Raw genomic sequence first — 57,671 nt, 5'->3', positions numbered from 1 at the left:
GAAATGAGCCGTAACGGGCAGGTGTTCATCATTAATAACCGTATCAGTAATATTCACGAACTGGAAAACATAGTTCGCCGTGAGGTTCCCGATGCGCGCATAGCTGTTGGCCATGGGCAGATAGAACCTCAAAAACTGGAAACAATTATCACCGACTTTGTAAATTACGAATACGATGTATTGATTGCTACATCTATAATTGAATCGGGGATAGATATTCCTAATGCCAATACAATAATAATAAACAATGCCCAGAACTTCGGACTGAGCGACCTCCATCAATTGCGGGGACGCGTGGGGCGAAGCAACAAAAAAGCTTTCTGTTATTTACTTGCTCCTCCGTTGCACACCCTTACACTCGAAGCACGCCGTAAGTTGCAGGCAATAGAAAATTTTTCGGAGTTGGGCAGTGGTATCCATATAGCCATGCAAGACTTGGATATTCGTGGGGCAGGCAATATGTTGGGTGCAGAGCAGAGCGGTTTCATAGCCAATCTGGGCTACGAAACCTACCAGAAAATCTTGGGCGAGGCTGTTAATGAACTGAAAAACGAAGAGTTTGCCGGCCTGTATCGGGAAACTCACGATAATCAAAAACTGGAGGGGTCGGACTTTGTGCAGGACGTTACCATAGAAAGCGATTTGGAACTGCTTTTCCCTGCCACATATATACCGAACGATTCGGAGCGCATCACCCTATACCGGGAACTGGACGATATTGAAGACGACCACAAACTACAAGACTTCGTTTTACGCCTGCAAGACCGTTTCGGAAAGATTCCAAGAGAAGGCATCGAGCTTATCCGTGTTGTACAGCTCCGGCAATTGGCCAAATCGTTAGGGATGGAAAAAGTTGTCCTTAAAAACGTGCAGATGAACCTCTTTCTTGTTGCTAATCCCGAATCGCCATATTATCAATCTAAAGCATTCGATAAACTGCTTGCATACATACAAAAATATCCTCGCCGATGCGAGTTGAAAGAAAAAAACGGAAAACGCTCGATAACAATAAAAAACATTCCCGATATCGAAAACGCATGTTATACTTTAACTGAAATAAACAAGGCTACTCCCACAGTTTAGGAATAGCCTCGTATATTACAGTTTTTATATAAGCGATATCAAATTATTTTACCCAGACGTTCAGTATTTCACCTACATACATTTTGTGATATCCGTCTTTTGCCCATTTGCCCGAAGCTTCTTTATCTACCACGGCATCCGGTTGGATAGGCTGGGCTATCAGTTTTTTACATTCTAAAATTAGCCATGCTTCGGCAAAAGCAGAAGCGCCCGATGGTGTTTTTATAGGCGTCAGCCCCGAACCTTTTATTTTGTCTACATTACGTCCACTCACCTGTCCACAATATTCCATATTTGTTTTATATGTCTCCGTATAGAACGATATTGTGTAAACATCGCCGGCATCCATCGTTTTAATTGAATAACGGGTAGGATTCAGAAAACAAAACGCTACCGGTTTGCCCCAGAACACTCCTAACCCACCCCACGAGGCTGTCATTACATTAGTTTCGTCTTTGGTTCCGGAAGTGATTAATGTCCATTCGTTCAGTAATTTCACGTAATTACCGGGTATTTTATCCGCATCTATTTTTCTGAATCCCGGCATTTCGGTCGAGACTACCCCTTCTGCGGGAACCACACTAATCTCCGTGCTTGCTTTAGGAAGTATGTCAGATGTGCTATTTTCTTTTTCCGAACTATTCAAATAACCTGATATCTCGGCGTATAGGTCATTTACAAAATCTATTGTATGCGTTCGGAATCCTTTATAGGCTTTATAAATACTTTTATTCCCCCGTAATGCAACCTTATCGGTTATCGTTTCTTCGGCTTTCAGAACTATGGGATTAGTTTTTGTGTCAAAATAATCGTACGATATATTCCGTATCGCTATTTTGCACTGCCGGTCTGTTGCGGTAATTATGAGCTGATAGTTCATCGTTGTTTTATCCATATTGAACACACTTTTATTGAAAACCAACTCTTTTTCTCCTTGGCAGGCTATCGACCGTTGTTCGGGTGAGTTAAACAATATCCGCTGTTTTGGATTTGCCTCGGTTTGTGTATAATTCTGGCTTGCCCAGTCATTCATTTTCTGATAAACATCGGCTGCCGGCAACGACGTTTCCACTGTTTTAGAAAATACAACCCGTCCGTCCTCTTCCGGAACAGCACCTTTCATATACTTTTCGTCAGTCTGCGCGTTTACCAATGTTGAAATGAAAGTAAACAATATCAGTATCAAACACTTATTCATAAATTTGTTCGTTTAGTTATACCCAAAATATGTTATATAAATTTTTGTTTTACAATTCTACGGAAAAATAATAACTTTGAAGTTCTTTTATTGTATCCAAATTTAAACAAAATAACTAAAAAAAAGGATGAAATACAAATCAATTATGGCAATTGCACTAAGTGCCGGAATGTTGGCCTGTAGTTCGGGTAAAGAAACAAAAGATGATACGGCTGATGCCCCTTTAATAGGGAAAGCAACCGTAAAAGTTACCGATGGTCTGATGACCCCTGAGGTTCTGCATAGCTTTGGGCGTGTAAGTGGCGTTCAGGTATCGCCCGACCAGAAAAAGGTACTCTATGGTGTTACATACGTGAGCATAGAGCAAAACAAAACCAACCGCGAACTGTTTGTGATGAACATTGATGGGTCGGACAACAAACAGATAACAGAAACAAAGAAAAGTGAAAACGAAGCTTGCTGGGTTAAAGATGGTTCACGGATAGCTTTCTTGAGTAGCGAAAGCGGTTCGTCGCAGATTTGGGAAATGAATCCCGACGGAACAGATAGGGTTCAGATAAGTGACATAGAAGGCGGAATAAACGGCTTTGCTTACTCGCCCGATGGAAAAAAAGTACTTTACATCAAAAACATCAAGTTTGGAGAACGAACTGCCGACAGATACCCCGACCTACCTAAAGCATCGGGAAAAATCATTGATAACCTGATGTATAAACATTGGGATCAGTGGGTGGAAGAAATCCCTCACTCCTTCATTGCCGATTTTGACGGAAATAAGCTGACAAACTCTGTCGATATACTTGAAGGCGAACCCTACGAATGCCCTATGTTGCCGATGGGCGGAATAGAGCAGTTGGCTTGGAGTCCTGACAGCAAAACGGTTGCATATACATGCCGCAAAAAAACAGGAAAGGAATATTCGTTGTCTACCAATTCTGATATCTACCTATATAATATAGAAACAAAAGAAACCAAGAATATAACAGAAGGCATGATGGGGTACGATACCAACCCTATCTTCTCGCCCGATGGAAAGAAAATTGCTTGGCAAAGCATGGAGCGCGATGGGTACGAGTCTGACAAGAACCGTTTGTTTGTAATGGATCTTGCTTCGGGCGAAAAGACTTATGTGACCGAAAACTTTGATTACAACACAGATTTCGCGGCATGGGCTGCCGATAACAAAACGATGTATATTGTTTCGTGTGTTGAAGCAAAAACACAACTTTTCAAGGTCGACTATGCGGCAAAAGATGTGAAAGCCATTACCGCAGGTGCTCACGATTACGAAGCATTCGGCATTGCCGGCGATAAACTGATTGCCACACGTCATTCTCTGTCGCAACCCAACGAAATATATTCGGTCGATATTGCTACCGGAAAAGATACGCAGCTGACTTTCGAAAACAAAGAAATACTTTCTCAACTTGAGATGGGAAAAGTAGAAGAACGTTGGATACCAACAACCGATGGCAAAAAAATGCTTGCATGGGTTGTTTATCCTCCAAAATTCGATCCTAACAAAAAATATCCTACCATTCTTTATTGTCAAGGAGGACCTCAAAGTTCTGTAAGTCAGTTCTGGTCTTACAGATGGAATCTGCAAATCATGGCAGCCAATGGCTATATAATTGTTGCGCCTAACCGTCGCGGGCTTCCCGGATTCGGACAGGAATGGTTAGAACAAATAAGTAAAGACTATGGTGGTCAGAACATGAAAGACTATCTGTCGGCTATCGACGAAGTTGCCAAAGAACCTTTTGTTGACGAAACACGCTTGGGTGCAACAGGAGCAAGTTATGGTGGGTTTTCTGTATATTGGTTAGCCGGAAATCATAATAAACGATTCAAAGCTTTCTGGGCACATGCCGGAATATTTAATTTAGAAGCCCAATACCTCGAAACAGAAGAAATGTGGTTCGCTAACTGGGATCTTGGCGGCTCGTATTGGGATCGCAGCAATGCCATAGCGCAACGCACGTATGCCAATTCGCCTCATCGTTTTGTTGACAAATGGGATACTCCTATAATGATAAGCCACGGCGAGTTGGATTTCCGCATCTTAGCGTCTCAAGGCATGATGGCCTTCAATGCTGCCCAGCTAAGAGATATTCCGTCTCGCATGCTGATTTATCCTGACGAAAACCACTGGATTGCCCAGCCTCAAAACGGTGTTCTATTCCAACGTGAATTTGCCCGCTGGTTTAACGAGCAGTTAAAGAAATAATGCTGCGGCATCCTTAACAATAGGTTGACAGTATTTATATTAAAATATTCGAAGAACCGATGGATTTATATTCATCGGTTCTTTTATTTAGGTAATGTGCTGAAAAATAAGATATATTCATTTTGTCATCTTGAGAGCAACGAAGGATCTTGAATAAAAACACAGAGATTCTTTACTCTGTTCAGAAACAACGTTCGAGGAGTGTAGGCAACTCAATGACAAATACTATAAAATGTTTATAATAAATCATTTGATATAAACTCTCTAAATACACTACGGGTCTTTATTCATAAATAAGTTTTTGTGTCAACCTATGTTAGGACGGGACAATAAAATAATAAAGGAGGAAATATTTATTATCGTATTTCCTCCTTTTACATTTTTATACCGTTCACCTGAGAAAAACACCATTCACTACCTTTCATATTGATAATCTCTTAGTTTTTCCTGTAATCTTTTTCTCGCAAAAAATATACGACTCTTCACTGTACCGATAGGCAACTGAAGTGTCTGAGCAATTTCTTCGTATTTATAACCCGAAACATGCATCGAAAACGGTACTTTATATTCGTCCGTAAAACTGTTTATGGCTTTAGTGATCTCACCGATAGTATATGCACCTTCGGGAGTATCAAATCCTGAGTCTTGGGGTAAGTTCAAGTGGTATAGATTTTCAGTCTGATCCACAATAGTCTGCGTACGTACCACCCTGCGATAATTATTAACAAATATATTATGCATAATGGTAAAAACCCAACCCTTGAAGTTTACATTCTCGTAATACTTGTCTTTATTGTCTAAAGCCCTAAGTGTTGTTTCCTGCAATAAATCTTTTGCCTCATCTCTATTAGCAGTTAGAGTAAGTGCAAAGTTCATCATGTTATTTTGTAGGTCCAATAGTTTACCTTCAAAATTTTCTGTGCTTTTAATTGTTCCCATAACACATTTTTTTTATAATTAAAACTTTTTGATTGCTATTATCTCTCATGCAACAATAGTACAAAGATATCATCTTTTTATTATCGCGCATCATTTTAATGAAATATTTTCAATCAAATAGTTAAAATAAGCTTTTTTATTACGTAATATACTATATACCAACAATTTAAACATATGCATTTAAATGCTAATTATAAAAAATGAGTCATAAATAATATTTATCATTAAAAATGAGCAATAAAAAATAAATATTTATTTTTAAAAACATAATATGTTATAATTTGCAATTTAAGTGGAAATTGCAAACTCTAATTATCAGACATATATGGCGCTGCCATTTTAGTTGTTTGATTAACAATTGTTTGATTAAATACAAAGAGATTTGGGTTGCGGAAAATCCCAATTCAAAAACATATAATATAGCACAAAGAATATCCGAAAAGTATATTTATGCTCTGTCAAAATGGCAAAAAACTTTTGTCTGGCATTTTATTTGCATAACGGTTTATCAAAACAATAATAGTTTAAAAACAAAAAAATACAATTAGTAAGGTATGCAACAAAAAGGACAAATTGGGGTAACTACAGAAAACATCTTCCCCATCATCAAAAAATTTCTTTATAGCGACCATGAGATTTTTCTGCGCGAAATAGTATCGAACGCGGTAGATGCTATTCAAAAACTAAAGACATTGTCTTCGCTTGGTGAGTTTAAAGGCGAGCTTGGCGACTTGGCAGTGAAAGTCAGTATCGATACCCAAAATGGCACACTGACCATTTCCGACAACGGAATTGGTATGACTGCCGAAGAAATAGATAAATACATAAACCAGATAGCGCTGTCGTCGGCTAACGAATTTCTGGATAAATATAAGAACGATGCCAATTCAATAATCGGGCACTTCGGATTAGGGTTCTATTCCGCATTTATGGTTTCTAAAAAAGTAGAAATTGTAACCAAGTCGCACAAAGATGCTTCGGAGGCTGTAAAGTGGATTTGCGACGGAACACCTACATATACTATTGAGGCAGCCCAAAGAACTGAGCGTGGAACAGACATCATTCTTTATATAGACGATGAAAACAAAAACTTCTTAGAAACAGACGAAGTAGACCGTCTGTTGAAGAAATATTGCCGCTTTTTGCCCATCCCCATCGTTTTTGGCAAGAAAACAGAATGGAAGGACGGCAAATCGGTCGAAACCGACGAAGACAACATTATTAATGATACCAATCCGTTATGGACACGGAAACCAAACGAACTGAAAGACGAAGATTATAAGGAGTTCTATCAGGAACTTTATCCTTTCACCGACGAGCCAATGTTCTGGATACACCTGAATGTAGATTATCCGTTCAAATTGACAGGTATCCTTTATTTCCCTAAGGTGAAAGCAAATGTAGACCTTCATAAAAACAAAATACAGCTGTATTGCAATCAGGTATATGTTACCGATTCGGTTGAAGGTATAGTACCCGAATTCCTTACCTTGATGCATGGTGTTATAGATTCGCCCGATATTCCTCTCAACGTTTCCCGCTCTTATTTACAAAGCGACCAGAATGTGAAGAAAATATCGAATTATATCACAAAGAAAGTAGCCGACCGCTTAGAGGAGATATTTAAGAACGACCGTCCACAGTTCGAAGAAAAATGGGATAGCCTGAAACTGTTTGTTGAATATGGAATGCTGACCGACGAAAAATTCTACGAAAGAGCTCAAAAGTTCTGTTTACTAAAAAATACGGACAATAAGTTTTTTACTTTCGAAGAATATAAGAATCTTATCTCGTCTAACCAGACAGACAAAGACGGAAATCTTGTTTATCTCTATTCTAACAACAGAGACGAACAATACACCTATATCAACAACGCCAAAGAAAAAGGTTATGATGTGTTATTGCTCGACGGGCAGCTTGATGTACACATAACCAGCCTTCTGGAACAGAAACTCGAAAAAAGCCGTTTTGTACGTGTTGACAGCGATGTTGTTGACAATCTTATCAAAAAAGAAGACGATACCGAAATCAAGCTTACAGATAAGCAAAAAGAAGAACTGAAAGAAGCTTTCCTATCGCAAATGCCGGTAGTCGATAAAGTAGAGTTTACGGTCGATTACAAAGCTTTGGGCGAAAAAACCAAACCGGTACAAATAACACAAAACGAGTTTATGCGGAGGATGAAGGAAATGTCGGCCATGCAAACTGGAATGTCTTTTTATGGCGATATGCCCGACAATATGAATCTTGTTCTTAATGTAGACAGCCCGCTTGTCAAGAAAGTATTAACCGATGTTGACGGCAAGGATAACGAAGCCATTAAAGAATATGCCCAATCAAATACCGCTATACGTCAATTGGTAGATTTGGCTCTCTTGGCAAACAATATGCTCAAAGGCGAAGCGCTAAGCAATTTTATAAACCGGAGCATAGACCTTATTTAAAATAACCGATAGATATATCATTTACTTACCCGGATGGATTCAAGAGTTTTGAGTCCCATCCGGGTATTTTTTATGTAATATTTCAGATAGAGCGATGTTTTTTAGTGAAATAAGTATCCAAAGAAAAACAGTTTTCGTTATCTTTACTAAAACATACTTACCTTAAACAACTGGAAAACTATGGCTACTAAAATTATCAATCCCAGATATTATCTGCGAATGTTCAATAAAGTACTGATGTTTGCAGCAACCCCAACAATAGAATGGGACCGTGAAAGGAACGAACGGGAACGGTCGTGCGATAATATTGTTTTGCTTATCATTAACATAATAGTATCGGCCTTACTGATTCTTACAGTCAATTTTATCAACGATGCTTCATTGGTAGGGCATAATTTTTTTGATTTACCTTTCAATGAGATATTACGTGCCCTGCTTTACATTATGATTTTTTCTTTGTTGGTAGAGTCTGCCTTTAGGCTTCCGCTCAAATTCGCATCCTTTAACTTGAGCCTTTCGGGAGCAATAATAATTTATTTCGTGATAAGCCTTTACAACCTGTATTTTAAGTTTAATATAGATTTCCGGGTGATTATTCTTACTGCTTTGATTTGTGGGGGAGTGATTAATTTGATAGTCCGTTTTTACCGTAACCCGATAAAGGGATTTTGGGAAAACAATTTCGGTTTAATATGCTACACTTATGCCGCGCTCTATGTGGCGATTGGCATAACCGTTCCTTTGGTATTGTTTAACTTTCCTCTCCCGATGTTGATTTTGTATGGGGTATTATTGCTTTGGCAATCGATGCTTTACAGTTATATCCGTACAAATTATGGTATAGCCTATAATTTTGGTTCAAATTTTGTTTGCTCTGCATTTATCTGGATTTTAGCATACAACACCATATCATTCTAAACAATGCTCCATTATACAAAACAAGAAGTTGGTAAATATATTCTGGGTGTATGGAAGGTCGAAGAATCGGCCGGGGAGTTGCTTTCTATTTTAGGTGATGATTTCACTGAAAAAAGCACCCTATGGCCCGGTTTATCAGCACAACGTGTACTTGAGCGGCTTGCTGTTCGTTCTCTGCTGAAACAGCTTTTAGGCAAAAACGTTGAAATACAATATACGCCTTCGGGAAAACCTTATCTTCCGGATAATGAAAAGATGCCCAATATAAGTATCTCGCACACCAAAGGTTATGTTGCAGTGTTATTAAGCGGCACAAAAGGCGGAATAGATATTGAACAGATAACCAATAAAGTAATACGGATTGAAAGTAAATTCATTTCTGAAGAAGAGTCCATTATCCCCGAAAATAAACTGACACACCTCCTGTTGCATTGGTCGGCCAAGGAAACGATGTATAAATCCGTAGGCGAAGGTGGTATCGATTTAAAGAAGCATCTGCTGATTCATCCCTTCTCACCCCAAGAAAAAGGGTCGTTTATTGGTGAATACAGGAAACACACACCACAGTTTTTTGAAATAAAGTACACAGTAACGCCCAACTATGTACTCACATACACATACTGAGGTTTGCGCTAAGTAAAAAAGGGATATGGGTGTATATTATTACATGTCAAGGAAACATTCACAGGAGTATGTCTATTATCAAAAATATAAAACTTGAAATTTACAGTCTTTACTTTGTATATCAATTATTTTTAACGACAAAACTACAAGAAAGAAACAATTAAATCTTAATTTTGCCGTTCAATTGCCTGTTAAATCTGACATTAGCATATTAAGTGAAATTAAAAATCAATATATATTGTTTTTCGGCTATCATTTTGTGTACGCTGCTGTTTATGTATTCTTGTAGCTCATCAAAGTTCGTACCCGAAAACCAATATATGCTCGAGTCTGTAAAAATAAAAACGGACAACAAAAACATCCGTCCGTTGGAGCTCGAACCATATATAAAACAAAAACCTAATTTCAAAACCTTCGAGGTGTTTAAACTCCCTCTGTTCATATACAATCTGTCGGGGCAGGATACCACCAAATGGATAAACAGAACTTTGCGTAAAGGAGGCGAGCCTCCTGTTATATACGACAGCACAGCCGTAGACCAAACCATAGTTGACCTGAAAAGAATTTTGTGGAACAAAGGGTATGTACATGCCCAGATAAACCCTCAAATAGAAAAACGAAAGAAAAAAGTACGCGTCAAGTACAATATAGCTTGTGGCGATCCTTATATTATTGATGAATATAAGATAGAGGTGCCCGACTCTGTTTTTGCGGGAGATATATACTCAAATCCCGGATTTGTTACCTTCGATAAGAAAGAAGAAAAGAGAATTGCCAACACCAATATTAATTCCCTGCTTAAACAACGGTCGCTCGTTAATAAAAATCAAATATTCGACCTTGATATGCTCGACGAGGAACGGACACGTATTTCTTCGGTATTCCGCAACTCCGGATATTTCCACTTCAATAAAGAATACGTAGGCTTTGTTGCCGATACTACAGCCGGAGGTAATAGGATAGACCTCGAACTGGCTATATATCCTTTCACGGAAAAAAAGGACGGACAAGCACCAATCGAAAAACCACACAAACAATACAAAATAAGGGAAGTTGAATTTTATGTCGATTACTCACCGCTTTCGGACGGGCATATAGACAATTATCAGGCTTCGGCCGTGGAACGAATAGGAGGAGACTATACTATTCATTACGGACGTCGGGGGCGCTATATCCGTCCCAGCGTTATATTTAGCAATTGCTTTATTCTGGCAGGCGCGTTTTATAGCGAACGCATGACCAACCTTACTTACAGCAGTTTTGCACAACTAAAAATACTTAAAAACGTAAATATAACTTATTACCCTTGCCCAGACAATCCCAACGAACTAAGTTGTGTTATAACCTGTGTTCCCGATAAAAAACAAGGTTTTTCGGCCGAAATTGAAGGAACAAACTCCGACTGGATGTTTGGTATAGGTGCCGGTATCGGATACCTGCACCGTAATATTTTTAGAGGTTCTGAGTTTTTCAATATTAAACTACACGGGGCTTACGAAGCCATCACCCCTGATTTTTCAAAATTTGATGATAATTACTTCGAAGTAGGGGGAGAAATGTCTTTAACGCTTCCTCGTTTTGTTAATCCATTCCTTTCGAGAGATTTAAAACGCAGAATGCACTCTTCGACCCAGCTTTTTACTGATTACAGTTACCAACGCCGTCCCAATTATTTTATCCGGACTATACTTTCCGGTGGTATCAAATATATATGGAATAGCAAAAATAACACATCGATAAAACATGCTGTCGATTTGCTTAACGTCAGCTATGTGCATCTGCCATCGGTCGAAGATTCCTTCCTCGAAGGTCTGCCCGACGAAGCTAAATATTACAGCTTCAAAGACCAATTTATTCTGGGGACTGGTTACACTTATTATAACAGCAACTTCATTCCCGGCAATAAGCGTTTACCGGTAATAAAAACATTTCGTGCATCTATCGAAACAGCCGGAAACCTTCTGTCGCTCATTGCCAATGTTAGCAAACAGAAAGAAAACGAAGAAGGTTCGAAAGAAGTATTCAATACCGCTTTTTCTCAATACGTCAGAGGAACTGCCGATTACAGCCATACAATAAAAATAGATGAGAAAAACTCTCTTGCATGGCGTATAGGAGGCGGACTGGCATATCCCTACGGGAACAACAAACTGATACCCATTCAGAAACGATTCTTTTCGGGAGGAGCCAATAGTGTTCGGGGGTGGGCTATCCGCGAATTAGGCCCCGGAGCATATTATAGCCCCGATGCCAATTTCTATTTTCAATCGGGCGATATCCGCTTCGATGCAGGCATAGAATACCGCAGTAAAGTATTCTGGATAATTGAACTGGCTGCCTTCCTTGATGCCGGGAATATATGGACAATAAAAGAATACGAAAAACAAGAACGTGGCGCCTTTAAGTTCGACACATTCTACAAACAAATAGCAGGAGCTTGGGGGTTGGGTATCCGCTTTGACTTCGACTTCGTTCTGATTCGCTTAGACTGTGGCTGGAAGCTGTACGACCCTGCCAAAGTTCCCAAATACAGGATTGACGAGTTGGGCAATCAAATATTTGACGGATATAAATCGCAATGGCCTGTAACGAAACCTTTCAGAATAAGCAAAAATACGGCTTGGCACATAGCTGTGGGCTATCCTTTCTGAGGTTAACAGGGGTTTATGCTCCCCTTTCTTTTCTTGACTGCGGACGCTGTTTTGTTTGCGCTTTCTTATTCGATACTTTCGATTTTCCTACCCGAAGCCCACTTCCTCCTTTTTTCTTTGCCGGCTTTTCTTTTGTTTTATCTGCCTTTACCGTTTCAGCGGATGAATCGAATGGCTTATCCGTTTTCGTTTTTTTTGCCTGTTTAGAAACGCTGCTTGCTTTCCGGTAATCGGTCTTTATATCGTGTTTCTGCAAAGCTTTATTCATTGCCTTATTACTGTTGGCTGGCTTCCGGGCTTGGGTTACGTCTTTCGAATCTTCCAACAAGTCGAACAATCCTTCTAATTCGGTAGGAGTAAGGTTTCGCCAATTGCCTTGCCCCAGACTACCCAGTTTGATGTTCATTATCTGGATACGCTCCAGTTTGGTAACCTCATAATCGAAGTATTCGCACATGCGGCGAATTTGACGGTTAAGCCCCTGAATTAAAGAAATCTGAAAAGTATAAGGGTTAATCTCCACAATTTCGCAACGGCGGGTTACGCGGTCCAGTATAGGTACGCCTTGAGTCATCCGGGTAAGAAATTCTTTTGTGATAGGTTTATTTACCTTTACCAGATATTCTTTTTTATGGTTATTGCCTACGCGAAGTATCTTATTTACAATATCTCCATCGTTCGTTAGCAAGATTAACCCTTGCGAGTCTTTGTCCAAACGCCCAATAGGAAATATTCGCTGCTCGTGGCTTATGTAATCAACAATATTATCTTTTTCTTGGGTATCTGTTGTACTGACCACACCCACAGGTTTATTAAATGCTATGTATACAGGTTCTATTTCATTTTTGATGAGTTCGCCCCGCACCTTAACTTTTTGTCCCGGCAACACACGCATCCCGATAGTGGCACGTTTACCATTAACCGTTACATGTCCGCTTTCAATAAGATGGTCGGCTTCCCGCCGTGAGCAGTAGCCCGAAGCACTGATATATTTATTAAGCCTGTATTCCATATTTCTATTAATATTTTGGGGTCAAAGATATAGCAATAATGCCAAACCAACCGAATGAAAATCGAATATTTAATTATCTTGGCACAGTCTATAAAGTCATCATCGGGAAATTACTCATAATACTCAATCTCTCTTTTTGAACGAAACACTTTACCCTTTTCAGTTATAAAATAACTTTTTGTCCAATTACCTTGTTTGTCAAAATCAGAATATCGGATATGTACTTTGTTCATTTTTTTGTTATTCCAAACAACAACATCACTATATATTACCTCACTATCATTACTTTCTTGTATGCAATCGGTTAATTGTCCAAACGAATTATAGATGTAGGAACAAAACGTAGTATCTGTTTGCATAAACATTTTTTGTTCCTGTATTTTTTGTTTTTTCTCATTGTATTTATACTTTATTGTACTATGTTCACCTTGAGAACCATTACCTTGGGTATAACCGATAAGCAACTCATCATCAAACACAAAATCATGCTCATAATAAGAAGATGTGTCAGACTCTGAAAAACATATTTCGTGCTTATAACATTGACCTAAAGATGTATAGTAATATCTATCAACTCTCTTCTGTTTATCTGTATCTTTACAGTTCATGTCTATTCTTCTTATTTCCAACAAAGTATCTACAATAACATAACTGTATTTGTAATCAGATCTGATTTCTTTTTTATACAAATTGGTTTCACGCAATAAATATCCCTTCTCATCAAAAAAAGAAACAACCTCCCATTTATCGTGTGTGTTTTCTGTTATCTTTTTTATTCCTTTATGCTCCAATGTTCTATAATAAAAAGCATCATTGTTAAAAGCATAAGAAGAAGGAAAAAATAAACTTATTAAAAACGATATTGCAAAAATCTTAATTTTCATTTCTATGCAGCTCTTAAGGTATAATATTGATATCCTATCCAAAGATAAAAAATATAATAATATTCTTAAATCTGCATTTACTTTATCCGGTTTTTACCGATTTGCATAAGGCATAAAATTATTATCTTTATCTCGAATTATTAAAATACATACAAATAAACAATATGAGCCAGCCTTTAGCCGAGCGTTTACGCCCCAAGTCGCTCGATGAGTATATCGGTCAGGAACATCTGGTTGGTCAAGGAGCCGTGTTGCGCAAAATGATAGATTCCGGCCGTGTTCCATCCTTTCTTTTATGGGGACCTCCGGGAGTAGGCAAAACCACTCTGGCGCAAATTATAGCCAATACAATAGATACGCCTTTTTATACGCTTAGTGCAATCAATTCGGGAGTGAAAGATGTACGGGAAGTGATTGATACCGCAAAAAAAAATAGCTTTTTCAACACAAAGAATCCTATTCTATTCATCGACGAGATTCACCGTTTCAGTAAATCACAACAAGATTCACTACTCGGCGCGGTAGAGACAGGTACAATTACACTTATAGGAGCCACAACCGAGAATCCCTCGTTCGAGGTTATCCGTCCCCTACTCTCTCGCTGTCAGGTATATGTATTGAAGTCGTTGGAAAAGAAAAACCTACAATCCCTTCTGAACAGGGCTTTAACAACCGATATTATACTTAAAGAAAAGGATATAGAGATAAAGGAAACCGATGCTCTGTTCCGTTTTTCGGGAGGCGATGCCCGTAAACTACTGAATATATTAGAGTTGGTAGTTTCGGCCGAGACGGAAGAGAAAATCATTATCACCGATAAAATCGTTACCGAACGCCTGCAAGAAAATCCCGCTGCTTACGACAAAGGCGGCGAAATGCACTACGATATTATCTCGGCTTTTATCAAATCAATACGTGGCAGCGACCCTGATGCAGCCGTCTATTGGCTCGCACGGATGGTTGCAGGCGGCGAAGACCCTAAATTCATAGCCCGCCGGCTGGTGATATCGGCAGCCGAAGATATTGGCTTGGCAAACCCTAATGCCTTGTTATTGGCAAATGCCTGTTTCGACGCTTTGCAGAAAATAGGATGGCCCGAAGGACGTATCATTCTTGCCGAAACAACCGTATATCTGGCAACATCGCCAAAGAGCAACTCGGCATATCTGTCCATAGACAAAGCCTTGGCTCTTGTTGAGCAGACCGGAAATCTGCCTGTTCCTTTGCATTTGCGCAATGCTCCCACTAAACTGATGAAAGAGTTGGATTATGGCAAAGATTACAAATACGCGCACGATTTCGATAACAATTTTGTGAACCAAGAATACATGCCTCCTGAAGTTAAAAAAGCACGGTTCTGGGAGCCACAAGATAATCCCGCCGAGAATAAAACCCTTGAGCATCTGAAAAAACTGTGGAAAGACAGGTATTAAGCCTCCGGCCTTTCAATAGTTGGTTTCACTCTGTTCAAAAAATTACAAAGAAAGTATTTTAACCAACACTCTTTTTTCGGAAAAGGAGAAGCATTTTGCGCCTCTCCTTTCATCTTTTTTCATAAATTTGCACTCTTTAAAACTAAACCTAATTCAAAAATAGAAAGTAACCATGGCAAAAGAGCTTAAAGAGCTGACACCACGTAGTCAGGACTACAGTCAGTGGTATATCGATTTGGTACAAAAAGCCGATTTAGCCGAAAATTCGGCTGTTCGTGGATGTATGGTCATAAAACCGTACGGATACGCGATATGGGAAAAAATGCAGCGTCAACTTGACGATATGTTTAAAGAAACAGGTCACGTTAATGCTTACTTCCCGCTTTTCATCCCCAAATCTTTTTTAAGCAAAGAGGCCGACCATGTTGAGGGCTTTGCCAAAGAATGTGCCGTAGTTACACACTATCGTCTTAAAAATGATCCCGATGGTAAGGGCGTTGTGGTTGACCCTGAAGCCAAGCTCGAGGAAGAGTTGATTGTTCGTCCTACTTCCGAAACTATTATCTGGAACACATACCGCAATTGGATACAGTCGTATCGTGACCTGCCTATTTTGTGCAACCAATGGGCAAACGTGGTTCGTTGGGAAATGCGTACCCGTCTTTTTCTGCGTACTGCCGAATTTTTGTGGCAGGAAGGACATACAGCCCATGCCACAAGCGAAGAAGCCGAAGCCGAAGCTCAGAAAATGCTTGAAGTGTACGCCGTATTTGCCGAAAAATGGATGGCTATGCCTGTCGTTAAGGGTGTAAAATCGGCCAACGAGCGTTTTGCCGGAGCTGTGGATACTTATACAATAGAAGCCTTAATGCAGGATGGAAAAGCTTTGCAGTCGGGTACATCGCACTTCCTTGGACAAAACTTTGCCAAAGCATTCGACGTGAAGTTTACCGATAAGGACGGAAAACTTGATTACGTATGGGCTACATCGTGGGGAGTTTCTACCCGTTTGATGGGAGCACTCATCATGTCGCATTCGGACGATAACGGTCTTGTATTGCCTCCAAAATTGGCTCCATATCAGGTTGTGATTGTCCCTATCTACCGCAGCAGCGAACAGTTAGCACAGATAGACGAAAAAGTTGCGGGAATCGTAGCTTCGCTCAAAGCACTTGGTATCAGCGTGAAATACGACAATGCCGACAATAAGAAACCGGGTTGGAAATTCTCGGAATACGAACTGAAAGGCGTACCTGTACGTTTGGCGATGGGTGGTCGTGACTTAGAAAACAACACCATAGAAATAGCCCGCCGCGATACTTTGACAAAAGAAACCATATCGTGCGACGGTATTGATCTGCATATAAAACAATTGCTTGACGAAATACAAGAAAATATCTTCAAAAAAGCAGCCGATTACCGGACAGCTCATACCATTGCAGTAGACTCGTACGATGAGTTTAAAGAAAAAATTGAGGAAGGCGGATTCATCCTTGCACATTGGGATGGAACAAGCGAAACGGAAGAAAAAATAAAAGCCGAAACTAAAGCTACCATCCGCTGCATTCCTTTCGAGGGAGACAAAACCCCGGGTAAATGTATGGTAACAGGCAAACCATCTGCTCAGCGTGTTCTCTTTGCCCGTGCATACTAATCCGCAAAAATATTCAAATTCAATACTGGCACAATTCGGCTCACAACTGAATAGTGCCGGTTTGCTTTGGGGGGTGGGTGCATCAGCCATGCTCTACCAATATGGATTGGCCGATTGCCCTAACGATATAGATATCATTGTTGCCGAGAATGATGTTAAAAAAGCAGATTCTATCTTATCCGCAATGGGACAGAAGCAAGAACGGGAGGAATCGGGTATTTACGCAACCAAATATTTTTACGAATATAAACTGCCCTCGATGGATGTGGACGTAATGTCCGGATTCAGATTGAATCTGCCATTGGGAGTATATTCGTATATCTTTGACGAACACTCCACACCCACAATATTCAACATCGACGGAACAGATATTCCGTTTACCACCTTAGAAGATTGGTATGTTCTTTATCAGCTAATGCCCGGCAAAAATCAAAAAGCACTGATAGTAGAAAACTATTTACGCGAAAAAGGCATACGTCATCCTTTTCTGCTGAAGCGTATGATAAACCAAAAGACATTATCCGAGAATGTCATAGAGCGGATAAAATCTCTTGTCGAAGATTCAAAGTGATAGAGATATTAAAATATCGTTTCCCAATATTAGTCAAAATTATTGCTGATGCGGGATATAGAGGACAATTTATTGCAAATTGTGAAGAGAAAAGAAACTCACAAATTTGAGACACTACCACAAAGATGGATTATGGAAAGAACTTTTTCTTGGTTTGAGTCCTACAGAAGATAGTCTAAAGAATTTGGATATCAAACATATACACAAGAAGCAATGATACAATTGTCGATGATTAAAATTATGTTGAACAGAATGAAATAAGAAAATTTAAACAGACTCTAAGTCTATTACAAATAATCTATCTCGCTATTTAGAATTACTCTAAAATTTAACAAGGGGGTTAAAACGATAGTAATTAATGAATTACGTTTTATAATAATCTTCACGCGTTTGCTAATAATTAATAAGGACAGACACATTAAAATAATGGAATAAAAGGTTTTATCTTTATAAAATGTGAAAAACATAAGTATTGCCTTTATATATATGAAAGATTTACGTGTCGTTGGTCTTTGCCGACCATTTCCTACCCCACACCGTATATTTGCTTAGCCGGTAAGCAATTTAGCTATGCACTACAAAAGTTTAGTAAACGTTTTGTAACTTTGTACGTCAATAAACAAAACGGAAACGATAAAATATAAAATCACATCATGGATATAGTATTAAGCGGTATACGCTCTACGGGGAATCTGCATTTGGGAAACTATTTCGGAGCATTGCGTAACTTTACCAGAATGCAATACGAAAACAAGTGTTACTTTTTCATTGCCGACTATCATTCGCTAACAACGCATCCCGACCCTAAAATGCTGCACGAAAACGTAAAAAATGTTTTAGTGGAGTATCTGGCAGCAGGAATCGACCCCAAGGTATCGTCAATATACATCCAAAGCGATGTGCCTGAGGTTTGCGAACTATATCTACTGCTGAACATGCACGCCTATATGGGTGAGCTGTCGAAAACAACATCGTTCAAAGACAAAGCCCGTAAGAACCCCGAAAACGTGAATGCCGGTCTGTTAACCTATCCAACCCTTATGGCTGCCGACATACTGATGCACAATGCCGATAAAGTACCCGTAGGCAAAGATCAGGAACAACACTTGGAAATGACACGTAAGTTTGCCCGTCGTTTCAATAATTTATACGGTGTTGAGTTCTTTAAGGAGCCTGTTGCTTACAACTTTGGGCAAGACCTCATTAAAATACCCGGACTGGATGGTAGTGGCAAGATGGGCAAATCGGAAGGGAACTGCCTTTACCTTTATGACGAACCAAAAGTCATAGAAAAAAAGGTAAAACGAGCCCTGACCGATGAAGGCCCTAAAGAGTTTAACTCCGAGAAGCCCGACTATATCGAAAACCTGTTTACTATCTTACGTGTAGTATCGACAGAAGAAGTTGTGAAACATTTTGAGGACAAATGGAACAAATGCGAAATCCGCTACGGCGACCTCAAAAAACAGTTGGCCGAAGATATCATTTCCGTTACAAACCCTATCCGTGAGCGCATCTTAGCGATAAAAGACGATAACGATTACCTGCATAAAGTTGTAACCGATGGAGCAGAACAGGCTCGCGAAAATGCACAGAAAACCCTTGCCGAAGTTCGCAATATAATGGGCTTCAAAAAATTCTGATTAAGATTAAGTTTGTCTTTAAGATAACAGAAGAAATAAAAAGCAAGAGGCTGAAATCCAAATGATTTCAGCCTCTTGCCATATTTAGGTTTTAGCTTAGAAAGCTAATTTTTATCAAATAGCGTTGATTTCACGCAAAACAGCATTTGTTTTGTGTACAGCATCAGCCGAAGCTTGGAATTTAGCTTTTTCGTCGGCTGTCAACTTCAGGTCTACTATTTTTTCCCAGCCTTTACGTCCAAGAACAACAGGTACACCTATGCAAATGTCGTTTTGGCCGTATTCGCCTTCAAGGGCAACACAGCAAGGAATAACTTTTTTCTGGTCGTGAAGAATAGACTCAACAACATATGCTCCTGCCGCACCCGGTGCGTACCATGCCGATGTTCCCAACAAGCCGGTTAGAGTTGCTCCACCTACCATAGTGTCGGCAACAACTTTATCCAATACCTCAGCCGAAAGCAATTCTGTTACAGGAATACCTTTGTATGTAGCCAAACGAGCCACAGGAATCATTGTAGTATCGCCATGACCGCCAATAACCATACCTTCAACCTCATTAGGGTTAACGCCTAATGCTTGGCTCAGGTAATATTTGAAGCGCGAACTATCCAAAGCACCACCCATACCAATCACACGGTTTTTAGGTAAACCTGTTACCTTCGATGCCAAATATGTCATCGTATCCATTGGATTAGAAATAATAACAAGGATAGCGTTAGGAGAATGTTTCAGTATGTTTTCAGAAACCGACTTAACGATACCTGCGTTTACACCGATCAACTCCTCGCGAGTCATACCCGGTTTACGGGGAATACCCGAAGTAATAACCACAACATCCGAGTTTGCAGTTGCTGCATAATCGTTAGTTACACCTTTGATGCGAGAATCGAATCCAAGCAACTGAACTGTTTGGTTCATATCCATTGCTTTTCCTTCCGAAACACCTTCTTTAACATCGAGCATTATTACCTCGTCTGCTATTTCTTTAAATGCAAGCACATTGGCACATGTTGCACCAACATTACCGGCTCCGACAACAGTTACTTTTGACATAATTTATTCGTTTTAATAGGTTTTAATATATTTTTGTTGGTTTATTATCCAATTTCAGCTTTTCAGCCCTGTTTATTTTGAACAAAAGTAAGTGCTTATTCTCAAATAAAGAAGTATTTGGCAGTATAAATTCAAGGAATTTATTAAAAATATTGAAAGCTCTATCCGGTTTATACAGTAAGCTCGAAAAAAGATTTTATATTTGTTATACAATAAACGATTAGCAATACCTCATAACATATAGCTTTTAACAACGTATGGAAACGGAAGGAACAGGAATAAACCCACAACCTCAAAACAATGGTAACAAAACAAAAATACTGATTTCAATAATTGTAGTTCTGATAATAGGTCTGTTGGTTGCCGGATACTTTATATTTAATAAACAACTGTCTACCGACGAGGGTGAAGATGTGAATCAGCTAACTCAAAGACAGTTGGAATTGGAAGATGAGTATGAAAGCATAGCCATACAATATGACGGGCTATTGATTACAGTAAAAAACGATTCGCTGTTGGAGCAACTCACCAATGAACAGGCCAAAGTGCAACGTTTGCTCGAAGAACTGCGTACCCTAAAAGCTTCTAACAGCCAGGATAAAAAAGAAATAAGCCGTCTGAATGACGAACTAAGCAGTTTACGAAAAATTTTACGTTCGTATATCGTCCAGATTGACTCCTTGAACCGCGAAAATCAACGGTTGATACAAGAAAACAAGGATATTACCGATAAATTCCAAGAAACGAACCGTAACCTGAACCAAGTAGCCCAAGAACGGGCAAATCTATCGGAAAAGGTTACTTTGGCATCTAAGCTCGATGCAACGAATATTTCGGTAGCTACAACCAATGCCAAAGGTAAAGCCCAGAAAAAAATAAAGAAGATAGAGCAAATCGCAGTATCGTTTACCATAACGAAAAATATTACAGCACAGCCGGGCGAAAAAACAGTCTATGTCCGTATCATGAAGCCCGACAACGACGTTCTTACAAAAAGCAGTGGCAATACTTTCCCTTACGAAAACGGGCAGATTGCCTATTCCATGAAACGCCAGATAGAATACACGGGCGAAGAAATGAACGTTACCCTATACTGGAATGTACAGGAGTTTCTGATGGCCGGAACATATCGTGCTGATATTTTTGCGGATGGAAACAGAATCGGCTCCCGAAGTTTTACACTCCAAGACTAAGTTTATTACGAAACCGTACTTGGATTTTATAATAAAATAAGTGTCTATGTTACTTGAAGCAATAAAATATATACGTCAAAAAGGAGGCAACCGTGAATGGGCTGTCGAAGACCGTTATGGCAGCCCTATTCAGTTCGGCAACATAAACCTTATTGTAGGCAAAAACGCCTCCGGCAAGAGTCGTACGTTAGCCATAATTCGCGAAATAGCAGACCTGCTGAATCTGAAATTGAAATTATCAGAACTCCCCTTCAGGGACTGTCATTACTATCTGCAATTTAACGACGAAGGCGAAAAATACGAATACTCTGTATCTATCGATAACGAAAAGATTCTGGACGAGCAAATTTTTATAAATGGGCAACCAATGCTCAACCGTAAAGAAGGCAAGATATACTCAACCGTTACTAAACAGTTGGAGCCTTTCAACCTCGACAATACCATTTTAGCCGTAAAAAAGCATGGCGCACCCGAATATTCCTTTCTGAGCAAGCTGTTCGCATGGGGGCATAATCTGCGGAAAAGTGCATTTACCAATCAATTTGAAAAAAACACACTGATAAAAGATTTTGACGATTGGAAAAGAGACAGAGAATCAAATATGCATGCCAACAACTCGCGCGATGTAGTACGGGTGGTACACCGTGCACAAGAACTGTTTGGCAATGAATTCAATAACAATATTCTGCACGACATGAAAGTGTTGGGATACCCAATGGAGTCGATAGAAGTATTGGATACGCCCGACGGTTACTCCCTTTATGTTAAAGAAGACGAGTTAGACGCCAAAACCAGTCAGTTGGAGATGTCGCAGGGAATGTTTAGGGCTCTGTCTTTTATTGTGCACTTAAACTATGCATTACTGAAAAACCGCTCTATTTGTATTCTTGTCGACGATTTGGGCGAAGGGTTAGACTTCGACCGTTCTAAAGCACTGATATCTCTACTTATTTATAAATCGAAAGGGTCTAACGTTCAGCTCATAATAACAACCAACGACCGTTATATTATGAATTCGATACCCATAAAGTATTGGTCGATAGCCGAACGTGAAGCAAAAAAAACGGTTTTTTATAACTACTATAATTCACAAGAGTTTTTCGACGATTTTAAATTTACAGGACTAAGTAATTTCGACTTTTTGGCAACCCATTTCTACATAAATGGTTTTGAAGAATCTGACGATTCGATAGAGCTGCAAGAAGAAGGCTGATACCATGAAGAAAATAGCATTTTTTGTAGAAGGACAAACTGAGCAGATTTTTCTAAACCACTTGATAAAATATTTTTTAGGAAAAACTGATACTACTATAATACTCAAAAAAACAACAGGAGGTACTAACGCTCCACATAGGGAGATAGTACGCAGCAAGTCTATTGCCCGCCAAGCTAAGTATTTGGTAATGATTTGCGATTGTGGTGCCGACAATAGGGTTAAAACCGAAATTTTGGATAATATGGAATCCCTGCACAGGTCGGGTTATAGTATGATTATCGGCGTAAGAGACCTTTATCCCCTACCTGAAGACGATTTACCCCGTCTTGAAAAAGGCCTGAACTTTCTGCCCAATGTATATAAAAAATGGGCTAACGGATTCGATATTATTGTTGCCGTACAAGAGGTGGAAACGTGGTTTTTGGCCGAATATAAACATCTGAAAAGAGTTGACAAACGGCTTACTCCCACATTTATAAAACAACGTTTAGGATTCGACCCTTATCATGAGAATGCCATTTCCCGCAAACATCCGTCTAAAGACCTCGATAATATATACCGTCTGGTTGGACGTACTTATACGAAGAAACATTGGCAGGTAGAAAAACTTGTACGCAAACTTGATTTCGACAATATGTACCGAAATATAAGATACGAAATACCGGCTATAAATCAGCTTTTTGATATCCTTGACGCTTTAAAAAAGAGGTAAATGCCTGAATCGTATTACTGCCTCTGTAATAAGAGTATAAACTTACTATATAAAACGATATGATGACTTGGGAACAATTACTTTCGTCCAAACGTTTTGGCATGGAAGAATTTTATGATGATAAGAAACACGACCGTACGGCTTTTCAGCGGGATTTTGACCGCTTGGTTTTTTCAGCTCCTTTCAGGCGTCTGCAAAACAAAACACAGGTATTCCCTCTTCCCGGCAGCGTATTTGTTCATAATAGGCTTACACACAGCTTGGAAGTTTCTTGTGTGGGGCGTTCCATCAGTCTTGCCGTAGCGCGCGAGCTTCGCAAAAAATATCCCGAATCGCCTGCTGCCTTCGAAGAAATCGGGTCGATTGTAGCTGCTGCATGTTTAGCTCACGATTTGGGCAATCCTCCTTTTGGACATTCGGGCGAAACAGCTATCTCAAACTATTTTAAAGAGGGGAAAGGGAAAGCACTAAAAAGCAAAATAGAAGCCGAAGGCGGACGTTGGGAAGATTTTACGAACTTTGATGGCAATGCCAATTCTCTCCGTTTGCTGATACATCAATTTAATGGAAGGCGCAAAGGAGGATTTGTGATGACATACTCAACATTGGCCTCAATTGTAAAATATCCTTTCTCGTCGATACAGGCAGACGGTAAACTTGGCTTTTTTCAGCCGGAAGAAGCCGAATTTATCAGAATAGGAGAAGAATTAGGTATAAAAAAAATAACAGACCACCCTTTGCAGTTTGTGCGTTATCCGTTGGTTTATTTGGTTGAAGCAGCCGATGATATTTGCTATAAAATTATGGATATCGAAGATGCTCATAAGTTGCAGATACTTACGGCCGATGATACTATCCGTCTTTTTATGGACTTTTTTCCGGAAGAACGCCAACAAAAGATGTGGAAAACAATGGAGATTGTTAATGATACAAACGAACAACTCGCTTACTTGCGTTCGAATGTGATTGGATTGTTGGTTGACGAATGTGCCAAAGTTTTCTTAGCAAATGAGAATCGTATTTTAAATGGGGATTTTCAGGGCTCTTTGATAAAGCACATATCTGACCGTCCAAGCAGTGCCTACAAAACATGTACTAAAATAAGCATCGAGCAGATTTACAAAACTAAAGATGTTTTAGATATTGAACTTGCGGGTCACCGTATCATTGGATTTCTTTTAGAAACATTTATAGACGCGGTTCAAAATCCGGAGAATATATATTCTAAGCTTTTGTTAGAACGTGTACCCGAACAATACAATGTTGAGGCAGACGATTTATATACTCAGATTTTTGCTGTTCTTGACTATGTTTCCGGAATGACCGATATTTATGCCCTCGATTTATATCGTAAAATTACAGGTATGAGCCTACCTGCGGTGTAAAAACTTTTATTTATCAAGACCTATTTAAAACAATGTGCTTTTTATTACTTACTGAAAATCATACATATAATATTTAAGCCGAAAATATAATGAAATTTTTATCGTAAAATTCGGGAAAACAATATTGTGATTTTAAAATATATCTTTATCTTTGCAACGCTTTTGAAAGAAAAGCACTAATGTTAGCAATAACATTGGAGAGATGGCAGAGTGGTCGATTGCGGCGGTCTTGAAAACCGTTGAAGTGCGAGCTTCCGGGGGTTCGAATCCCTCTCTCTCCGCTGAGAAGCAAAGACTTCTAACAGACAAAAGGAGACAAGTCCTGTAAAATCAAGGTTTTACAGGACTTTTTCTTTTATAACTAAGTCACCTGAAAGACCCGAAAAGGACAAAAATAGACACCGTCGGGTTACTAAAAGGTTACTCAAAATCAGGTCGAAAAAATAGTAACCAATTTCCGCATAAGTCCTTGAACTGTCGCATATTGTCCGCGATTCAACAGCTTGTAATTTTATTATTCACCCTACCTTTGTCTCGATGAGATTTAGGTGCAAAAATTAAAAAATTATGAGTAGTTCATTTAAGATTCTTTTCTACATCAAGAAAAATCAAGTAAACAAGAATGGAAAATGCACCATTATGGTACGCCTTTCCATTAACGGAACAAGGACACAATTCAGTTCTAAACTGGAAATTGAGCCTGAATTATGGGACACAAATGCCGGAAGAGGAAAAGGAAAATCAACGACTATCCTAAGGCTAAATCATCTGTTGAATGATATCCGAACTTCCCTCACAACCACTTATTATGATGTCGAGAAAAAAGAGCATGTTACCGGAGAGAAGATCCGTAATATTTTTCTTGGTTACACTACCGAGCAACAAACCTTACTGACCGTTTTTGCCGAACACAATGTCGAAGTAAAAAAGATGGTCGGTATAGGTAAGACCAAAGCTACTTTGGAAAAATACGAACGAACATACAACCGATTGAAAGATTATCTGGAAACTCGTCATCGGGTTTCTGATATTAGTCTCAGGGAAATCAATCATAGTTTCATTACAGGCTTTGAAACGTATCTTCGGGTTGATTGTAGATGCAACGAAAACACGACGGCGAAATTTATGCAGTTCTTTAAACGAATTGTAATTATAGCCCGAAACAATGGATGGATTGTTGGCGATCCGTTTGCAAACTATAAAATTCGGATAAAGAGAGTTGATCGCGGATATCTAACAGAAGATGAACTTCACGAAATCATAAAGAAGAATATGACTTCCGAAAGACTTGAACATGTACGGGATATCTTCATTTTTAGCTGCTACACCGGACTTGCTTATATAGATGTAAAGAATCTCAAAGAAGAAAATATCCGTAAATCGTTTGATGGCTCTCTATGGATTATGACTAAACGCCAAAAGACAAGTACAACAGTTAATGTACCTCTCTTGAAAATTCCATCAATGATATTGAAAAAGTATAGAGGCAAACTAAAGAACGGACAATTACTCCCAGTTTTGAGCAACCAAAAGACAAATTCTTACCTGAAGGAAATCGCCGATTTATGTGGCATTGAAAAGAATTTGACATTTCACCTTGCCCGCCACACGTTCGCCACGACAACGACTCTGGCCAAAGGCGTTCCTATTGAGACGGTTAGTAAAATGCTTGGTCATACAAATATTTCAACCACTCAGATTTATGCCCGAATAACAAACTCTAAAATTAGCGAGGACATGAAAGTCTTGGCTAAAAAAATGAAGGGTGCAGAGAAAATGTATGAGGAGATAAATACAGTAAATCAATAAATTAGAGTATCATGGAACTACAAGTTATTCAAAGTAAAATTTATCAGATTCGAGGCTTACGTGTGATCCTCGACAAAGATTTAGCAGAACTCTACGAAGTAACCACTTCTAATCTGAATAAGGCGGTAAAGCGAAACCTTGACAGGTTTCCTTCCGATTTTATGTTTCAACTGAATAATGAAGAATTTGACTTGATATTCCAAAATGGAACATCAAGTTGGGGTGGTACTCGTAAATTGCCCTATGCCTTTACTGAACACGGTATAGCGATGCTTGCCGGATTGCTCAACAGTAAAAAAGCGATCGATATGAATATTCAGATAGTAAGGGCATTTATCGCACTTCGTCAGTATGCTTTGGGTTATGCAGAACTCAATCAGAAACTTGAAATGTTTATGATCGAAACCAATATGCAGTTCAGCGATATTTATCAGGCTCTTACGGAACTTGCTTCGCAAAAGGAACAGGAAAACAAGCCCCGTAAGCGCATTGGTTTTAATGTTCAACAAGATGAGGAATAATACAATTATGGAACGAGGATATATCAAAATCAAAGAAAATAGTGAAAGTCAGCTAATTGTTGAAGCGAAACTTGTAAATTGCACCCTGTGGATGACAAAGCATGAGATAGCTGATTTATTCAATGTATTTGTGAGCTCGGTCGGTAATAACCTGCGGTCAATATTCAAATCAGGCTTATTGCGAGAAGAAAACGTAATCCGAATACACAAATACGAGCATAACGGTCGCCAGTGCGAAATGACATTCTATAATTTAGAAGCATTGATTTTCGTTAGTTATCGAATAGCTTCATTTGAAGCGCAAGCGTTCAGGGAATGGGTTATGAAAGCATTAACCGAATATATTCGGACGAAGCCCAAAAGAGAAACGGAAGTTCTGATTGTATATAATTTATCGTCAAAACTCCCGGCGATAACATTAAATTAATTCAAACTCTTATAAACAGAAATATAGTCATGAAAAATGTAATCTATCTTTTAATCGCAATTTTTATGGTTTCCTGCGGTTCAAACTCTTCAAAGAACAATTATGAAGAAACCATTACTGGCTATCTGCTAAAAGGTAGCGACACAAAAGAAAATCTCAACTTCAAAATTGTTGAGATGAATGAACATGGTACTGTTACAGTTGCCGACAGTATTGCTTATCTTACTGACGAGTTTAGAAAAGATAAAGAGCTTATAATAAAACGTGTCGAGTTGGCAAAGAAAATGAGTGAGACACTATTAGCTAAAGCAAAAAAGCAGAGCGATATTGACAAGTATAATGCTGACATTTTGGGAATTAGCAACACCATTGATTCTCTTAAAAATCTTACGCCCGATAATCTGCGGGGATATGACAGCCAGAATGCCAATGGCGTTCTTGCTGTTATTGTCCGTTGTAAATATTCTCTTGTTCCTCCAGGCAGAACAGCCGTTGAAGAAACATTTGATTTCTATTTATCTCCTGACGGAAGTAAATGCTACGGTAAGAAAAAAGCTAAATAACATACATTGTTCAAATATAACGAAGCCTGTTTCTGAAACATGAAGCAGGCTTTTTTTATGTTGATCGCTTTCCCTATCTCCGGGAAAGTGCTGCGTTCATAATAACAAACGCAATGTATTCGACCAAATTTCTTTTTACTACACTTCTCTCCGGTATAATTTCTTCCTCATTAGCGAGTATCAAACCGGGTACTTTTTGACCCGGTGTTCAGGATACAAAGGTATTTCGGCTAATCCTGTCGCCAAATTGTTGCCTGAAAAATCTTCCTCTTTCCCTACGGGCGAGCGTATTTATTCACCCAAAATTTGTCTTCGGCGGATTCAGCCGACCTTTTCACGTATCCGAAACATAAGGTCAGTACACCGGCTCCGATACGGCATAAAAAAAAAGTCAGAAATTATGAGAAGTATAGCAAAAAATAGGAAACAAGGTAGTAACCTTCCAATTAGCATAAAATTGGTTGTGAAAATCGTTTTCGTGGCTTTGGGTTGCTCCGTGTGGGGAACAGGGTTTATTTGGGCTTTAGTGGGCTTGTATCTCTTTCTTCCTGTTATTCGGGGTATCCTCTCCTTCTTCGTAGGTTTAGGTGCTATAATCCTGTTTATTCTCATTCTTTTCTCCTTTTTATAATCCCTTAAAATTTAGAGTTATGAGCAAAGTATTTTTATTAGGAGCAAATAAGGAAATTGACAGAGCCAAACAAGTGGTAGAGGTTAATCAAATAATCCAAATGGAGGGTTACAGTTATGACAGGTATGTAGTCTATGAAATCCGCAAAAACGATTGGGGCATTGCTTACAAGTTGATTAACCTGCGTACAAAAGAATTTCAGACGGCAGACATTATCAGACCTTTGAAAGAAAAATTCGGTATTGGTTATTACTATGATAGCGAGAACCCTGAATTCATGGACAGTTTCGAGGTTACAATGCTTCTTCAGCAAGCACAACAACAGAAAAAAGCAGAGGAAGCCGAAGCCGAGCAGGAAAAAATCAGAGTAGAGCAGGTTAAGGAAATCGGGCGCAAACGCTTTGCCGAAATATTTCCCGAAGATGCACAGGCGGTTATCGTGGCACGGTTAAGACAAAACGAGAGCGACAGCTATACCGACTATTACTCATATAGTACACAGCGGACGGTTATCATAGGTTTTTCAAAGCACAAAAGGGACTTGTTTTCCGAAATGCGTAAACACGCATCCAATTTTGAGGAAACTGTCTATTTAGCCGAGTTTAACGAGGATTATGAACACAGGGAAAAGTACAGCATGGGCGATGGTTATTACTTGGGAAAAAGCAAGTATAGCGGTTGGATAATTGAAAAAGAGCCTGTATATAACCGTGAACGCACGATAGAGGATTTTGCCTACACCGCAGGGAACGAAGATAACATACATATCAGCAAGTCTGACACAACACCAAAGAATAGTAATTCCACAACAGAAACTAATAGCGGTTGCACATTGGTAGAATATTCAGCCAAAGCGGTAGCGGTATTCGGAGAAACGAGAGCCATAAAAGACGAACTCAAAGCAATGGGCGGACGCTTTAACAGTCGATTGACGTTCAATGGTAAGAAGTTGGCAGGTTGGATTTTTCCTAAATCACAAGAGCAACGTTTAGCCTATTATTTCGGATTGGATTAAGTAGTAACACGGAGCAGAGCCTTTCTGCCCCACAACACCCAAAAGTATGAAAGCATCAAATCATTTCAAAAATACAATTAAGGCATACTTAGATAAGAGAGCCGAAACAGATGTATTGTTCTCATTCCAATATAGCAAACCCGAAAAGAATATTGACGATTGTGTTACCTATATTCTCAATACTGTACAGAAAAGCGGTTGCAATGGTTTTGCAGACGATGAAATCTATTCAATGGCGGTACACTATTACGATGAAGATAATATCGAAATCGGTAAGCAAATAAACGCCCATGTAGTAGTAAATCATGTAGTAGAACTGACTGAAGAAGAAAAGGAACAGGCTCGCCGAGATGCTATACAAAAGGCACAGGACGAAGCATACAGGAAGATAACACAGCCTGTCAAAAAGAGCAAGAAAGTAGTATTAAATCCCCAACCATCTTTGTTTGATTTTTAAGCATTATCCTATGAAAGCGAAGAATAAATTCCAAAGACAAGTAGTAGAAGCGAGTAAAACCCTACCGAAACTCACGAAAGAGCAGATTGAGTGGGGCTATGAAAATGGTATCGACCATATCGGGCGCAGAACTGATAAAGGAGTGATAACCTGTACTAAATGCGGTCATTCGTGGCAGGGAGCAGGATATTTGGTTGCAACATTAACGGACTGTAACTGTCCGAACTGTAACACCAAACTAACGGTAGAAACTACCAAGAAACGGACATTCAACGCTCGTTACTACATGACAGTAGTAACCGCTCATGCAGGTTATCAAGTATTGCGCTCTGTAATGTTATTCTGTTCGGTAAAGGTCGGGGAAACGCCTAAATACGACTATTCAGAGGTTATGCAACGGTGGATTGCCCCCAACGGAAAGCATTGCACATTCGCAAAACTCCGTCAGACAATGGGTACTTGCTACTATGATGCGTGGATATTCCATACCGATTTGGAATTGCGTAGCGAGAACAGCAATAACAAGTTTTACATAAATGTATATGACAAAATATTTACAGGCGTGGTTTACCCCCGAATGAAACTAATCCCCGAACTGAAAAGAACAGGCTACAAAAAGGGATTATATGGACAAAAGCCGTTAGACCTGTTCCGTACCCTATTGACTGACAGCCGAGCCGAAACGCTTATGAAAGCAGGATACACCAAGCTATTAAAGCGTATCATGGACAGCGGTTGGAAGAATATCGACAAGTATTGGCAATCCGTCCGCATCTGCATCCGAAATGGCTACAAAATCAACGATGCAACACTTTGGTGCGATTATATAGATAATCTCCGATTCTTTGGCAAAGACCTCTATAATGCTAAATATGTATGCCCGACAGACCTCAAAGCCGAGCATGACCGATATATGTTGAAGAAAGCCAAAGCCGATGCACAAGCGGAATTGGAAAAGCAACTTGAAAAAGAAGCCGAATTTAGGGCGATTAAAGCCAAGTTTTTCGGACTTATATTTTCCGATGGGCGTATCAGTATCCGTGTACTTGAAAGCGTACAGGAGATAGTAGCAGAGGGACAGGCGATGCACCATTGCGTAGGTAGTTATTCGACCAAAGAAGACTCCCTTATCCTTTCGGCAACCATTGATGGCAAACGCATTGAAACCATAGAGGTATCTATTTCCAAACTGAAAGTTATTCAATGCAGGGGATTATGCAACAAAAACACCGAACATCATAATCAGATACTTTCACTTGTAAATAACAATATACCACTCATAGAACAACGATTGGCAGCATAACAATAATCGGGCGGAGTAATCCGCCCACAAAATTCAAATAGACATGAGAACAACAGAAGTAAACGATAGTATTATAGGCAAGCGTTGTAAGAGCATTTTTACAGGCTTAATGGTAACAGGCGTTATCGAAGAAATCAAGATAACTGAGTACACAGCAGAAGTTAAAGTGCGTTTCGATAACCCACATAGATGGGGTAATCACACCTACAAAAGCGATTGGAGTTCCGCACGCCTACACGATGAGTTCGGCTCATTGTATCACCTTGAAATCATTGACGACAAATATCAAACTATCGTGGTCGAGTTCAAGAAAGAGATAGCCGAGATTGACCGAATGTTCGCACAGAATTACAGCATTTGGGGAGTGGTAAACCTCAAAGAGTGGATAGACAACTACGAAAGTAGCCGTTTTACTCAATTTTCGAGAGATACGGCAATCATTACCTCCGAATACAATATGGAGAACATAATAGAGTGGCTTGAAAAACAGGATTATATTAAAGATTATCAACACATAACTAAGTAGCAATGAAAACAAATTCAATCAACAAAAACGGTTGCTCAGTATGCGAGCAAGGCAAAGAAAATTACACAACATTTATTGCAGGAGCATTCAGAGGTACGGAATATTACCAGTACGACTACCGCCACACGGACGGAGAACTGTTTTCAACGGTTGCCAAATCATTGGAACAATGCCGAAAAGAGCGGGACGAATGGCTTTCAAAGAAAAACGAGTAACTGGCAGGCGATTTTTCGCCCGTTACTTTTTCCATGACTTCTCAAAATGAGCGGGGGAAAAAGTAACAAAAAGCCTTATTGTTATAATTTTAGGGAGATATTACTTTAGCGAAGTTTCTCTTATAACTTTGAAAAATTCATTTTCTACTTTATCGTCAGGTAGGCCTATATAGCAATTTTCAGTTTTTCGTATTCCATTTTTCTTAAAATCGATTACCCAACCTGTTCTTTTACGATATTTACTTAGTGCATAGTTGTCTTTATCGTTTATTCCTGTCCAATTGTCGGTATCTACCAAAAACCAATCAATATTAAAGTTCAATTTTTCAATGGATTGTCTAAAAACAGTGCAATTTTGAAACCGGCTATTTTTTTTCTTATGTATCGCTTTATTTAGAATTTTGATTACTTTTTCGGGTATGTGTGGCAAAAAGACTCTTGATGGGAAAAGATCTTTTTTTACCGCCTTCATCCACTCTTCTTTTGTGGAAAAAGTGAATGGGAGATTATTGGTATTATTTAAAAGTCGATAAAAAGTAACTCCCATCGCATATATATCACTCAATTTATCCATGGGTTGACCTTCGATAACTTCTAAAGGTTGATGAGGTTTATATCCCATTATATCACTTGGATCCGAATGATAGTTTATAGCGAGCCCAAAGTCCGACAATTTGGCTTCCCCACTGTCTCCAAACATAATATTACCGGGCTTAACATCTCTATGTAGAATATTGTTATTATGGGCATGCTCTAAACCTAATAGTGATTGTTGAATTATTTTGCAGCTTTCTTTGGCTGATATGAAACGTTTCTCGATGTGCTTTTGAATAGAACCTTTTGACAAGTATTCCATCACTATAATAACGACTGGTTCAGCATGGAACAAAGTTGCTCTTACATCCTTAACATCAACGATATGTTTGTGGCGGCAAATATCAAGAGCTTGGCCTTCTTTAACTGCTTGAACAAATTTTGTAGGATTAGGTACTTTAATTACTTTAACAGCAATTTCTTTCTGGAGAAATGGATCGAAACAGAGATAAACATCGCCAAAAAAGCCATTTCCCAAGTGGTTGATTATTTGAAACTTGTCTAAATGTTCTGTTGCCATATTATAACAAATTGAACCATGCTACCAGAACAGCATCTTTAGTTGGTTTGTCCCAATAGGGAGGATGAGCGCCAATGATAGGGTCAATATAACTGTATATATCTGTCTTCTTTGGTTGTCCAAATTTTGTAGCATTAATTGCTTGCGAAGAATAGTCCTTAATTGGGATATTTTTCTTTTTGGCAAGCAAATTTAGTATTGCTTGTGGATAACAAGAGGATTTTATTTGATCGAGTTTTGTAAGATTCAATGAAATTTTGTGTGCCAATTGATTTGGTTGATGCTTGTCTACAATAAGCGAAATCTGAGTTTCAAACCATTCCATTAAATCTGCAGTATCCATATTGTTTGGATAAACAATTTTGTTTTTTTCAATAATTGTTGGAGGGGTGGTTTCTCCACACAAGACACAAAATCTAAAATCGTTTTTTGTGAAATTGAAGCCTATTACTTTCATCTATATAAAATTATGTGTAAATAATTATTCAAAAATTTAGCCTACAGTGAAATCGGTACTAATAAAGTCTACATTTCCAGAACTCTTTATTCTTAACGGTTCATGGTTATAGCTATCCTTACCTTTAATATTCACTGTTGGTTGGGCATGGTATATGCATGCCGCTTCGATCTCATCTAAAAAACAACTATCAACCGGGCACATTGAATAGTACAACATTTCTCCTGTTTTCAGATATGAGCACCAATCATTATAGTGTTCATGTGTCCCATTTACTCTGTCATTAACATCTTCCGCTTGTCCAATATAAAGTAATTCCTTAAGAGAACAAGTGTACTTTCCGTCATTTCCTTTATTTCGTGTTCCTCTATAAACAAAATAAAGACCTGATTCACTTGGTAAAGTGTTCTTTATTGCCTCTCGGGTGAATCCTTTGAATTCTAAATTATGTGTTCTTCTAATTTTCATGATATACAAATTAAGTCAATACTAATTAATTCTTTACAATGAATGTGCCACTTTTTTTACTGGCTCATAAAGTGTTTTTATATCTGTCAAGCAAGAGAGAAGCATGACAAAATGTCTGATTTTTGCGTTTGTGTAATCTACACATTTATTGTTTTTCTAAACCGAAGCGGATTTGCAACATAATAGAGGTATATAGTAACACTATCGGTAGTAACCACACGCAAAATCGCATCCAAAAAAATTTCATGCTGTTTTTTCGTTTATAATTTGTTTGCTCCATATTTCAATCAGGCAGTAACACCACCCGGACGGATTCAGGAAACGTTTCCCTTTTCGGACTTCATAATGTAAATGGCTACCAGTGGCTACTCCTGTATCTCCCACACAAGCAATTTGTGTAGCGACATTTACCGAATCCCCGATATTTACTACTGTCTTGCTCAGGTGTGCGTAAAATGAACGGAAATCTCCTGCGTGCTGAATCTCTATATAGTTCCCATACCCCGAACAATACCCCTTACGAACTACTATTCCGTTTCCGGTGGCATATACGGGAGTGCCTTTCGTTTTGGGTATGTCAATTCCTGTATGGAATTTCCGTATTTTATAGATAGGATGATAACGCATTCCGAAGCCTGATGAAATCCGTAACGGCTTCTTAATCGGAAAAATTACAGGATAGTCGGATAGCTCTTCGATTGTCATTTGCATGGAATCGGCTATACGCTGAAACTCTTTTACCGAATAAGCCTGTTCCGTACATTTTGCTATTTCCGATTTTCTGTTTGGCTGTCCCCATACAGTTAAATGAAGCAACGCAATGAAGAACGTTATTATATATTTCATAATCAATCTGTAAATACAGTAAGTACCCGAATTGCTCCGGGTACTTTACTCATTCAACTTCTCTTATTCTTCGTCTTCTGTATCTTCTTTCTCTCCTTTGTCATTCTGCCAACTGAAGTTCTTTTGTGCCACCTGACCGAAGTTATCTTCGACATACACATCAATCACCTGTTGGTCGGTACAATGAGAAGTATAATAAAGCCTGAACGTTTCCTTTTTCAAAGGATAAAGGTCGTTAGGCAATAATACACGCCCATCATCCAATCGCAGTTCTCCTTTTCCGTCTGTTTGGAAATACCTGATGAAGAACTTTGCTTGGTCGTAGTCGCCTTCTTTTACCAGTTGGCAGCGAATTTCCGCACTTTCGCCCTGAACGATTTTTTTCTGGACGGGCATAGTAACAAGATCAAATGAATAAACCTGCTGAACATCCAAATCGTCACTACAGGCACAGACTATTGCCGATAGCAATAGCGTGTATAAGAAATATGCTAATGTCTTTTTCATTGTCGTCATATATTAATTGATTATAAACTTTAACCCCACTCCGAACTGCGTATGGAAATGCCCCGTCGATGTCCCCCACAATACCCGCTCACGTGCAGTCAAAAGAAATACAACACGGTCGGATAAATACGTTTCCATTTCTAACGTAATCGCACCGCCATAAATAAAGCTGTCTTTATCCCGAAGCGTGGAACCGTCAAAGAGCGTTTTTTCTCCCCAGTTGCTTGTTTCATATCCGGCGAGTGCAGATCCGCCCAAAGAGAAAAGAATTACCTTATTACGGTCAGAAAGAAATTTCAGGTAATAACCGCCCTCTGCCGTGAATTGGCTGACAGGTATCCTGTCTTCCTTATAGGGGTAGTATTTATTCAAAAACTCTGCACCAAATACCCACTTATTGGCATGTTTGGTATAGGTGGCCATAGATAACCCGAAATAATATCCCAGTTCGTTTTTATTATCTGACGAATGAAATCCGTCCACCATTCCGCCAGTTACCTGTATGCCTTGCATACCGGGTAAACAACGCTGTGCATGGGCTTGGTCTGCAAAGACCAGGCACAACACAAACGTTACAATAAAAGATAGCCGCTTCATGGTTATTTAACTTTCAGTTCGTTAATAACTTTGGCTCTCACGAGGTCGGCATTTTCAACCACGAACGACTGATGCCGCCCGCCCTCTTTTTCGTTCAGTTCAATAATCAGATGCTTATCATCCGGAATCGTGAATTTCGGCAAGGTAAACACCACCCGTTCCGTTCTCTTACCCCCTATCAATGTCAGATTATTGTGCGCCCTCAATGGCGTGATTGCCTGTTCCTGAATAGCGGTACGCTTGGCTACTTTCTTATCAACTATTTTGAAAGTAATGTAATCCACATCAAAGGGTACATTGGAGGAATTTTTGAGTTGCATGTGGAAATAAAGCAAGCCATTGTGCGTGTAAATTCCTTTGAGTGTGTACTGAATACCGAAGCGTTTAGAGCCGATATGCTTTATTTCCCGATTGTCGTTTTTGTAAATAGACTTCATTATCAGCTTAACCAGTAACGGCGATTCGCTTCCCAGCTCCCTCATGTAAATCTCCATTGCGTTATTCGGTCGGTTTACCGCTTCCCCATCGTGGATAAAGTCGGTCATTTCGACACTCAATTTTACAGGCTCATCGGCATATTTTACATTAAAAGTATAATATGCACCGTCTTCAGTAATAACCGCCAGATTGCTTTCACGGGAGAAATCCCGAAGAGCAGCTTTCACACGGAGAACATTTTCCGCCCCGTCTGCTTTGGCTGCCAACAGGTCAGCAGAACCTAAGTCTACATAGCGGATTGCAGATGGGAAAATAATATGTACCGTTTTGCTGAAAGTAACTTCCAGTGCATACGGAGGTATCATCCGATTAAAGGTCAGCGGTCTGGTTAGACCTTCAAAATAATCGCCCGTAGAGGGGTTAGTTTGTGTTACAGTAGCTTTTTCTTCAACTACTTCCTGTGCGTTGGCGGTAAATACACATACGGATACCGCAATCATTAAAAGAAATCGTTTCATACGAAAATTGTTTTAATTGTTAATTACTATTGGATTTTTTTAGTGGTGAGCTTTCGCCCTGATTGTTTTACTTATGCTTTCGGGAGTAACAAAACTTTGTAACCTGCTTTCAGGGTAACTTTTACCTCACGCATTTTCTTACTGAAGAATTGCGATGTTCCTTGAATCAGGCTTCTCCCCAAATCGGCAGCAAGCTGTGAACCCGCATCGTCCGTAATGGTAATACTACTACCCATCGACGTACCCATATTGGCGGCAATCTCTTTCATTGCGGTTATTTCGTCCGAGTTCGGAACAGAAATCCCCTGCATACCGTCCATGTCGTACACTTCCATTTCAACGGGTATCACATTGTCTGCATATTGGATTGAGGTAATGGTAATGTGCAGGCGTTCCCCACCAATCTTTGCACTTCCGGTAAGAATTGTATTAGCAGGAATCAGCATATTTCCGGCTCGCATGGGTTCTAATAAACGTAGTTGTAATTCTTTTCCATTGGAAAGAGTAATAGTCTGATATACCGAAGCCCTGATGCTGTTTTTATCCGTTACTGCTTCGTTTCCGGCAGCCGTGATAAATCCCATATTTCGGGGTTTACCGTATTGCTCCAAAAACTCATCATTCTCCATCGGAGCAGCCAAAAGCGAAACAACACTTTGATGTACCTGTGAAACAGGCTTCGGAACAACCTTCTCACGTATATCGGTTACCGGTGCTGTTTGCGCCTGTTCCTGCGTATTGGGCATATACTTGGCTGCAATCGCATAGGATTTTTCGATAAGTTCCAGTTGTTGGTCAGCAGCCGATTTTTCAGCCAGTTGCTTTTCCAACTCCTGAATACGGGATTCCATTTCTGTCTGCGCATGGTCATCTACCTTTGTTACAGGTTGTTCATACCAGTCATTCAACTGTCGGTTTACATCCTGATAGGCGTGAGCCGACGATTGGATTCCCGTTTGTGGAGTACGATTATTACTTGGCACTTCCTGATTGTCGGACGGAATAGAAGTGTTTACTTCCTGTGCTTTGCGGTTTTCTTCCTCTCCGAGCATAAAAGCGAAGTCCTGCAAGTTCCGCATTTTCTCGTTTTGCTTGTTTTGCATGGCTTCTTGCTCATAGGCAGTCCGTTTATCCCCTACGATTGCTTCATCTCTGGGAATAGGCAGTTCGGAGTTGAAGCCGTCGGGTTGCTGTTCGTCCTTATCGCCTGAAGGAGCAAAAATGAGCCACATTGACCCGATGAACAGCAAAACGAACAAGGGATAGACAAGCATCTTTTTCCGCTTCTGAATCTCTTGTGGGGTAAGTTCCTTTTTGGGCTTTCCCTCTTTCTTTTTTTCTGTAACGTCCGGTTTCGGTTCGTTACCTTCATTTGCATTACTCATAATCAAATCTGTTTATTTGGTTTATACTATCTGCTTTTTGCGTATGCTCCAGTTCCAAGCGTTTGATATGTTCTATCTGCATCTCCTGACCGCTTTTCTTTCCCATATTATATATGGAAGAAACCGTCATGTAAATTGAACCAGCACCAAATACAAAAAGCATTACAAGGATTATAATAATCCGTCCGTCGGGCGTTATCTGTCCCAACAATGACCGCAGACCGTCTTCCATCCAGTCCCTTACGGCTGTAAGTTTTTTCTTTATCATGGTTTATCGGTCTATTGTTCGTAAATCCCTGTTTTCGATTATTTCAAAGCGTTCCATGATAAAGCCGTGCGGATTATTATCGCTCCGGACAGAGTTTCTAAGGTCGCAGCGTGTAACCAAACTACGTTCGGTTACGTTGCTTGCCCTGATTATCATTTGCTTTGCATACACAGTAGTCTTATAAGGATAAGCATCGAGGTTGCAGGCTACGGAATCAATCTGAATAATCTGATTGATATTTCCCGATATAATTCGGTTGTAGTAGCCTTTCTCTTGCATGTCCTGATAATATTTGAATGCACTTTTATCGACAAGGAACAATGCCCTGTTGATATTCGATTCAATGGCGCTTTTATCGGGGGATAACGTGAAAAACAGTTCGTGGAACCGTTTCACATGCTCACGGGCTTCCACAGGACGGTTTTGTGATAAGTCCTGCGAGAGAGCCAACATAAGCGATTTTCCTTCGTCCAATACATAGATTTTCTGCCGTTGTGCTTCAGCAAAGCTGAATGAGTTCCAGACTGCATATCCGGTAATTCCGGCACACAATACGACAAACACAATGGCGATAATCCTTATTTGCTTGAAACTTGTTTCAATATTTTTTAAACTTTTGAACTCCATTATTTTTTAGATTAATTGTTAATTGCCTGCGGTGGCTCGTCGCTTATTTACCGAGTAAGCGACCGCCGACATTACCTGCTACCGATCCGGCAACTCCTCCGGCAATACCACCCGCTTTACTTGCTGTTTTGTTTACTGCACTTCCGTATGCACCTGCTCCTCCCGATTGGATAATCCAACCTGCAACTGTCGGGATAGTAAAGTATCCGATAATTCCTATAATCAGGAATACGATATACACACCGTTTGAACCGTCAGGGATATAGTTTGGATCTCTCAATAGGGCAATGTCCTGTTGAAGCATTAATTCCTGTATCTTAGATAATACAGCGGAAAAAATATCGGAAATTGGTAGCCAGAGGTAGATACTTATATAGCGTGTGAGCCATTGGGACAGCGTGGCCTGAAATCCGTCATATATGGAAAAGGCAAACGCAATAGGCCCCAAAATGGCTAATACGACAAGAAAGAATGTTCGGAGTGTATCAATGGTCAGGGCAGCAGCATTGAACAACAACTCAAAGAAATCCCGAATCAACTGTCGAAACCATTCTTTAATATCGTACCATGCACGTTCACTCCACATCATAATAATTTCGGGCGTATCCCACATTCCGAGTTCTTCCATTTTCTTATCCCATTCTTCGTTATCTACCATCCATGCTTTGCCCTCACGCACACGGGCATCGTATTCCAGTGCATCTTTTTCTGCCTGCAATGCCTGTACGTCTGTTATTTGGTTTTCCATAATCGTATGCGCCCCTTTTACGACAGGCGATAAAACAGCGTTGATAGTTCCTAATACGATTGTAGGGAAAAACATTATACACAAGCCAACAGCAAAAGGTCGTAGCAAAGGAAATATGTCAATAGGTTCGGCACGGCTCAATGCCTGCCATACCCTGTGTGCCACATAGAACAAAGCTCCCAGTCCCGCCAACCCCTTTGCAACTCCAATCATGTCGCTGCAAAGAGGTATCATGTCTTGATACAGATTTTGTAAAATCTGGTGTAGGTTATCAAAATTCATGTCTGACTTCTTTTTTGATTACCAATACCTTTCAGAAGGTGTTCCATAAAGAGCCAACACCCTGTCTGTATCATTCTTCTCTTTGGCACGGAGATACGAAACCGAAATACTCTTTTGGGTAAAATACTTAGTCAAGTTGCGGTATTCCAACATTCGATTATGAATCTGGTCTATCGCATCCATACGTTCTTTGTCGGAAAGGGAAAGCCCATTACTTCCGGCAACTATGTTCTTTAAATCCGTTACCAATGCTCCCCCTTCTTCCAACAGCTTGGCATAGCCTGCTGAAATAGCCACCAACTCATTGGCGGAAAAATTAGGATCACTCAGCATTTTATTAAATCCGTTCACGTATATTTCGGTAATTTCACTGACCATTTCAATGGTCTTTTTTACTTTGCGGGCATCTTTTATGATATTGTGAACAGACTTCAGGGCATCGTAGTATTCCTTACCTTGTTTGTAGATTTTGATACTCTCCTGCACATTGCTTATCATGTTGGTTGCCGTTGTAGTACCCTGTACCGCACTGACAATGTTTTGCACTAAATTCGTCGGATCGGTTACTACCCATTGTGCTTTTGCCTGAAAAGAAAACATAGAAAGTGCCACTACAAGGCACATAAATATTCGTTTCATACTTTTTATTTTTTAATGATTATTGATTATTGATTTTGTGTACCTTAATCGTACACTCTTTTGTATTCGCCTTCGGTAGTGAGCAGGAGCATATCCCGCTCACAATCGTAGGCAATGCGTATCATACCGTAGAAATTGAAAAAGGTATATCCCCAACATTGGATGAGTGGGACGGTAAACGCCGTATCGTGTTTGTAAATAAACTGCAACCGGAATCGACTACCATCATGGTAAATCCTAATAGTTGGAGAACCACAAAGGCTTTCCCATGTCCCGCATATATCACGAAGCGGAAAAGAGGTATATATTTGCAGTGCCATAGCCGGCATATATCTTTTTCTTTTCATGGCTATTCCTGTCGTTTGCTCTCGGCAATTTGCTTAATCGCCAGTTCCATATTCCCGTCCAGTTTTTCGGCAAGCTGCATCACTTCCAGTTTTTCGGATTCTTCCGTCGTGTACGTGTAATACTCTTCCAAACTAACTTCTGTGGCATAGACAGCCGATTGTACACCACCCAGACCGAACCACACTTCTTTGTATTTACGACTGGGAACATTAGACATATTGATAGAGAGCACCTGCGACTTTTCTTTTTCGGTCAGTCCGAGCAACGCCTGAATACTGTCGAACTTGTTCATGTATTTGCGTTGGTCTAACAGGATTTTGCAGTCGGAGTTGTTGATAATGCTCTCTTTCACAATGGGAGAAGCGATAATATCGTCCACTTCCTGCGTAACGACAATAGCTTCGCCGAAGAACTTACGAACAGTCTTAAAGAGGTATTTAATGTACTCTGCCATACCCTCTTTCGCAATCGCTTTCCATGCTTCTTCAATCAATATCATCTTGCGGATACCCTGTAAACGGCGCATCTTGTTGATAAAACCCACCAGTAGAAAAGCCAATGACGGACAAACGAAGCAACTCTTTGTAAATCAGCGATGATTGGCGTTTGATGTCTATCTATCAGGACAGGCAAAAATGCCAAAAACAGACAGTTCAGGACGGAGTTCCGTTGCTAAATCATTACCTATTTTGAATTAGGTAACAAACAGTAAATCAAAGAAAATCGGACTAATTTACACCGATGAAAAGAAAAAGGTAACGGATAGGTAACAACTGTCATTGTTAGTCGCTGACTGTCTGTGTTTTCCATTCTTCAAATAGCTCACTAAGGAAATAATTTTGTAACCAGTAAAAAGTGAGTAAAATGGAAGAAGAATTGAAAGTGCTGTTCTATCTGAAAAAGAACCAGTCAAAAACAAACGGGCTGTGTCCTGTCATGGGGCGTATCTCCATTGGTCGGACAATGGCACAGTTCAGCGCAAAACTCGAAGCCGATGCTTCCAAATGGAACGCTAAAGCGGGGCGAATGGACGGCAAAAGCCACCACGCATTGGACGTAAACCGTAAGATTGATAAAATCAATCTTAGTATTAACAAGCATTACAAGGAATTAATACAGAACAAAGGTCGGGTATCTGCCGAAGAAGTGAAGAACGCCTTTCAGGGCATCGCATCGGCACAGGAAACCCTTATGAAAATGTTTGCCGAACATAACGAAGTTTACAGTAAACGTGTCGGCATTGACCGAAAAGAAAGTTCTTACAGACAATACCGTGACGCTTATCGTCACCTATCGGAGTTCCTTTTGAAGAAATATCATGTTCGGGATATGTCTTTCAGGCAACTGAACTTCGCCTTTATTGAAGCCTTTGATTTCTACTTACGGATAGAATTAAAGATGAAACCCAATACCATATTGAATTATATCGTACCGCTTCGTAAAATCGTCCGTATAGCTGTCAATAAAGGCTATATTCCCGCAGACCCGTTTGTGGAGTATAAACCAGTAAGGGGTAAAAGTGTACACCGTTATCTGACAAATGAGGAACTAAAGAAAATCATGTCAACCGATTTTCATGCTTATTTCCGCAATCTTACCCGTGATTTGTTCATTTTTTCAGCATTCACGGGCATGGCATATTCCGATATAAGGAAGTTGACCGTAAAAGAACTTGTTACTACCGATGACGGCAACCTGTGGGTAGTAACGGCACGAAAAAAGACGGGAACGGTTTCCCGAATCCGTTTGTTGGATATAGCTGTACAGATAATCAGAAAGTATGAAAAAGAGCGTACAGACGAAAAGGTGTTTCCCCTGCTTAAATACACGACCGCAGATATAAACCTTAAACGGATAGCCGAAATATGCGGGATTGAAAGAAGCATTTCATTTCATCAGGGCAGGCACTCGTTTGCTTCTTCGGTCTGCCTCTCACAGGGCGTTCCCATTGAAACCGTCAGCCGTATGTTAGGGCATCGGGATATTCATACAACCCAGATATACGCTACTGTTTCCACACAGAAAATCACAAACGATATGAAAAAGCTATCCAAACGGATAGCGGGAAAATTCAGTCTTATCAAGCAATCCGAAGAAACGGCAGTAAATCAATAATTATCAGTAATAACAATAAAAATCAGAATATAATGCGCAGTACATTCAAACACCTGTTCTATATCAACAGGAATAAAACAAAGAAAAACGGATTATGCCCCGTAATGGGTCGCATCACGTTGGACGGTGGTATCTCCCAATTCAGTACGGGACTGGAAACCGCTCCCGAACTATGGGATGCAAAGGCAGGACTTTCCACAGGAAAGAGCATGCACGAATTAAAGGTAAACAGGGAATTAAAGGAGCTTTCTACGGCAATCGAAACGCATTATGCCCGAATGGTCGAGAAAGACGGATATATTACCGCAGAACGGGTTAAAAACGCTGTTTTAGGAATTGCTAAAGAACCGACTACATTACTAAAGGAATTGGAAGAAGCAACCGCAGAAATAGAAAAAAGTATCGGTATCAATCATACTATTGCTACATACAGGTCGTATGTAAATGCTTACATGAACCTGTCCCGCTTCATCAAAGGGAAGTACAAAAAAGAAGATATCCCTTTTAACCAGTTGGAATACTCATTTATTGAAGATTATGACTTATACCTGAAAACAGAACAACGTATGACAACGGGTAGCGTAATGCAACATATCGTTTTCTTGCGGAAACTGATAAAACGGGCAATGAACAAAGGAATCATTACACGGAATCCGTTCTTCGGCTATGTTCCCGACCAACCTGTAAGCAAACATAAATGGCTGTCGAGTGAAGAAATAGAAAAGATAATGACTACCCCGATAGATAAACCGAGTGTCGATTTTGTGCGGGATATGTTTATTTTCGGGGTATTTACGGGATTATCTTACTGTGATATAAAGAGTTTACGCAAAGAACAGATATTGACGGATAGCAAAGGCAATCAATGGATAAGCATTCAACGAAAAAAAACAAATACGGAATCTATTGTTCCGCTGTTGGATATACCGAAAGAAATCATTCGGAAGTATGAGGGAACTGGCGAGGGCGGTAAAGTGTTCAAAATGCTTTGTATGAACGTGGTTTGTTCCTATACCAAACAAATCGGAAAGTTCTGTAAATTAGATAAGAAGCTCACATTTCACATGAGCCGTCACTCGTTCGGAACGACTGTCTGCCTGTCGCAAGGTGTTCCGATTGAAACACTTAGCCAAATGATGGGGCATCGGAATATCAAAACGACACAGATTTATGCGGAGATTACAGGGGCTAAGATTGAGGAAGATATGCAAGTGTTATCCAAAAAGATTAAAGATGATTATCTGCTGGCGCGTAGTTAATCGGGTAATACTACAATTTACAGACAGAGCCGTTCTCGCAAAGGACGGCTCTGTCTGTAAATGTTACTTCATTATCCTGCGGTATAGTCCTTAGTCAAAAGGTAACGTTAAGCATATCAGTGTATTTCGCATGGGATAAAACTTGCAAGTTTTACCACTACTTATACCAACATTTATTCCGTAGATGTTTATTGAGATTTTTCCACATTTTTTGCCTGTGGACCTTTATGTGATTGAAATATATCAAATGTCAATTTAAGCCCAGGCATTATTTCATTTTGTTGAATTTTTGTCAATTCCGTATAATGAACAAAAACATCTTCTTCTGTATTGTCAACTCTTATAAAACCAAAACCTTTTTGGAAATCATAATAAGTCAATTTTCCGAATTTTTTATTCGTTTTCACTGTCGGAATTAGTTCTTCCGTAAAAGCTCTAGTTTGGTGAGCATTTCTATGAAGAATTTTTGTTTGTTTTAGGACTTCCTCTAGTTTCGTTTCTAAAATTTTAAATGTTTCCAATGCCTTTTTTCTATCCCATAAAGCTTCCATTATCTTGTTGCAATAGCTTTCAATTTGTTTGTTGCTACTTGAGTTCATTGGAATTTTTTCACCGGCAATACGGATTCTAAACATTAATATCAAATGATATTTATAGCGTTTTGAAGTTTGCTTCAATTTGTTCTCTCTGAAAAAATCTTCTAAAACATTCAATGCAAGACTACTTGTATAGTAAGGATACAGAGAATGATTCTCATAAAATAATCTATTGCTATATGAATTTAATAGTTCACCAAAATATCGTTGTGTACTTTGAGGCTCATTTAAAAACATCGCAATATATGAAGCTATTTGGTTTGAAAGACCAATGACTTTGTCATTTTTTGATTTTATTCCAAAGTATTGCCGTGAACGCCTTTCATAATATAATTTTTTATTTTCATCTTTCTCAAATGTCAAGTAAAATTCTTCAAGTCTTTTGTGGAAAGGTTTTAAAATCTCAAAAGCCTCGTTTTTTACTTCAGTTTGACTATTTGTTGCTCTGATAATATCATTAATTGTATCATCGTGGTCAGTCACTATTAGTTTTAATGGTATATAAACATCTGGAGTTATTTGTTCTTTAATATGATGCAAAACATGAGATGTCTGACAGCCATTAACAATTTGAAATTCAGAAAGTTTAAATGCACTTCCTACTTTGTTTAAAGATTTTGCTACAATAGTAATTCCATTATTTAGTAAAACAAACTTATCATCCCCTTTCTTTTCGATAATTGTATTTCGTATTCCGGTATTGACTTTGTTAAATCCTTGAAAATCCCTTACATTATCATAAAAAATTGTTTTTATCAATTCCCCATCATCATCACTTGTAATTTTAACCAATTCTGCGGCTGGTAATATCCCCAAATAAGATTCCGTAATATTACCCATTTTGGGTAATATAGTGTGTTTTTCAAAAATAATTTCTTTTGTGATTTTATTTTTTATTTCACGATATAGAGATTTTAATTTATCCGCATCAATTGGTAGAAATTTAATGTCAGAAAAAATATCTAATTGTTTCAAATCTTTTATGCCAGAGTTAATAATAGTCTGTAGATTTATGTCATTTAGCCATTTGCCTGTTGTGGCGTAGTATAATTTCAAAGATGGACTTTTATCCATTTTTATACTATTTTTATATATGTAGTCTTTAAGGTCTCGTAGGTTTAATAATTCGTCTTCAAACAAAAGCTCTCCATTCCCAAAAAACTCTTTTACAGAAGCAATGAATGTGCTTATACTTCCTAATTCAAACGAATCTGATGTTTTGGATTGTATAAAATTAAACTCTACTTCTAAAGCGTCAGTATCTTGAATAAAGTAGTCAACTTCTTCTTTAGATGTCGCAAGGTGGTTGTTCACCATTATAGCTAGTCCGTCAATTCCTGGATTTCTGTTTCCTCCAACATTTATCTTATCTAATGAGGAACGCTCTGGGTAAATTTTTGAAATTAAGACATAGTTTACAAAATGCTCAAACAGTTTTGATTTGTCTGATAAGTTGTAGTTAAAGTCAATTTTAAAATCTTCTATAAAACTTTCAATGATTCTATCCATTTGCTATATTGTTTTAAGATTACGCAACTCATAGTATTGTGCAATAATTTGTTCAAACCACACAATGTAAAAAAGGACAAGTCTCAAAGTAATTGAGATAACCTTTATTCTGCAAAATTAGCAAATATTTGAAAATCAGCCAAAATTGCAACAGAAATACTTTCTATCCGACCAATCCACAGCATATATTTTTCCTTTTTTTATCTGTTAAACACCCATCTTATGGAAAGAATGAATAGGGCAATGCTTTGGGGGAATTTACTCTTTTTGTGAAGCAAAAAGGAAGAAATTCTTCCAAACCCGTAGGGCTTGGCATTGACGTTTCATTCTTGGAATATACCTTTGTGCACAGATAAATAAAGGATTACATTAAATTTTATTTTGAAAATAAGATATTAAACTCTTTACCGATACCGCATAGTTAAAGCCGTCTATTGAGTAGAAACCCAACTTCTCGGCAAATGAACGGCTTTTTTCATTGACGGATTCTATTCCAATATGCCTAAAACCGTATTTTAAGGCTATTCCTGAAAGGAAACTAACAAAATATGCTCCATTCCCTATACGTTCTTTTCGGAAGCAAATTCGGGCTATAATCAGGCAGTCAGGAGGAAATATACTTGCTACTCGGCGAATGCGCAAATACAAATCTACCCGCTTGTTTCTTCGGGTAACTATAATATTATCAGGAGTGAGATACACAAGGGAAAGACGGTACTTAAACTGCCTCATCAGGTAGCTATCTATTTCTTTTCTGATTTCTTCGTACTCGTTCATATATCTGCAGTTTATGATTGTCTGAATCCTCGCTTCGGCTTCTTCTTTATTTTCTTTTTCATAGGAATTTGCTCCTCCTCTTTATTGGTATCAGGAGTAAGCAAACCCAATGCAGAAGATAAACCCAAATCAGGGAGATTGAAACTTTGCTTACTTTCAATATCGTTTGAAAAGTTGTCGTTTTGTTTATATGCAACCTTGTTTTCATTCAGTTCTTCCTGCTTATCTGTATTCTTGCCAGTCTGCATATCTGTATTTTTTCTTTCATAGGCTACCTGGCGTTCTTGCATATTAAGTTGTTCGGAGATACTGCCGTTCTTCATCGTGTTGCAGTATTCAAAGGTTTCAGTTAGTTGGCGTTGGTAGCCGAATAGTTTATCAAATCCCTGCTCTGCCTGTTGGAACAGGTTCTTCCTATCAAAACCGCCCTTAACCATTCCTTTCGTGGTGTTCTTGTGATTGGTAAGCGGAGATATTTTCTTTTTGTTGGATTGGTCTTTTCGGCTCACAATCAAATGACAGTGCATATTTAAGCTGTTGTTTGACCTGTCCCTGCTGAAATGTATCTTGCCGTAAAACTTAATATCCTCTGCCGATAGCCCTTTGTTGAAGTTTTTGGCATATTCGGGAATGACCACTTCACGGATATACCGTTTCATGGCTTCGGCTTGCTCCTGTTCCGTATTCCCCATTGCCCGAAGCTCCTTTTCTGACGGGCTGACGTGGATAGCGTAAAACTTCGCATCCGTTTTTAATAGCTTACCGATATTGCTATCTATGTCTTTTATAACTTGTGATTTGTAGATATTATCATCTGTCAGGTTGAAAAAACCTTCGGTATAGATTCCCTGTTCCATACGTTCCATATCTTCATGTTCAAGGTAGTTTGCCAGCTTTCGGCTACTGCCTGCGTTATTATATGTGCCTTTGGACGGTGGCGGGAAATCTATATTCATGAGTTACTCGTTTATCAGGTCGTTTATTTCGGCTCTTAGGTTCTCTTTCCGCTTGCCGTCCATTACTCCGCAGGTTGCAAGCTCCGAATAAAGGGAAATCAGTTTCAATAGCTTCTGATTATTCCTTTGTTGTACCTGGTTTTGGCTATTAATCGTCTTGGAATGATTGTCGATAGTAGCAGATAGTTTATCAAGGTTTGCGGACTGGTTATTTATTACCACCGCTATTTTGCCGAAATGCTCGTCCAACTTTTTCAGTACATTGACAAGGTTATCTTTTGAGGTGCTTATTTCCAAATTTACTTTTTCCGTCAGGATTCCGACAGCCGTATCGAACTTAACGGCTATTGAATGGCTTGTTCGTATCATCGGGATGAGTTGTTCTTCTTCGTAGTGGCGAATGAAGCGGATAATATCATCCTGTCGTTTGTTAATCTTGGCAAGTTCTGATTTTACCGACTCGGGAGCATCGGCAGGGTTTATATGAGCCTTGTCAATATATCCGAATGTCAACTTTACAACTTCACTCTTTTTCAGCGAATAGCGTTTACATATCTTTTCTACTAAACGCCCTGTTTCCTTGTCTATGGAAACAGTAGTATATATTATCTTTTGGGCTTCATCTTTCATGATAATTACTTTTTAATGAAATTTCATGTTATTAAATGTCTGATAATTAGCAATAAATACAAAAGGCTAATTATTGGACTAATTATAGTGGTTTATACTAAACCGCTAAAGCCGAGGGCTTTGCCCCGCAGGGCAAGAGGAAGAACAGGACAAAGTCCAGTTCCCTCTTGCTCAATTTAGCGAAACGAACAAAGCCGAGAGGCGAAGTTGTTTCTGCTAAATGCGGAGCTGCTTTGAAGGCGTAAATTAAAACAAGCCTTCATTCGCTTGCGCTATTCTGCTTAGAACATAAAAAGCAGAATCATTCATCATTCTTGTCTTTATTATCCTCGTCTTTACGTTTCGGATGTTTCTTTTCAAAATCCTGATAGGTTTGAAAATCCATATGAGAACGGACAAACTCCCGAACATCGGCAGTCCGGTAGTAGGTCTTATGAGCTACCATGAAGAAAGGTAGCTTTTTACTGCTTCTGTATCGTTGCAGAGTTCTATAACTCACTTTGAGAAGAAAAGCCAAATCTTGGTTATCGAGTAGCTTCTCATCAGGGTCAAATACTTCTTTAGTGTTGATGAGTGATTTTAAGTCCTGACCGATTCCACTCAATTTCTTGGATAGCTCCTGCATCCATTTTTCAAAATCTTCATTATTGATATACATGATTTACGTCGTTTTTCAAATTAATACTACTTACTTCAATGCATTGACGAAGCAAAGGACGGAAGAACGAGGAAGCAGAAAAAGGGGAGTAGCTAACTACTCCCCCGAAAGTTTCTCACAACTCGCTTATATTTAAGCTATTGCAAAACGGTTATTTTTCATCTTGTCAGTTCTTACCCTCTTTATCCTTTCGGATTATGAGGTTTCGCAGGAAGTCGAGGGCTTTCGTCCGATTGAACGGTTTACGGTCGAATACCTTTTTCTGTTGGTCGTAGATACTGCCGAAACTACAATTAAATATCTTTTCAAAAGCATCTGCAATTTGGTTCAGGTGTGCGGGTTTTCCGTTTTGTTGGAATACTTTCTTTGAGAAGAAAAGAGCTATTACAATCTCAGCCAAAGCAACAATCCCCAAGTCTTTCGACTTGGGGAGAATATAAAGGTCGGATTGAAATGTTGGTTGATTGGATTGTCGGAACTGTTCGGGATGCCGAATTTTGAGGTTTAGTAGTTCTAATTCAGAATTGACAAGGGCTAAAGCCTTTTGAAGATAGGCAAATTTCAGGGCATTTTTTTTCCTGCCCGTACCGATAAAGCGATTCTATGAATACTAACTCGATACGAGTATTATTCAGTTTCCGAAAGATTTCAGAGTAGCCGTTTTCGGATTGGCTGACAGTTTCTACTTTTTTCATAAAGCATTCATAGGCACTGTGCATTACTTCGTTTGTGACTTGTGTAGGGTCAGATAATAACCTGACTAACCTCTCTCTTAATAATTCATTCATAAGCATAAAAATTAAATGTGATATTAATAATCAGACCGGAGTCTTGTATTATGCTGAATGACTTTCTATACTACTATTTCATCCACACAATAGGATGTTTTAGAGCTAATTTAATGGCTTCCATTTCTGCACTATGCCACATTTCATGCTTGAAACACCATGATAACGCATCATATTTTGTATTGGCTACCGGATGCTTAAATGGAATAGGTTCTAAATCATGGGATAAAATATCATCATCTAATTTGGAAAGATTCTCAATACATATTTCATTTACTGCATTAAACTGTTCTATAAGTTCAGACGGTAGGATTATGTCTTTCTCAACTGACCTATGCAATGCCCCCATACCGTTGAAAATTCTAACATAATCGGCTATTGGTATCAAATCAGACACTTTACTATTTCTTCCTGTGATGCACGTAATGGCATGAAAGTTTTGACTTATCAGTAAATGACCTACCTGCCATATAAAATTAGAATCGGTGTTTTCTGGAATTTCATACCACAACTCTTTGGGAAGTTCAGAAATCAAGCGATTTACAAAGGTTCTTGACTCCACTATTTGTTCTCTTAAAAAATCAATCTGTTTCATTATTATTTCATTTTAATTACTTACTAATAAGTAAGTTTGTTGGGTAAATTTTTTTAGATATTCAACAATCCTTCTTGAATAGATTTATATACGTCATTTTTCAAGACCTTATTCATTTGCAAAGAAGAAAGTAATGCTGAATGAATCATGAAGGCTTTTGTTCTTGATGTTTCAGTAAAAGAGAAAACGTTACTCTCTCTTCCTTTTTCTAACAAATCAGTCAGCCACTCCAAAATCGTATTAACTAATCTCTCCAACTCTTTCTGCATATCTTCAGGTAAAGTATCATATGACGGGGCTAATGCACCAACAACACATACCCAATTCTTACTAATGAAGCTATCGTGCATATGAATATAATTAGCAAACTGTTTTTTATAATCCTCTTTTTTCCACTTCGCTATCAGTTCATTAAAGGCAAGTAGGTTTTCCTTGATTACTTCTACTCCCAAATTGGATTTTGAAGGGAAATAGTAGTGTATAGCAGCATTCTTTATATCTAACTTCTTAGATATATCAGCGTAACTAAAAGAGTTATATCCTATAGACCTAATCAGTTCGCCTGCTAATCGCATTATTTCACTTCTCGTATCATTCATGGTGCAAATATAAACAATTTTACTTAGTAGTAAGTATATTTAGAAAATAAATTGTATTTTTGTCGTGAAGAGTTATTTGAAACAATGGAAAAACTAAGCAGAGCAAAGAAGTTCGCTCGTTTCCAAATCATTACCTATTCTACTTTTGCGGTTTATTAAATGCTTGTAAATTAATGTAATAGCAAATAAGCGCATCTTATTTATGAAAACTTCCATGATAATGATTGTAACCACAGGAAAGAGGATTTTATGGTCTTTTATGGCATCAATCTCAAAGACAATGAAGCGTTTAGACAATAAATCCAGTTGCTTATCCGAGTTCAATAGGAAATCATATTCGCCCCCACGATAGTACGGTTCAAGTACATTCAGGAAGTTGGCAATATCGAAATCCTTTTCCCTTACTTTCTTTGCATCGAGGATAGCGGCATAATCGGTCTGTACAAATTCGTAGAATGTATTGAATGACGGAACTACCGTTTTATCATACTTCAGACGGTCTATATACAGGCTGACTGCATTAGAAAGGGCTACTTCCTCCGCTCGTGAGGGCGGCTCGTTATCCCTTTTCCACAGGGTAAGGATAAGCGTTTTTATACTCTCACGCTTTTCAATGTCGAAAACATTATGTAGGCTCGGCACTCGGCGCCTTACCGCATTACTGCGGTAGGTTTCCGAGAACCTGCCCCCGAACCGTACGTACACGTCTCCGCGTATACGGCTCTCCACTGATAAATTCACTCTATTTGCCATGTTCTTGTATTTTAGCGTTACATATTTCACAAACGGTAATAGTCTTACGTCTTCTTTTTAGCATGATTCTATCCCATTCAAACTCTGTTGACAGAGCTTTGAGTGTACGAACATGATGCATGACTATCAGACTTTCTGCTCCACAGACTTCACAACGTTTGGCTTTAAGTCTTTCTACCAATGTTGGGAAAGGTGCTAACACTGTAAATGGCTGTGTATCGCAGTTTCTATCTGTGAATCCGTTTTGTCGTTTGAAGCCTCCGTCATAGAAGATTCGATATTGACGTCGCCCTTTTTCATCCGTATATGGAATTATAAATTGCTTGTCTTTACAGAATCGTTTCATTACCTTGCTTATTGAGCTTCGTAGCTTTTGAGCAAGAGTCATGTACATACTGTACTCCATGATGTAACCAAACTTGGAACATGTTGCAGACACGTTATTAGCAATACGATAGTAGTTGTAGAAACCACGTATTTCCCAGTTGTACTGGGCAAGTATATCCTGTGGCTTCTTTGCTGTCAGGTATGACCGTGATTTAGGCTTCCAGACTTCGCATCCATTAGTTTGTTCAAAACTTATGGCATTGTAATCTTTCAGCTTTTTCTTTACGGTTTCCATTGGCAGCAAGAGCATAACTCTTCCGTTGAAGTCTCGTTGAAGAACACCTTTACGATTACGTTTCATCGCAGAGGATTTTCTTACAGAGATTTCGTATCCGAGGAATTTTGCAGTCTTTTGCGCATGTGTTATCAGCGTTTTCTCTGCTGATAATTCAAGTTTAAGGGTATCGCTCATGTACTGTGCAATTTCTGCCTTAATCTTTTCGCAATCTGCTTTAGAACCGATGACCCCGATTAGGAAGTCATCTGCATACCTCACATATTTCATTCTTTTGTAGTTCTCATCAATTTCGTGACTACAAGGAAGAGTACGCAGTTCCAACTGTAGGCTTTTAACCTTTTCTGCAAGTTCTGCTTTTACACAAGGGTCGGTTTCGGATTTAAGCATCTTCCTTAGGTTTACCGCTCTGGTATTCACTCGGAAGTAGGCTGCGTTACGTTGTCTTTTTATTCCCACATTGAATTTCTCTGTGTACTCACGTATATACTTGTCGAATTTATCAAGGTAAATATTTGCCAATATTGGACTAATGATACCACCTTGGGGCGTTCCCGAGTAAGTACGGTTATACTTCCAATTTTCAATGTACCCTGCATTGAGGAATTTTCGGATAAGTCTTAGGAAACGTTCATCTGATATTCGTTCACTAAGAATTGCTATCAGAATGTTATGGTCTATGTTGTCGAAGAAGCCTTTAATATCTCCCTCGATAAACCACCTTGTTCCCGTAAACTGTCGTTGAATTTGTGTCAGTGCAGTGTGGCAACTTTTATAGGGTCTAAAGCCATGCGAAGTGCTCTCAAAATACCCCTCATATATGGCTTCCAAGACCATGCGTGTTACCTCTTGTACCAACTTATCCTCGAAAGAAGGTATTCCCAATGGACGACTTTTACCGTTCTTTTTAGGAATATATACCCTCCTTGCCGGGTGGGGTTGGTAAGTCTCATTTCTAAGACTTTCAATAAGACATTCTATTCTCTGAATGCTCATTTGGTCAATTGTCTTACCGTCTGTGCCGGATGTCATGTTACCTTGTTTAGCGTGTATGCGCTGATAGGCAACGAAAAACATCTCTTCATTAAATAGAATACGATACAGCCTTTCGTACTTATAGTCCGAAACTTTGCTGTGTAAGCATAGAGTGTTTAATACTTTCTCTGGATTTCTCATACGTCTCTCACGTTTTCCTTTGATTTGTACTAAAATTATCAGCTGCTTCCCTTCGCCATGTACAGGGCTTTCCCTTGCTCGGACTACTATGGAAGCTCCGTTGCCATGCCGAATATTCAAGAGCAAACTCTATAGCCTTGCGGCGTTTCGGTTTAGGCAATCCCCATTTAGTATGCGTAATAACTATTAGCTTGATAGACTGTCGGATGCGACGTTCATCCTTTATCCCGCTTATTGCGGTTGTGCTGTGGTTAGTTCCAGCCCTTTCCCCCAGACGACTTGGAAAGGGTACCACAGTATGACGTATGTAACTGTCTTCCGTCATAGCTTCTACAGCTGCCACAGGACTATCGTTCAACCAATCAGGTTTCATCCTCATGTCTATCTTTCTTCCTCGCAATTCAGTCGCATCATGACAATTAGTTGACTTATTGCTTTGCCGACATGCTACACTCCCCCTTAGGTTTCCCCTTAGGATAAGTCGGTTGGAAGTAGGTTTTCTTTTCATTGTTTTGAAATTTGAACTCTAACCTAATCTCTTGCTAAAGAGATATTTATTACGCACCCTTATGGGCGCACCGTCCGTGAAAAAAGGATTAAATGAAATGGGATTTTCTTCGGTGTACGTAAAATACACTCCATCCTGACCGTTCGTTTTGCGGTTAATCAAGTTGCAAAGTCCCTGATACGAGTTACCTGTGTCCACCAATACGATATGTGTTCCCTGTTCGTAATATTGGCGGCACATATGATTGGTAAAAAAGGATTTTCCCGAACCCGAAGGCCCCAAGATAAACTTGTTACGGTTCGTGATAATTCCTTTTTTCATCGGCAGGTCGGAAATATCCACATGAAGAGGTTTTCCTGAAACCCTGTCAGCCATTTTGATACCGAACGGACTGGGCGAACTCCGATAGTTCGTTTCTTCAGTAAAGAAGCAAAGAGCAGGTTCAATGAATGTATAGAACGATTCTTCCGCAGGAAAATCCCCACTGTTGCCGGGCATTCCTGCCCAGTACAAAGTGGCTGCATCCACCGTGTTGTGGCGTGGTTTACATTCCATAAGAGCCAACTGGCTGCCCACATCATTGCGGATATGTTTCAGTTCCTCCACGTCATCGCTCCATGCCATTACGTTGAAGTGCGCCCTGATTGAAGTCAGCCCGAAGCTGTGTGCTTCGTTCAGGTATTGGTCAATCCATTCTTTGTTGATTTGATTGCCCCTTGAATAGCGGGAAAGCGACTGCATATTCCTTGCGCTCTTTTCAAACTTCCGCAGGTTTTCCGCACTGTCTTCGATAAACAGATATTGATTGTAGATATGGTCGCATGAAAGAAGCAACCCAACAGGAGAAGCGAAAGACAAACGGCAATCGCTCCGGTCGGTCGATAGTTTTTCATACCGCATATCCGTACCGATACGTCCGGGCAGATCTTCTGCATCCGAAAGCGTATGTAGGCAAACGTGTTTGCTTCCAACCCGAAGCCCGTCGGCTCCCAATTCCAAGTCTTCCAAACAGGTTGTGTCATCAAGCGACAGGGAGAAATATTTTTCAATAAGTCCCGGTTTTTCGCCTGTTCCTGTTATCTCGTCCGAACTGATACGGGTAAGACGGATAAATCCGCTATCGTTCATTATCCGTTCAAACTGTCCGACGGCTTCCAAAAACTTCACGCTTGTATCCTTATTGACCTCTTTGGGAATAATGTTCCCACGACAAAGCGATGAGAAATTGCTCTGCATTCTCATTCGCTCTTTAGTCGTTTTAGTCAGGAACAGGAAACACGAGTGGTTCAGGAACGGTCTTTCATTGAAGTGCTTTTCAAAACTGCGGGATAAGAAACTCATATCATCCTTATCGGTTGCAGGTTTATATGTTTCACGCACAAACCAATCTTGCTTATGCACCACACTGTATTCAGGCAACACTTTTACCGCTTTCGCCCATGACGAATGTATCGCTTCGTATTCGGTACTGGTAACGGTAAACAGTTCCGGTAGCTCCACATGGTAGGCAACCGTTATATCTGCATCTTTGGAAATGATGCAATCGTGTTCAACAGCCAGTAACGGGAACTTACTTTCGATAGTCGCCGCTTTCATTATATTACGCATACGCTACCCCCTTTCTTTTCTTTTTGAAAAGGCGGTGCGGAGTTTTCCTGTTTATCAAATAACGGGGATGCTGTTTTACAGCCATGAGTTTCATTAAACCATGTTCCCCGTATTTCTGATTCAGGTTAAAGGTCATCCATACCAATACCGATGCAGCGATTACTCCGAAGCCTATGCAAATCCACTGGTCAATGCCAATCATATACATGATGACAAAAACCACGAAGACGGCAAGTAAGCCCCCTGCAAAAATGAAAAGGTATTGCGATTTCAAACCCTTGAACTCCACACTCTTGCCTATCCCTTTATTGATATTAAACTCCATAACTCTTTTCTGTATGAAGCTGATTAAAGGAAGAATGAGCGCAGAATGGTAGCGGCAACGATAAGAAAAATACAAGCACCGAACCAACTGGCAGCCGTTTTGCTTGTATCGGGATCACCGGAACTGAATTTTCCGTACACCTTTACGCCCCCAATCAAACCGACCACAGCACCAATGGCGTAGATCAATTTTGTCCCCGGATCGAAATAACTTGTCACCATATTAGTGGCTTCTGTGATACCACCAACACCATTACCTTGTGCGAATGCACTTGAAACAGCAGCCAAGACAAAGGCTGCCGACATAAGAACTTTTTTCTTTACATAAAATTTGATACGCCTCGGCAATTTCGAGCAAGCTCGATTGCTCTCGGCTTTCTTAATTTTTGTCATAATGAGAAATTGATAAAATGGTAAGCGGGGTGGATAGTCCCGCTCACCGGGTTGTTACTATTGAATTTTTTTAGTGGTAGGTCATAGACCTTTTAGTTGTAGCCTTACAGATGCTAACCATAATCTCTTTCTTTCATCTTTCTTTGTTTTTACATTATTAATGCGAATCAGTATTTAAAAAATTAGATAAATAAAAGCGATGGCAATTTTGCCCATCGTATGTATGAGTAGTCCGGCAGTGGACCTTACTTTT

The 57,671-nt window shown here is 39.4% G+C and carries 56 protein-coding genes, 1 tRNA gene and 3 pseudogenes (1 of these 60 running past the window's edge); 27 read left to right on the top strand and 33 right to left on the bottom strand.

The features are described 5' to 3' along the window. Positions 1 to 1,083 carry the end of a transcription-repair coupling factor gene (gene mfd, locus M2132_RS04640; RefSeq protein ID WP_280671817.1) on the top strand. The gene continues 2,259 nt to the left of window position 1, outside the view, so 1,083 of the gene's 3,342 nt are visible here — the last part of the coding sequence; the start codon falls outside the window, past its left edge; its stop codon occupies positions 1,081 to 1,083. 43 nt (positions 1,084 to 1,126) lie between these two features. On the opposite strand, the gene M2132_RS04635 is transcribed toward mfd, so the two are convergent. Further along, positions 1,127 to 2,281, bottom strand: coding sequence for a DUF4468 domain-containing protein (locus M2132_RS04635; protein ID WP_280671815.1), 1,155 nt, complete (start codon positions 2,279 to 2,281; stop codon positions 1,127 to 1,129). A 127-nt stretch (positions 2,282 to 2,408) separates the two neighbouring features. Between M2132_RS04635 and M2132_RS04630 the strand changes: the two genes are divergently transcribed. Further along, positions 2,409 to 4,508, top strand: coding sequence for a S9 family peptidase (locus M2132_RS04630; RefSeq protein WP_280671813.1), 2,100 nt, complete (start codon positions 2,409 to 2,411; stop codon positions 4,506 to 4,508). 414 nt (positions 4,509 to 4,922) lie between these two features. On the opposite strand, the gene M2132_RS04625 is transcribed toward M2132_RS04630, so the two are convergent. After that, positions 4,923 to 5,447: an RNA polymerase sigma factor gene (locus M2132_RS04625; RefSeq protein WP_280671811.1), complete on the bottom strand. Its 525-nt coding sequence runs from the start codon at positions 5,445 to 5,447 to the stop codon at positions 4,923 to 4,925. Between the two features lie 554 nt (positions 5,448 to 6,001). On the opposite strand from M2132_RS04625, the gene htpG reads away from it, so the two are divergent. From htpG to M2132_RS04605, 4 genes are all read left to right on the top strand, one after another. Continuing rightward, complete coding sequence (gene htpG, locus M2132_RS04620) at positions 6,002 to 7,891, top strand: molecular chaperone HtpG (RefSeq protein WP_280671809.1); 1,890 nt, start codon at positions 6,002 to 6,004, stop codon at positions 7,889 to 7,891. A 180-nt stretch (positions 7,892 to 8,071) separates the two neighbouring features. Then, the gene (locus M2132_RS04615; protein ID WP_280671807.1) at positions 8,072 to 8,809 is read left to right on the top strand and encodes a hypothetical protein; all 738 of its coding nucleotides are present in this window, start codon (positions 8,072 to 8,074) and stop codon (positions 8,807 to 8,809) included. 3 nt (positions 8,810 to 8,812) lie between these two features. Further along, positions 8,813 to 9,433, top strand: coding sequence for a 4'-phosphopantetheinyl transferase superfamily protein (locus M2132_RS04610; RefSeq protein WP_280671805.1), 621 nt, complete (start codon positions 8,813 to 8,815; stop codon positions 9,431 to 9,433). Between the two features lie 320 nt (positions 9,434 to 9,753). After that, on the top strand, positions 9,754 to 12,084 hold the full coding sequence (locus M2132_RS04605; RefSeq protein ID WP_280671803.1) for a BamA/TamA family outer membrane protein: 2,331 nt from the start codon (positions 9,754 to 9,756) through the stop codon (positions 12,082 to 12,084). A gap of 13 nt (positions 12,085 to 12,097) precedes the next feature. Here the strand turns inward: M2132_RS04605 and rluF are convergent, their stop codons facing one another. Together rluF and M2132_RS04595 are read right to left on the bottom strand one after the other, a co-directional pair. Further along, positions 12,098 to 13,096 carry a 23S rRNA pseudouridine(2604) synthase RluF gene (gene rluF, locus M2132_RS04600; protein ID WP_280671801.1) on the bottom strand — a complete coding sequence of 333 codons (999 nt, stop codon included), beginning with the start codon at positions 13,094 to 13,096 and terminating at the stop codon, positions 12,098 to 12,100. Positions 13,097 to 13,206: 110 nt separating this feature from the next. Further along, entirely contained in the window at positions 13,207 to 13,980 is a 774-nt protein-coding gene (locus M2132_RS04595; RefSeq protein ID WP_280671799.1) for a hypothetical protein, read from the bottom strand. A gap of 164 nt (positions 13,981 to 14,144) precedes the next feature. On the opposite strand from M2132_RS04595, the gene M2132_RS04590 reads away from it, so the two are divergent. From M2132_RS04590 to trpS, 4 genes are all read left to right on the top strand, one after another. Beyond that, the gene (locus tag M2132_RS04590) at positions 14,145 to 15,413 is read left to right on the top strand and encodes a replication-associated recombination protein A (RefSeq protein WP_280671797.1); all 1,269 of its coding nucleotides are present in this window, start codon (positions 14,145 to 14,147) and stop codon (positions 15,411 to 15,413) included. A 172-nt stretch (positions 15,414 to 15,585) separates the two neighbouring features. Next, positions 15,586 to 17,067 carry a proline--tRNA ligase gene (gene proS / locus M2132_RS04585; protein WP_280671795.1) on the top strand — a complete coding sequence of 494 codons (1,482 nt, stop codon included), beginning with the start codon at positions 15,586 to 15,588 and terminating at the stop codon, positions 17,065 to 17,067. Then, on the top strand, positions 17,042 to 17,638 hold the full coding sequence (locus M2132_RS04580) for a hypothetical protein (RefSeq protein WP_280671793.1): 597 nt from the start codon (positions 17,042 to 17,044) through the stop codon (positions 17,636 to 17,638). Before proS ends, M2132_RS04580 begins: the two co-directional genes overlap by 26 nt. A gap of 653 nt (positions 17,639 to 18,291) precedes the next feature. Next, positions 18,292 to 19,281 carry a tryptophan--tRNA ligase gene (trpS, locus tag M2132_RS04575; protein WP_280671791.1) on the top strand — a complete coding sequence of 330 codons (990 nt, stop codon included), beginning with the start codon at positions 18,292 to 18,294 and terminating at the stop codon, positions 19,279 to 19,281. A gap of 114 nt (positions 19,282 to 19,395) precedes the next feature. On the opposite strand, the gene mdh is transcribed toward trpS, so the two are convergent. Further along, positions 19,396 to 20,337, bottom strand: a complete 942-nt coding sequence (gene mdh / locus M2132_RS04570; RefSeq protein WP_280671789.1) for a malate dehydrogenase — start codon at positions 20,335 to 20,337, stop codon at positions 19,396 to 19,398. A gap of 257 nt (positions 20,338 to 20,594) precedes the next feature. On the opposite strand from mdh, the gene M2132_RS04565 reads away from it, so the two are divergent. The 15 genes from M2132_RS04565 to M2132_RS04495 all read left to right on the top strand — a co-directional run bounded on the left by M2132_RS04565 (position 20,595) and on the right by M2132_RS04495 (position 32,310). Further along, positions 20,595 to 21,530, top strand: a complete 936-nt coding sequence (locus M2132_RS04565) for a hypothetical protein (RefSeq protein ID WP_280671787.1) — start codon at positions 20,595 to 20,597, stop codon at positions 21,528 to 21,530. 46 nt (positions 21,531 to 21,576) lie between these two features. Next, the gene (locus M2132_RS04560; RefSeq protein ID WP_280671785.1) at positions 21,577 to 22,743 is read left to right on the top strand and encodes an ATP/GTP-binding protein; all 1,167 of its coding nucleotides are present in this window, start codon (positions 21,577 to 21,579) and stop codon (positions 22,741 to 22,743) included. A 4-nt stretch (positions 22,744 to 22,747) separates the two neighbouring features. Then, positions 22,748 to 23,458, top strand: coding sequence for a DUF4276 family protein (locus M2132_RS04555; protein WP_280671783.1), 711 nt, complete (start codon positions 22,748 to 22,750; stop codon positions 23,456 to 23,458). Between the two features lie 62 nt (positions 23,459 to 23,520). Next, a complete protein-coding gene (gene dgt, locus M2132_RS04550) occupies positions 23,521 to 24,843 on the top strand; it encodes a dGTP triphosphohydrolase (RefSeq protein ID WP_280671874.1) in 1,323 nt (440 codons plus the stop codon). 196 nt (positions 24,844 to 25,039) lie between these two features. Beyond that, positions 25,040 to 25,124 (top strand) — tRNA-Ser (locus tag M2132_RS04545). A gap of 286 nt (positions 25,125 to 25,410) precedes the next feature. Next, the gene (locus M2132_RS04540) at positions 25,411 to 26,652 is read left to right on the top strand and encodes a site-specific integrase (protein WP_280671781.1); all 1,242 of its coding nucleotides are present in this window, start codon (positions 25,411 to 25,413) and stop codon (positions 26,650 to 26,652) included. A gap of 11 nt (positions 26,653 to 26,663) precedes the next feature. Then, on the top strand, positions 26,664 to 27,173 hold the full coding sequence (locus tag M2132_RS04535) for an ORF6N domain-containing protein (RefSeq protein ID WP_163304845.1): 510 nt from the start codon (positions 26,664 to 26,666) through the stop codon (positions 27,171 to 27,173). A gap of 7 nt (positions 27,174 to 27,180) precedes the next feature. Then, entirely contained in the window at positions 27,181 to 27,600 is a 420-nt protein-coding gene (gene rhuM / locus M2132_RS04530; RefSeq protein WP_280698214.1) for a RhuM family protein, read from the top strand. 29 nt (positions 27,601 to 27,629) lie between these two features. After that, on the top strand, positions 27,630 to 28,163 hold the full coding sequence (locus M2132_RS04525; protein WP_280671777.1) for a hypothetical protein: 534 nt from the start codon (positions 27,630 to 27,632) through the stop codon (positions 28,161 to 28,163). 400 nt (positions 28,164 to 28,563) lie between these two features. Then, on the top strand, positions 28,564 to 28,794 hold the full coding sequence (locus tag M2132_RS04520; protein WP_280698213.1) for a hypothetical protein: 231 nt from the start codon (positions 28,564 to 28,566) through the stop codon (positions 28,792 to 28,794). A 19-nt stretch (positions 28,795 to 28,813) separates the two neighbouring features. Continuing rightward, on the top strand, positions 28,814 to 29,809 hold the full coding sequence (locus M2132_RS04515; RefSeq protein ID WP_280671775.1) for a fusion protein: 996 nt from the start codon (positions 28,814 to 28,816) through the stop codon (positions 29,807 to 29,809). 46 nt (positions 29,810 to 29,855) lie between these two features. Beyond that, entirely contained in the window at positions 29,856 to 30,266 is a 411-nt protein-coding gene (locus M2132_RS04510) for a PcfK-like family protein (protein ID WP_163177566.1), read from the top strand. Positions 30,267 to 30,276: 10 nt separating this feature from the next. Further along, on the top strand, positions 30,277 to 31,569 hold the full coding sequence (locus tag M2132_RS04505; protein ID WP_280671771.1) for a PcfJ domain-containing protein: 1,293 nt from the start codon (positions 30,277 to 30,279) through the stop codon (positions 31,567 to 31,569). 43 nt (positions 31,570 to 31,612) lie between these two features. Next, positions 31,613 to 32,095 (top strand): DUF6956 domain-containing protein, encoded by a 483-nt coding sequence (locus M2132_RS04500; RefSeq protein ID WP_280671769.1) that lies wholly within the window; start codon positions 31,613 to 31,615, stop codon positions 32,093 to 32,095. A gap of 2 nt (positions 32,096 to 32,097) precedes the next feature. After that, positions 32,098 to 32,310, top strand: a complete 213-nt coding sequence (locus M2132_RS04495) for a DUF3873 family protein (protein WP_280671767.1) — start codon at positions 32,098 to 32,100, stop codon at positions 32,308 to 32,310. 100 nt (positions 32,311 to 32,410) lie between these two features. Here M2132_RS04495 and M2132_RS04490 read toward each other — a convergent pair whose 3' ends face one another. From M2132_RS04490 to M2132_RS04425, 14 genes and pseudogenes are all read right to left on the bottom strand, one after another. Next, on the bottom strand, positions 32,411 to 33,424 hold the full coding sequence (locus tag M2132_RS04490; RefSeq protein ID WP_280671765.1) for a serine/threonine-protein kinase: 1,014 nt from the start codon (positions 33,422 to 33,424) through the stop codon (positions 32,411 to 32,413). Between the two features lies 1 nt (position 33,425). Further along, a complete protein-coding gene (locus M2132_RS04485) occupies positions 33,426 to 33,881 on the bottom strand; it encodes a hypothetical protein (protein WP_280671763.1) in 456 nt (151 codons plus the stop codon). Positions 33,882 to 33,917: 36 nt separating this feature from the next. Next, a complete protein-coding gene (locus M2132_RS04480; protein ID WP_280671761.1) occupies positions 33,918 to 34,349 on the bottom strand; it encodes a hypothetical protein in 432 nt (143 codons plus the stop codon). A gap of 243 nt (positions 34,350 to 34,592) precedes the next feature. Continuing rightward, the gene (locus M2132_RS04475) at positions 34,593 to 35,195 is read right to left on the bottom strand and encodes a M23 family metallopeptidase (RefSeq protein WP_280671759.1); all 603 of its coding nucleotides are present in this window, start codon (positions 35,193 to 35,195) and stop codon (positions 34,593 to 34,595) included. 63 nt (positions 35,196 to 35,258) lie between these two features. Then, entirely contained in the window at positions 35,259 to 35,702 is a 444-nt protein-coding gene (locus M2132_RS04470) for a DUF3872 domain-containing protein (protein ID WP_280671757.1), read from the bottom strand. A gap of 12 nt (positions 35,703 to 35,714) precedes the next feature. Continuing rightward, a complete protein-coding gene (locus M2132_RS04465; RefSeq protein WP_280671755.1) occupies positions 35,715 to 36,299 on the bottom strand; it encodes a conjugal transfer protein TraO in 585 nt (194 codons plus the stop codon). Positions 36,300 to 36,301: 2 nt separating this feature from the next. Next, positions 36,302 to 37,255 (bottom strand): conjugative transposon protein TraN, encoded by a 954-nt coding sequence (gene traN / locus M2132_RS04460; RefSeq protein WP_280671753.1) that lies wholly within the window; start codon positions 37,253 to 37,255, stop codon positions 36,302 to 36,304. Between the two features lie 71 nt (positions 37,256 to 37,326). Beyond that, positions 37,327 to 38,640, bottom strand: coding sequence for a conjugative transposon protein TraM (gene traM, locus M2132_RS04455; protein WP_280671751.1), 1,314 nt, complete (start codon positions 38,638 to 38,640; stop codon positions 37,327 to 37,329). Then, entirely contained in the window at positions 38,633 to 38,908 is a 276-nt protein-coding gene (locus M2132_RS04450; protein ID WP_163177588.1) for a TraL conjugative transposon family protein, read from the bottom strand. Before M2132_RS04450 ends, traM begins: the two co-directional genes overlap by 8 nt. 3 nt (positions 38,909 to 38,911) lie before the next feature. Next, complete coding sequence (gene traK, locus M2132_RS04445) at positions 38,912 to 39,535, bottom strand: conjugative transposon protein TraK (protein ID WP_163304872.1); 624 nt, start codon at positions 39,533 to 39,535, stop codon at positions 38,912 to 38,914. Between the two features lie 43 nt (positions 39,536 to 39,578). Then, a complete protein-coding gene (gene traJ / locus M2132_RS04440; protein WP_280671746.1) occupies positions 39,579 to 40,565 on the bottom strand; it encodes a conjugative transposon protein TraJ in 987 nt (328 codons plus the stop codon). An 18-nt stretch (positions 40,566 to 40,583) separates the two neighbouring features. Further along, on the bottom strand, positions 40,584 to 41,204 hold the full coding sequence (locus M2132_RS04435) for a DUF4141 domain-containing protein (protein ID WP_280671744.1): 621 nt from the start codon (positions 41,202 to 41,204) through the stop codon (positions 40,584 to 40,586). Between the two features lie 44 nt (positions 41,205 to 41,248). Continuing rightward, the gene (locus M2132_RS04430) at positions 41,249 to 41,551 is read right to left on the bottom strand and encodes a DUF3876 domain-containing protein (protein WP_280671742.1); all 303 of its coding nucleotides are present in this window, start codon (positions 41,549 to 41,551) and stop codon (positions 41,249 to 41,251) included. 2 nt (positions 41,552 to 41,553) lie between these two features. Then, positions 41,554 to 42,090, bottom strand: a pseudogene (locus M2132_RS04425) (TraG family conjugative transposon ATPase); the annotation flags it as partial. Between the two features lie 326 nt (positions 42,091 to 42,416). Between M2132_RS04425 and M2132_RS04420 the strand changes: the two are divergent. After that, a complete protein-coding gene (locus tag M2132_RS04420) occupies positions 42,417 to 43,667 on the top strand; it encodes a site-specific integrase (protein WP_280671740.1) in 1,251 nt (416 codons plus the stop codon). 32 nt (positions 43,668 to 43,699) lie between these two features. Further along, complete coding sequence (locus tag M2132_RS04415; RefSeq protein ID WP_280671738.1) at positions 43,700 to 44,926, top strand: site-specific integrase; 1,227 nt, start codon at positions 43,700 to 43,702, stop codon at positions 44,924 to 44,926. A 188-nt stretch (positions 44,927 to 45,114) separates the two neighbouring features. Here M2132_RS04415 and M2132_RS04410 read toward each other — a convergent pair whose 3' ends face one another. The 14 genes and pseudogenes from M2132_RS04410 to M2132_RS04345 all read right to left on the bottom strand — a co-directional run bounded on the left by M2132_RS04410 (position 45,115) and on the right by M2132_RS04345 (position 57,331). Continuing rightward, complete coding sequence (locus M2132_RS04410; RefSeq protein WP_280671736.1) at positions 45,115 to 47,031, bottom strand: AIPR family protein; 1,917 nt, start codon at positions 47,029 to 47,031, stop codon at positions 45,115 to 45,117. Between the two features lie 369 nt (positions 47,032 to 47,400). After that, positions 47,401 to 47,808, bottom strand: coding sequence for a GNAT family N-acetyltransferase (locus M2132_RS04405; protein WP_280671734.1), 408 nt, complete (start codon positions 47,806 to 47,808; stop codon positions 47,401 to 47,403). Positions 47,809 to 47,819: 11 nt separating this feature from the next. Beyond that, on the bottom strand, positions 47,820 to 48,764 hold the full coding sequence (locus M2132_RS04400) for a DUF5712 family protein (protein WP_280671733.1): 945 nt from the start codon (positions 48,762 to 48,764) through the stop codon (positions 47,820 to 47,822). A 3-nt stretch (positions 48,765 to 48,767) separates the two neighbouring features. Continuing rightward, positions 48,768 to 49,394, bottom strand: a complete 627-nt coding sequence (locus tag M2132_RS04395) for a BfmA/BtgA family mobilization protein (protein WP_280671732.1) — start codon at positions 49,392 to 49,394, stop codon at positions 48,768 to 48,770. Positions 49,395 to 49,695: 301 nt separating this feature from the next. Continuing rightward, on the bottom strand, positions 49,696 to 50,052 hold the full coding sequence (locus M2132_RS04390) for a helix-turn-helix domain-containing protein (RefSeq protein WP_280671730.1): 357 nt from the start codon (positions 50,050 to 50,052) through the stop codon (positions 49,696 to 49,698). A 166-nt stretch (positions 50,053 to 50,218) separates the two neighbouring features. After that, entirely contained in the window at positions 50,219 to 50,452 is a 234-nt protein-coding gene (locus M2132_RS04385) for an RteC domain-containing protein (RefSeq protein ID WP_280671729.1), read from the bottom strand. 461 nt (positions 50,453 to 50,913) lie between these two features. Further along, complete coding sequence (locus M2132_RS04380) at positions 50,914 to 51,435, bottom strand: DinB family protein (RefSeq protein ID WP_280671727.1); 522 nt, start codon at positions 51,433 to 51,435, stop codon at positions 50,914 to 50,916. 53 nt (positions 51,436 to 51,488) lie between these two features. Next, on the bottom strand, positions 51,489 to 52,034 hold the full coding sequence (locus tag M2132_RS04375; RefSeq protein ID WP_280671725.1) for a TetR/AcrR family transcriptional regulator: 546 nt from the start codon (positions 52,032 to 52,034) through the stop codon (positions 51,489 to 51,491). A 189-nt stretch (positions 52,035 to 52,223) separates the two neighbouring features. Then, positions 52,224 to 52,661 (bottom strand): annotated as a pseudogene (locus M2132_RS04370) (conjugal transfer protein TraG); the annotation flags it as partial. A gap of 115 nt (positions 52,662 to 52,776) precedes the next feature. Continuing rightward, complete coding sequence (locus tag M2132_RS04365; RefSeq protein ID WP_280671723.1) at positions 52,777 to 54,585, bottom strand: reverse transcriptase/maturase family protein; 1,809 nt, start codon at positions 54,583 to 54,585, stop codon at positions 52,777 to 52,779. Between the two features lie 7 nt (positions 54,586 to 54,592). Beyond that, the gene (locus tag M2132_RS04360) at positions 54,593 to 55,093 is read right to left on the bottom strand and encodes a hypothetical protein (RefSeq protein ID WP_280671721.1); all 501 of its coding nucleotides are present in this window, start codon (positions 55,091 to 55,093) and stop codon (positions 54,593 to 54,595) included. Between the two features lie 45 nt (positions 55,094 to 55,138). Further along, positions 55,139 to 56,701 (bottom strand): annotated as a pseudogene (locus tag M2132_RS04355) (TraG family conjugative transposon ATPase); the annotation flags it as partial. After that, the gene (locus M2132_RS04350) at positions 56,694 to 57,026 is read right to left on the bottom strand and encodes a DUF4133 domain-containing protein (RefSeq protein ID WP_280671719.1); all 333 of its coding nucleotides are present in this window, start codon (positions 57,024 to 57,026) and stop codon (positions 56,694 to 56,696) included. The gene M2132_RS04350 and the pseudogene M2132_RS04355, both read right to left, overlap by 8 nt. 23 nt (positions 57,027 to 57,049) lie before the next feature. Next, positions 57,050 to 57,331: a DUF4134 domain-containing protein gene (locus M2132_RS04345; RefSeq protein WP_280671872.1), complete on the bottom strand. Its 282-nt coding sequence runs from the start codon at positions 57,329 to 57,331 to the stop codon at positions 57,050 to 57,052. Positions 57,332 to 57,671 lie beyond the last annotated feature (340 nt).

It is taken from the genome of Dysgonomonas sp. PH5-45, assembly GCF_029893235.1.
Taxonomy (GTDB): Bacteria; Bacteroidota; Bacteroidia; order Bacteroidales; family Dysgonomonadaceae; genus UBA1309.
This window is presented reverse-complemented; position numbering and strand designations above follow the sequence as displayed.

What these genes read in the sequence shown, in the direction of transcription:
- M2132_RS04465 (WP_280671755.1), bottom strand. Translation starts at nt 36,299, where the DNA reads ATGAAGCGGCTATCTTTTATTGTAACGTTTGTGTTGTGCCTGGTCTTT.
- M2132_RS04540 (WP_280671781.1), top strand. Translation starts at nt 25,411, where the DNA reads ATGAGTAGTTCATTTAAGATTCTTTTCTACATCAAGAAAAATCAAGTA.
- M2132_RS04615 (WP_280671807.1), top strand. Translation starts at nt 8,072, where the DNA reads ATGGCTACTAAAATTATCAATCCCAGATATTATCTGCGAATGTTCAAT.
- M2132_RS04590 (WP_280671797.1), top strand. Translation starts at nt 14,145, where the DNA reads ATGAGCCAGCCTTTAGCCGAGCGTTTACGCCCCAAGTCGCTCGATGAG.
- M2132_RS04605 (WP_280671803.1), top strand. Translation starts at nt 9,754, where the DNA reads ATGCTCGAGTCTGTAAAAATAAAAACGGACAACAAAAACATCCGTCCG.
- M2132_RS04525 (WP_280671777.1), top strand. Translation starts at nt 27,630, where the DNA reads ATGAAAAATGTAATCTATCTTTTAATCGCAATTTTTATGGTTTCCTGC.
- M2132_RS04420 (WP_280671740.1), top strand. Translation starts at nt 42,417, where the DNA reads ATGGAAGAAGAATTGAAAGTGCTGTTCTATCTGAAAAAGAACCAGTCA.
- M2132_RS04470 (WP_280671757.1), bottom strand. Translation starts at nt 35,702, where the DNA reads ATGAAAAAGACATTAGCATATTTCTTATACACGCTATTGCTATCGGCA.
- M2132_RS04630 (WP_280671813.1), top strand. Translation starts at nt 2,409, where the DNA reads ATGAAATACAAATCAATTATGGCAATTGCACTAAGTGCCGGAATGTTG.
- M2132_RS04510 (WP_163177566.1), top strand. Translation starts at nt 29,856, where the DNA reads ATGAAAGCATCAAATCATTTCAAAAATACAATTAAGGCATACTTAGAT.
- M2132_RS04485 (WP_280671763.1), bottom strand. Translation starts at nt 33,881, where the DNA reads ATGAAAGTAATAGGCTTCAATTTCACAAAAAACGATTTTAGATTTTGT.
- M2132_RS04360 (WP_280671721.1), bottom strand. Translation starts at nt 55,093, where the DNA reads ATGAAAAGAAAACCTACTTCCAACCGACTTATCCTAAGGGGAAACCTA.
- M2132_RS04555 (WP_280671783.1), top strand. Translation starts at nt 22,748, where the DNA reads ATGAAGAAAATAGCATTTTTTGTAGAAGGACAAACTGAGCAGATTTTT.
- M2132_RS04490 (WP_280671765.1), bottom strand. Translation starts at nt 33,424, where the DNA reads ATGGCAACAGAACATTTAGACAAGTTTCAAATAATCAACCACTTGGGA.
- M2132_RS04635 (WP_280671815.1), bottom strand. Translation starts at nt 2,281, where the DNA reads ATGAATAAGTGTTTGATACTGATATTGTTTACTTTCATTTCAACATTG.
- M2132_RS04435 (WP_280671744.1), bottom strand. Translation starts at nt 41,204, where the DNA reads ATGAAACGAATATTTATGTGCCTTGTAGTGGCACTTTCTATGTTTTCT.
- M2132_RS04415 (WP_280671738.1), top strand. Translation starts at nt 43,700, where the DNA reads ATGCGCAGTACATTCAAACACCTGTTCTATATCAACAGGAATAAAACA.
- M2132_RS04375 (WP_280671725.1), bottom strand. Translation starts at nt 52,034, where the DNA reads ATGAATGATACGAGAAGTGAAATAATGCGATTAGCAGGCGAACTGATT.
- htpG (WP_280671809.1), top strand. Translation starts at nt 6,002, where the DNA reads ATGCAACAAAAAGGACAAATTGGGGTAACTACAGAAAACATCTTCCCC.
- M2132_RS04515 (WP_280671775.1), top strand. Translation starts at nt 28,814, where the DNA reads ATGAGCAAAGTATTTTTATTAGGAGCAAATAAGGAAATTGACAGAGCC.
- M2132_RS04405 (WP_280671734.1), bottom strand. Translation starts at nt 47,808, where the DNA reads ATGAACGAGTACGAAGAAATCAGAAAAGAAATAGATAGCTACCTGATG.
- M2132_RS04565 (WP_280671787.1), top strand. Translation starts at nt 20,595, where the DNA reads ATGGAAACGGAAGGAACAGGAATAAACCCACAACCTCAAAACAATGGT.
- M2132_RS04535 (WP_163304845.1), top strand. Translation starts at nt 26,664, where the DNA reads ATGGAACTACAAGTTATTCAAAGTAAAATTTATCAGATTCGAGGCTTA.
- traN (WP_280671753.1), bottom strand. Translation starts at nt 37,255, where the DNA reads ATGAAACGATTTCTTTTAATGATTGCGGTATCCGTATGTGTATTTACC.
- mdh (WP_280671789.1), bottom strand. Translation starts at nt 20,337, where the DNA reads ATGTCAAAAGTAACTGTTGTCGGAGCCGGTAATGTTGGTGCAACATGT.
- M2132_RS04410 (WP_280671736.1), bottom strand. Translation starts at nt 47,031, where the DNA reads ATGGATAGAATCATTGAAAGTTTTATAGAAGATTTTAAAATTGACTTT.
- M2132_RS04610 (WP_280671805.1), top strand. Translation starts at nt 8,813, where the DNA reads ATGCTCCATTATACAAAACAAGAAGTTGGTAAATATATTCTGGGTGTA.
- M2132_RS04595 (WP_280671799.1), bottom strand. Translation starts at nt 13,980, where the DNA reads ATGAAAATTAAGATTTTTGCAATATCGTTTTTAATAAGTTTATTTTTT.
- M2132_RS04350 (WP_280671719.1), bottom strand. Translation starts at nt 57,026, where the DNA reads ATGGAGTTTAATATCAATAAAGGGATAGGCAAGAGTGTGGAGTTCAAG.
- M2132_RS04625 (WP_280671811.1), bottom strand. Translation starts at nt 5,447, where the DNA reads ATGGGAACAATTAAAAGCACAGAAAATTTTGAAGGTAAACTATTGGAC.
- M2132_RS04495 (WP_280671767.1), top strand. Translation starts at nt 32,098, where the DNA reads ATGAAAACAAATTCAATCAACAAAAACGGTTGCTCAGTATGCGAGCAA.
- M2132_RS04345 (WP_280671872.1), bottom strand. Translation starts at nt 57,331, where the DNA reads ATGTCGGCAGCCTTTGTCTTGGCTGCTGTTTCAAGTGCATTCGCACAA.
- traJ (WP_280671746.1), bottom strand. Translation starts at nt 40,565, where the DNA reads ATGAATTTTGATAACCTACACCAGATTTTACAAAATCTGTATCAAGAC.
- rluF (WP_280671801.1), bottom strand. Translation starts at nt 13,096, where the DNA reads ATGGAATACAGGCTTAATAAATATATCAGTGCTTCGGGCTACTGCTCA.
- M2132_RS04500 (WP_280671769.1), top strand. Translation starts at nt 31,613, where the DNA reads ATGAGAACAACAGAAGTAAACGATAGTATTATAGGCAAGCGTTGTAAG.
- M2132_RS04505 (WP_280671771.1), top strand. Translation starts at nt 30,277, where the DNA reads ATGAAAGCGAAGAATAAATTCCAAAGACAAGTAGTAGAAGCGAGTAAA.
- proS (WP_280671795.1), top strand. Translation starts at nt 15,586, where the DNA reads ATGGCAAAAGAGCTTAAAGAGCTGACACCACGTAGTCAGGACTACAGT.
- M2132_RS04365 (WP_280671723.1), bottom strand. Translation starts at nt 54,585, where the DNA reads ATGAGAAATCCAGAGAAAGTATTAAACACTCTATGCTTACACAGCAAA.
- trpS (WP_280671791.1), top strand. Translation starts at nt 18,292, where the DNA reads ATGGATATAGTATTAAGCGGTATACGCTCTACGGGGAATCTGCATTTG.
- traK (WP_163304872.1), bottom strand. Translation starts at nt 39,535, where the DNA reads ATGGAGTTCAAAAGTTTAAAAAATATTGAAACAAGTTTCAAGCAAATA.
- M2132_RS04395 (WP_280671732.1), bottom strand. Translation starts at nt 49,394, where the DNA reads ATGAAAGATGAAGCCCAAAAGATAATATATACTACTGTTTCCATAGAC.
- rhuM (WP_280698214.1), top strand. Translation starts at nt 27,181, where the DNA reads ATGGAACGAGGATATATCAAAATCAAAGAAAATAGTGAAAGTCAGCTA.
- M2132_RS04430 (WP_280671742.1), bottom strand. Translation starts at nt 41,551, where the DNA reads ATGAAAAGAAAAAGATATATGCCGGCTATGGCACTGCAAATATATACC.
- M2132_RS04480 (WP_280671761.1), bottom strand. Translation starts at nt 34,349, where the DNA reads ATGAAAATTAGAAGAACACATAATTTAGAATTCAAAGGATTCACCCGA.
- M2132_RS04520 (WP_280698213.1), top strand. Translation starts at nt 28,564, where the DNA reads ATGAGAAGTATAGCAAAAAATAGGAAACAAGGTAGTAACCTTCCAATT.
- M2132_RS04560 (WP_280671785.1), top strand. Translation starts at nt 21,577, where the DNA reads ATGTTACTTGAAGCAATAAAATATATACGTCAAAAAGGAGGCAACCGT.
- traM (WP_280671751.1), bottom strand. Translation starts at nt 38,640, where the DNA reads ATGAGTAATGCAAATGAAGGTAACGAACCGAAACCGGACGTTACAGAA.
- M2132_RS04450 (WP_163177588.1), bottom strand. Translation starts at nt 38,908, where the DNA reads ATGATAAAGAAAAAACTTACAGCCGTAAGGGACTGGATGGAAGACGGT.
- dgt (WP_280671874.1), top strand. Translation starts at nt 23,521, where the DNA reads ATGACTTGGGAACAATTACTTTCGTCCAAACGTTTTGGCATGGAAGAA.
- M2132_RS04475 (WP_280671759.1), bottom strand. Translation starts at nt 35,195, where the DNA reads ATGAAATATATAATAACGTTCTTCATTGCGTTGCTTCATTTAACTGTA.
- M2132_RS04390 (WP_280671730.1), bottom strand. Translation starts at nt 50,052, where the DNA reads ATGTATATCAATAATGAAGATTTTGAAAAATGGATGCAGGAGCTATCC.
- M2132_RS04400 (WP_280671733.1), bottom strand. Translation starts at nt 48,764, where the DNA reads ATGAATATAGATTTCCCGCCACCGTCCAAAGGCACATATAATAACGCA.
- M2132_RS04380 (WP_280671727.1), bottom strand. Translation starts at nt 51,435, where the DNA reads ATGAAACAGATTGATTTTTTAAGAGAACAAATAGTGGAGTCAAGAACC.